This is a genomic window from Thioalkalivibrio sp. AKL8, from assembly GCF_000380525.1.
Taxonomy (GTDB): Bacteria; Pseudomonadota; Gammaproteobacteria; order Ectothiorhodospirales; family Ectothiorhodospiraceae; genus Thioalkalivibrio; species Thioalkalivibrio versutus.
In genome coordinates this window covers 393194-439058 of sequence record NZ_AQYF01000008.1, presented here as the reverse complement: position 1 = coordinate 439058, position 45865 = coordinate 393194, and the positions used below count along the sequence as shown (strand labels likewise).

Genomic DNA, 45865 nt, shown 5'->3' with positions numbered 1-45865 from the left:
CCCTCCAAGCCACGGACCCACCGGCGGATCGCCGGGAGCTCGTTGGGACACGGCTGTGCGGTTTCACCGTCGATGCTGATCCACAACTCGGCCTTGCCGACATCGACCCCGATCCGATGCGTTGCCATCATCACACCTCCCGAGCTAGCTTGGAGTTGTCTGTCGGGGCCTCACCGAACGCTGGCTTGCCATCTATCGTCGGTCCCGTGCCGATCGATTCCTTATCGGCGTTTAAGGTGAGGGGTGGGACGAATTCTCCTACCGTCTGTGCCACAGGCCAGATGCCGGCCTCGTCCCTCCACCCCGACAGACCCTTTCTAGGCCTGCCGGGGTTAAACATACAAGGCCAGCCTCTGGCCGATGGGGCGTGGTCGAGGCCGTAGCCGGTTGGAGGGATGCTGCGCCGGCAACCGGGCCCTGTTCAGTAGAGCAGCGACGCCATCTGCCGTCGATACTGCCCGACCAGCGGGTGGTCATCCCCCAGCACCTTGAACGCGGCCAGCAGGCCCTGCTGGCCGGCCCCATCGTTATAGGCGCGGTGCTGCTTCATGAGTTGCAGGTATAGCCCCAGCGCCTCCTCGGCGCGTCCGGAGAGCATCGCGTAGGCGGCCATCTGCTCCAGCGCCTCGGGGCGCGGGTCGCCTGTCTGCAGTTCTTTCGCCAGCGCCTGCGGGTCGACGCCGGCCGCCGTCTTGGCAAACACCAGGCGGGCGCGCAGGGTCTTGGCCTCTTCCTTCTCGCTTTGATCCAGCGGCAGTTTGGCGAGTTCGGTCTCGGCCGCCTCGGGATCGCCGGACTGGGCCAGGGCGCGCGCCAGCTCGATGCGCAGGTCGCCGTTGTCGGGGTCCTCCTCCAGCGCGGCCTTGAGGGTCGCCAGGGCGCCGTCCACGTCGCCGGTCTTCGCCTGCTCGCGCGCCTGTTCGATCAGCTTGTCGGAGGGCTTCTCCAGGTACTGGTCGATCATCGCGCGGATGTTCGGCTCCGGCTGCACGCCCATGAACTGATCCGCCGGCTTGCCGTGGCGAAAGATCATGACGGTCGGCAGGCTGCGCACACCGTATTGCTGTGCCAGGGCCTGCTGCTCGTCGCTGTTGACCTTGGCCAGGCGGAACTTGCCGGCGTACTGCGTGGCGAGCTGCTGAAGTAGCGGCATCAACTGCTGGCACGGTCCGCACCAGGCGGCCCAGAAATCCACGACCACCGGGCGCTGGTGGGACTCGTCCAGCACCGCTTGCTGGAAGTTTTCCTGCGTGACGTCGAGGATATCGTCGCCGGTTGCGCTTGCGGCTTCTGCCATGGGAACCCTCCTGAAACACTTGAATACGAAATCTGCACAGCATTGTTGGGATCATGGGGGCGATTGCAAGCAGCCCTGATTTGCTACCCTTCGCGCATCCGCGAGTGCGCAATCGACACAGGAACCATCACGTGAGCTATTCCGCATCCGATATCGAGGTCCTCGAGGGGCTGGACCCGGTGCGCAAGCGCCCGGGCATGTACACCGACACGACCCGCCCGAACCACCTGGCGCAGGAGGTGATCGACAACTCGGTGGACGAGGCGATCAGCGGCCACGCCAAGCGCATCGATGTGATCCTGCACAAGGACGACTCGGTCTCGGTCAGCGACGACGGCCGCGGCATGCCGGTAGACCTGCATCCGCGCGAAAAGCGCCCGGGGGTCGAGGTGATCCTGTCCACCCTGCACGCGGGCGGGAAGTTCTCGGACAAGAACTACCAGTTCTCCGGCGGCCTGCACGGGGTTGGCGTGTCGGTGGTGAACGCGCTGTCGAAGTTGCTGGAGATCCAGATCAAGCGTGACGGGCGCGAGTACCGCATGGCCTTCTCCGGCGGTTACAAGACGCAGGACCTGGAGGCGGTCGGCGACGTCGGCAAGCGCAATACCGGGACCACGCTGCATTTCTGGCCGGACCCACAGTACTTCGATTCGCCGCGGTTCTCGGTGCCCCGGCTCAAGCACATCCTGCGCGCCAAGGCCGTGCTGTGCCCGGGCCTGACCGTAACCTTCCGTGACGAGACGACTGGCGAGGCCTGCGAATGGTGCTACGCCGCCGGGCTGCGTGACTATCTGGTGGAGGCCCTGGATGGTCTGGAGCGCCTGCCGGAGGAGCCGTTCATGGGTTCGATCGCCGGGGCGACCGAGGCGGCCGACTGGGCCGTGACCTGGCTGCCGGAGGGCGGCGAGGTGGTCAGCGAGAGCTACGTAAACCTGATCCCGACCACCCAGGGCGGTACCCATGTGAACGGCCTGCGCACCGGTCTGACCGAAGCGGTCCGCGAGTTCTGCGAGTTTCGCAGTCTCCTCCCGCGCGGCATCAAGCTGGCCCCGGAGGATGTCTGGGAGCGGGTGGCCAGCGTGCTGTCGTTCAAGATGCAGGACCCGCAGTTCGCAGGGCAAACCAAGGAGCGGCTGTCCTCGCGCCAGGCCGCGCCGTTTGTTTCCGGCGTGGTCAAGGACGCCTTCAGCCTGTGGCTGAACCAGCACCCGCAGCAGGGCGAGCGCATCGCGGAACTCTCGATCCAGAACGCACAGAAGCGCCAGCGCGCCGGCCGCAAGGTGGTGCGCAAGAAGATTACCCAGGGCCCGACCCTGCCGGGCAAGCTGGCCGACTGCGCCAGCCAGGACCTCGAGCGCACCGAGCTGTTCCTGGTCGAGGGCGACTCGGCTGGCGGCTCCGCCAAGCAGGCGCGCGATCGCGATTTCCAGGCGATCATGCCGCTGCGCGGCAAGATCCTGAACTCCTGGGAGGTGGACCCGGACCAGGTGCTCGGCTCGCAGGAGATCCACGACATCTCCGTGGCCCTGGGCGTGGACCCGGGCCAGGCCAGCCTGGACGGGCTGCGCTACGGCAAGGTCTGCATCCTGGCCGATGCCGACTCCGACGGCGCGCATATCGCCACGCTCCTGTGCGCGCTGTTTTTGAAGCATTTCCGGCCGCTGGTGGAGCGGGGGCACGTGTATATCGCCATGCCGCCGCTTTATCGTGTGGACGTCGGCAAGCAGACCTTCTACGCCCTGGACGACGACGAGAAGGCCGGCGTGCTGGAGCGCATCGAGGCAGAAAAACTGAAGGGCAAGATCTCCGTGACCCGTTTCAAGGGGCTGGGCGAGATGAACCCGCTACAGCTGCGCGAGACCACCATGAACCCGGACACCCGGCGTCTGGTGCAGCTCACCCTCGACGCCGCCGACGACACCATGCAGCTGATGGACATGCTGCTCGGCAAGAAACGCGCCGGCGAGCGCCGCGCCTGGCTGGAGGGCAAGGGCCACCTGGCCGACGTCACCGTCTAGCTAATTCAGAGGCCCTGCCGACGGCCGGAAAGAGCCACGGGTCACGTGAGCGCCGGGTAGTCGGTGTAGCCGTGTTCGTCGCCGCCGTAGAAGGTGGCTTCGTCCCACTCGTTGAGCGGGGCGCCCTGGCGGAAGCGCTCGGGCAGGTCCGGGTTGGCGATGAACGGGCGGCCGAAGGTGACCAGGTCACAGCGGCCGGCAGCGATGCGCTCGCGGGCCTCGTCGGCGCTGTAGGCGCCGTTGCCGATGTAGGTTCGGCTGAAGCGCGCGCGGATGGCGTCGATGATGGACTCCGGGCGGCCGGTTTCGTGATTGCCCTGGAAGGAGTCCTCCACCACCTCGATGTAGGCGATGCCGGTGGCGTCCAGGGCCTCGGCGAAGGCGCTGTAGGTTTCCAGCGGATCATCATCGTGCATGCCGTTGAAACTGCCGGTCGGGCTCACGCGGATGCCCACGCGCTCCGGACCCCAGATCTCGATGACCGCGCGCACCACCTCCAGCGGCAGGCGGATGCGGTTCTCCACCGAGCCCCCGTAGGCGTCGGTGCGGTGGTTGCTGCCACTGCGGATGAACTGGTCCAGCAGGTAGCCGTTGGCGGCGTGGATCTGCACGCCGTCGAAGCCCGCCGCCTTGGCATTCTGCGCGCCCTGGCGATACTGCTCCACGATGCCCGGCAACTCGTCGAGTTCCAGCGCGCGCGGCTCCAGTACTTCAACCATGCCGGATTCGGCACTGATGAAGGTATAGGCGCCCTCCGGCTGGATCGCGGAAGGGGCGACTGGCTTCTGACCGTCGGGTTGCAGCTCCGGGCGCGAGATGCGGCCGACGTGCCACAGCTGCGCCTGGATGCGTCCCCCGCCGCCATGCACGGCCTCGGTGACCTTGCGCCATCCGTCCACCTGCTCCTGCGAGTGGATGCCCGGCGTGAACGCATAGCCCTTGCCCTGCGGCGAGACCTGAGTGGCCTCGCTGATGATCAGGCCGGCACCGGCGCGCTGCGCGTAGTACTCGGCGTTCAGATCAGTGGGCACGTCGCCTGGCTGCCCGGCGCGCGAGCGCGTCAGCGGGGACATCAGCACCCGGTTCGGCAGCTCCAGCGGGCCCAGGCTGTAGGGGCGAAAAAGCGCGTCATCGTGCTTGGTCATGGGGTCTTCCTTTGGGTTCGTATCGATCCGTGCTGCGAGTCGGACCCGGATCAACCGAACACGTTCCTTTCAGACGGGAGCATTCCGCTGATTCACGGTCGGACACCCGGTTCGGCCGCCTCGATCAGGGCACGGGTGCGCTCGGCGATGTAGTGTGCGGGGCGGGCCAGGGCCTGGTCCAGGGTGATGCTGCCGTCGCACAGGGCGCGGGCGTCGCTCAGGCCGAAGTCGGCGATCTCGGCCTCGTCGCAGGCGATGGCGCCGGCGATCGCCACCACGGGGACCCGCAGTTCCCGGGCGCGGCGCACGACTTCTGCCACCACCTTGCCGTGCGAGGTCTGGCCGTCCAGCTGGCCCTCGCCGGTGATGACCAGGTCGGCCTCGCGGATCGCGGCATCCAGCCCGATCAGTTCGGCCAGGTAGCCCGCGCCCATGCGCGCGCTACCGCCGAGGACGCAGTCCAGTGCGAAGCCCAGTCCGCCGGCGGCGCCGGCGCCCGGGGTGTCGGTGGGACGATGGAGGTGCCCGGCGGCATCAATGCAACGGGCCAGGTGCTCCATGTGCCCATCCATCGCCGGGATGTCGGCCGCCTTCAGGCCTTTTTGCGGGCCGAATACCGCCGCCGCGCCATGCGGCCCGGTCAGCGGGTTGTCGACATCGTTCAGCACGGTGATGTCGATGCGGCCCAGGCGCGGGTCCAGCGCGTCGAAGTCGACCCGCGCGAGATCGGCCAGGCCGGCCGGGTGGGGCGCAAGCGTGTGTCCCTCGGCATCCAGGAAGCGCACGCCCAGGGCGGCCAGCATGCCCGCGCCGCCATCCACCGTGCCGCTGCCGCCGAGGCCGATCATCAGGTGTTCGGCGCCGGCGTCCAGGGCCGCCCGCATTAGCTCGCCGACGCCGAAGCTATGGAGCTGCCAGGGGTCGTGCCGGTCGTCGGGGATTCGGTCCAGCCCGCAGGCGGAGGCGACATCGATCACGGCCCGCTGCTCGCGGTGATCGCAGCCCCAGCCAGCGCTCAGGTGGGCGCCGGTGGGGCCGGTCACATCCGACAGGTGCCAGGCCCAGCCAAGGGTGTGGCTGACCAGCCGCGCCGTCCCCTCGCCGCCATCCGCCATGGGCAGGGAGCGTACCCGGGCATCCGGTCGGGCGGCGTGTACCCCGCGGGCCATGGCGGCGGCCACGTCCTCGGCCTCCAGGCTGCCCTTGTAGCTGTCCGGGCAAACGACGACCCGCAGTCGTTCAGACAAAGATCAGGCCCAGGATGTAGATGGTGATCATCGCGCTGATGCCCTGTAGCAGCGTGGCGGTGGTGAACACCTTGTACGCGGTGGACACCTTCATGCGGCTGAACTGGGTGACCACCCAGAAGAAGCTGTCGTTGGCGTGCGAGACGGTCATCGCACCGGCACCCACGGCCATCACGGCCAGGACCATGCCCATGGTCGAATCCAGCCCCAGCGAGGCCAGCATCGGCGCGATCATGCTGGAGGCGGTGACCAGTGCCACAGTGGACGAGCCCTGGGCGGACTTCAGCGCCGCCGCGATCAGGAACGGCACCAGCAGGCCCAGGCCCAGGCCGCTCAGCAGGTCACCCAACTGGTCGCCGATCGGCGTCTCGCGCAGCACGTTGCCAAACGCGCCCCCGGCCCCGGTGATCAGGATGATCGGGGCCGCCAGCAGGATCGCGTCGACCGTCATCTGGTGGAAGCGGTCCTTGATGCCGGCGCCCTTGATCAGCAGCAGCGCGAAGATCACGCCGATGGCCAGCGCCACGACCGGGGTGCCGAGGAAGATCAGTGCGTTGGCGAATATCCCGGCCTCGGTGTCGCGGGTGGCCAGCAAGGCGACGGAGCCGATGGAGATCAGCACGATCGGCGCCAGGATGGGCATGAACGCGCCCAGGGTCGTCGGGCGGTGTTCCAGCTTGATCTCTTCCCTCTCGACCTCCTGCCCGGTGGCCTCGCTGATCGGGTCCGGTTCCAGCAGCTCTTCGTCATTGGCATTCGCGTAGCGGCTGGCCCACAGCCAGCCCACCGCGGCCGCGACAGCGGAGACGAACAGCCCCACCAGGATCACCAGGCCCAGGGCATCGGCGATGCCGATGTTGCTGGCGGCCGCAATCGGGCCGGGGGTGGGCGGCACGAAGTTGTGCGTGGCGAACAGCCCGGTCGCCAGCGCGACACTCATGGCCACCACCGAGATGCCGGCGGTCTTGGCCAGCGCGTTCTTCAGCGAGTTCAGGATGACGTAGCCGGAGTCGCAGAACACCGGGATGGATACGATGTAGCCGATGATCGAGACCGTGAGGGTGGGGAAGCGGTCGGACAGCGTGCGGATGATCGCCTCCGCCATCACCACGGCCGCTCCGGTGCGGTCGAGGATGACCCCGATGATCGTGCCCAGGGCGATCACGATGCCGATGTAGCCCAGGGTGCTGCCGAAACCGTCGTTGATGACACTGATCGCCTCGCGCGGCGCGATACCGCCGATGAGTGCCATCGCGAAGGCGGCGATCAGCAGGGCGAGGAACGGATGTACGCGCAGTTTCGCGGTGGCGAACACCAGCGCGGCGACGACCACAATCAATCCGATAATCAGCATGTCGCGTCCTTTTGCCTTTTTATGAGTATCGATCCGGAGTCTAGACGTCCGTGAGCGGTTCGGTGTCCCGTGATTGGTCTGGGCGCTACAATCCAGACGCCATTTCTTGCCAGGGGATTCCTGCATGCATCGTGTTATCGCTTTTTCGGGGTTGATGGGCGCGAGCCTTGCGCTGGTGATGTCCGCATCGGCCGCGGCCAATCCGTATTCCGGGTTGCAGGAGCGCGAGATCAAGGCACTCTCCGCGCAGGAGACCGAAGACCTCCTGGAAGGGCGCGGCATGGGGATGGCGCTGCCGGCCGAGCTGCACGGCTACCCGGGCCCGCTGCATGTGCTGGAGGTGGCCGAGGAACTGAACTTGACGGCCGAACAACACCGCGAGACCGAGCGGCTGTTCGAGACCATGCGGGAGCAGGCGCGCGAACTGGGCCGGCGCATCGTGGAGGGTGAAAGGGAACTGGACGCGCGCTTTGCGGAGGGCGGGATCTCCAGCGAGACCATCGAGACGCTCACGGTCGAGATCGGCGAGCTGCGCGGTCGCCTGCGCCACCTGCACCTGTCCTACCACCTGAAGATGGACGCATTGCTCAGCGACGAGCAGAAGGCGCGCTATCGGCAGGCCCGCGGTTATCACGGCGAGGCGGAAGATCGTCCGGGGCCTGAGCATCACGGCCACGAAGGTCACCACCACTGAACGCCCGTGCCCTTGCCGGAAAGGAACTAACCGGCCGGGGCTGTGTTCGATTGAAAAGACGGTCGGAGCGCGCATGACGGGAGCCCTGAACCTGGATCTGAACCGGCCGGTGGTCGTGGAGACGGCGGCGCAGCCCTGGAGCGGCAGCCGTGCCGACGGCGTGGTGCGCAAGCCGCTGGAACGCGAGCAGGCGGAAGCGGGCCGCGCCACCAGCATCGTGCAGTTCCAGCCCGGAGCCCGCTTCCCGCCGCACACGCATGCGCTGGGCGAGGAGATCCTGGTACTGGACGGCGTGTTCTCCGACGAAACCGGTGACTATCCCGCCGGCACCTACCTGCGCAATCCGCCGGGTTCCCGCCACACGCCGCACTCGGATCCCGGCTGCACGCTGTTCGTGAAGCTGGAGCAGTTCGCGCCCGAGGACCGCGAGAAGGTGGTGGTGGATACCCACTCGGCGCCCTTCCAGCCGGGCATCGGCGGCTTGCGCGTCCTGCATCTGCACAGCTTCGGTGCCGAACACACCGCACTGGTGCACTGGCCGGCGGGGGAGCATTTCCAGCCCCACCGGCACTGGGGCGGGGAGGAGATCCTGGTGCTGTCCGGCGAATTCATCGACGAGCACGGGCGCTATCCCGCCGGCACGTGGATCCGCAGCCCGCATTCGAGTCAGCACGACCCCTGGGTGGAGGAGGAGACGCTGATCTACGTGAAGACCGGTCACCTGTGATGCCCTGCGCCCGGGCCTGCGCTTTCACCGGGTAAGGTGACCGAAGGCGCCCGGGCCGGGTACAGGGACCCCCTTTACACGGGAGCAGGCCGATGCAGCAGCCCGAATCCCAGCAGGACACTGTCCTCGACCCGTATCGTGCCCGCATCCGGGCGGCATACGGGGCCGACGAGGCGGCCGTGTTGCGCGACCTGCGGGCCGCCATCCGGCTGGATGCCGAAGCCCGCGCCCGTATCGCGGCCGAGGGCGCGCGCATCGTCGAGCGGGTGCGCGCCGACACATCGCCGTCGATGCTGGAGAGCTTTCTCGCCGAGTACGGCCTGTCCACCGAGGAGGGTGTCGGTCTGATGTGTCTGGCGGAGGCCCTGCTGCGGGTGCCGGACGCCGAGACCATCGACGACCTGATCCAGGACAAGATCGAGCCCTCCGACTGGGGCGCCCACCTCGGGCATTCCTCGTCGTCGCTGGTGAACACCTCTACCTGGGCCTTGATGCTGACCGGCAAGGTGCTGAGCGACGACCCGCAGCGCCCGGCCGCCGCATTGCGCGAGCTGATCCGGCGGGTCGGCGAGCCGCTGGTGCGTACTGCCGTGGCGCAGTCGATGAAGCTGCTGGGGCGCCAGTTCGTGCTCGGCGAGACGATTGCCCAGGGGATGCGCAACGCGCGCGAGATGGAGCGCGAGGGCTACACCTATTCCTACGACATGCTCGGCGAGGCGGCGCGTACCGATGCCGACGCCCGGCGCTATCACGAGGCCTATGCCACGGCTATCGCGGAGATCGCGAAGCAGGCGCAGGGCGACGTGCGTTCCAGTCCCGGCGTCTCGGTCAAGCTTTCCGCGCTGCATCCCCGTTACGAGTACACCCACCGCGCGACGGTGATGGCGGAACTCGTGCCGCGGGCGCGGGAACTAGCACGGCAGGCGGCGCGGGCCGGAATCGGTTTCAACATCGACGCCGAGGAGCAGGATCGCCTGGAGTTGTCGCTGGACGTGATCGAGGCCCTGCTGGCGGATCCGGAACTGGCCGGCTGGGACGGCTTCGGCGTGGTCGTGCAGGCCTACGGCCGCCGCGCGGCGCCGGTGATCGAGGCGCTTTACGCGCTGGCGGAGCACCTGGAGCGGCGGATCATGGTGCGCCTGGTCAAGGGCGCCTACTGGGATACCGAGATCAAGCTGGCGCAGGAACGGGGTGTGGAACACTTCCCGGTGTTCACGCGCAAGGTGAATACCGATGTCAGCTACATCGCCTGCGCGCAGATGCTGCTGGACCGGCGCGACCGCATCTACCCACAGTTCGCCACCCACAACGCGCATACCTGTGCGGCGGTGCTGGCCATGGCCGGAGACGATCGCGACGGCTTCGAGTTCCAGCGCCTGCACGGCATGGGCGAGTCGGTGCACGCCATCGTCAAGGCAACGGCCGGCACCCGCTGCCGCATCTACGCCCCGGTGGGCGCGCATCGTGACCTGCTGGCTTATCTCGTGCGTCGCCTGCTGGAAAACGGCGCCAACAGCTCTTTCGTCAACCAGGTGGTGGACAGCGCCATCGCGCCGGCGGAGATCGCCCGCGACCCGCTCGCCGAGCTGGATGCCCTCGGCGACACCATCGCCAACCCGGCCATCCGCGACCCGGCTGATCTCTACCAGCCGCAGCGGCAGAACTCGCGTGGCTACTGCGTTAACGAACCCGCCTCCATCCTGCCGCTGCTCGAGGCGCGCGAGGCCTTCGCGCGGATGCGCTGGCAGGCGGCGCCGATGCTGGCCGCGGGGCACGCGCCACAGGGCGAACCCCGCGCCGCGGTTTCTCCTGCCGACCCCGACGACGTGGTGGGGGCGGTGCGCGAGGCCACGGTGGAGGAAGTCGAGCAGGCCCTGCGGGCCGCATTGATGGGGTTTGTCGACTGGTCGGCGCACCCGGTCGCGGCACGGGCGGACCTGCTGCGCGCCATCGCGGATCGTTACGAGGCGCACGCCCCCGAGCTGATCGCGCTGGCCAACCGCGAGGCCGGCAAGACCGTATGGGACGGCATCGCCGAGGTGCGCGAGGCGGTCGACTTCCTGCGCTACTACGCCGGCGAGGCCGAACGGCTGGAAGAGGAGGCGGAGCTGGAGCCGCGCGGGGTGTTCGTTTGCATTAGCCCGTGGAACTTCCCGCTGGCGATCTTCACCGGGCAGGTCGCCGCGGCCCTGGCGATGGGCAATACCGTGCTGGCCAAGCCGGCCGAGCAGACCCCGCTGATCGCCACCCGCGCGGTGGAGCTGATGCGCGAGGCCGGCCTGCCGGAGACCGCCCTGCAGTTGTTGCCGGGTGACGGCCCGTCCGTCGGCGGGCCGCTCACCGCCGATCCGCGCATCAGTGGGGTCTGCTTTACCGGCTCCACCGAGGTGGCGCAGCGGATCCATCGCAGCCTGGCGGACAACGCCGGGCCGGACGCTGTCCTGATCGCCGAGACCGGCGGGCTGAACGCGATGATCGTCGACAGCTCCGCGCTGACCGAACAGGCGGTGCGCGACATCCTTGCCTCCGCCTTCCAGTCCGCCGGGCAGCGCTGCTCCGCGCTGCGCATGCTCTACGTGCAGGACGAGGCCCATGACCGGTTGCTGGAGATGCTGCAGGGCGCGATGGACGCGCTGACCATCGGCGATCCCTGGCAACTGGCGACCGACGTCTCGCCGGTGATCGATGCCGAGGCACAGGCGGATATCCGCGATTACCTGAAGGCGCAGGAGGAGCAGGGATGCCTGGTGAAGTCGCTGCCGGTGCCGGAGACCGGACGTTTTGTCGGCCCCTCTATCGTCCGGCTCCCGGGGATCGAGGCCCTGGAGCGCGAGGTATTCGGCCCCGTGCTGCACGTCGCGCGCTTTCGCGCGCGGGACCTGGACGCCGTGGTGGATGCCATCAATGCCCGCGGCTACGGCCTGACCTTCGGCCTGCATACCCGCATCGACGATCGCGTGCAGCAGGTGGTCGAGCGCCTGCGCGTGGGCAACCAGTACGTGAACCGCAACCAGATCGGCGCCATCGTCGGTTCCCAGCCGTTCGGCGGCGAGGGGCTCTCCGGCACCGGCCCGAAGGCCGGCGGGCCGCTGTACCTGACCCGTTTCGGGCGCCGCCTGCCAGTCGCCGCGGATCACCCCGCGGCGCCGGATGCGGAGGCCCCCGGGGTTACCCGGGATACCCTGCAGCAGGCCCTGGACGCGCTGGATGCCGGTGACTGGGCCGCGCGCACCGACCGGATGGAGGTGCTGCGCAAGGCGCTGCCGGAGCGCACGGGGCTGCTGCGCCAGGCCCTGGCGGAGACCGCGGCGTTCGACACGAGTCCGCAGACGCTGCCGGGGCCGACCGGCGAGAGTAATCGCCTGCGTCTCTATCCCCGCGGTCCGGTGCTGTGCCTGGGGCCGGGTGCGGAGGTTGCACTGGCGCAGGCGGCGCAGGCGCTGGGGGCGGGGTGTCCGGTGGTCATGGTGGCCCCGGGTGCCGAACGCGCCGCGCGGGCGCTGCAAAAGGCCGACGTCCCGCTGCGGGGGATCGACGGCGTCGTCGATCCGGAAACGCTGACTCTACTCGACGGTCTGGTGGCGGTGGCCGCGGTCGGTAGCAGCGAGTGGACCCGCAGGTTGAGCAAGGCGCTGGCGCTGCGCGACGGGCCGATCATTGCGCTGGAGACCGCCCTGATCGCGCCGGAGCGCTATGTGGTGGAGCGCCACCTGTGCATCGACACCACCGCCGCCGGCGGCAACGCCAGTCTGCTCGCAGCCGCTGACTGATGCCGGCTACGTTGTGCGGTGGCGCCGGTCTGGCCTGGGCGCGTTACCGGCGCTTCTTGCGGCGCTTCTGGCCCACCTTTACACGCTGGAGTGCGGCCTGCAGTTCACCGTGCGCCTCCTTCGGGATGGAGGACGAGCTGCGCAGGCGCAGCCCCTTGCCGGTGCGAACCGCAGTCAGGCGCCCGTTCTCGACGCCGTAGCGCCGGACAATGTCGCGGGCCGCATGTTCGAAGTGCATCGGCGGGTCGCCGCGCCGCACCCGCAGTTTCCCGTCCGCGATCTCCAGGCTGAAGATGATGCTCGCCTGCCAGATCAGCAAGGCGCCCGCCACCAGCAGCAACACAATCATCAACAGCAGCGTGATCAGCATGGCGTCCTCTCCGGTGGTGCCCCGACCTGCATGAGTCTGGGGCAGGGCGTAATGAATCCGTCGCGCCGATCGTAGCACTCGAACACGCGGTTGCGTCTCGCGCGGCCGGACCGATGGGCGCGTGCGGTGCCGGATGGCCAAAGGTCGCGCAGGGTTTGAATGTGCAGTATGCACATGGAGTGCTAGTATGTGCTTACTGCTGTTTGTCTGGAGGTGAGCCATGAGCACTGCAGAGCTTCTGGCCCCGGAACGTTCCGAGGTCCTGCGCGAGGCGCTAGTCAATGCCGGCAAGGCGCTGGGCCTGACCCAGGCGGAGCTGGGCGAGGTAGTCGGGCGCGGCCGCACGGATATCAGTCGGGGCAACATCGAGCCGGCCAGCAAGCCGGGTGAGCTGGCGCTGTTGCTGATTCGCTGCTATCGCGCGCTCTATGTCCTCACCGGCGGGGATGTCGGTGCGATGAAACACTGGATGCAGACGCACAACCACCACACCGGAGGCGTGCCCGCCGAGCAGATCCGCACGGTTCAGGGTTTGGTGGGCGTGCTGGAATATCTCGACGCGATCCGCGGCAAGCTATGAGGGTAACCTGACATGCCGGACTGGGATGCCCTGGTCGAAGCGGCGCCGCGTGTCATGCTGAGGGGGGAGGTCCTGCGCCTGGTGGAGAGCCAGGAGCAGGTTGCCACCAACCAGATTGTCAGCTCGCTCGACCGCCAGGCCGTTCTGGAAGAGATGCTGGAGGCCACCAAGCCGCCCCGGCGTCCGGGTACGGAACGGCTGCACTACCTGCTGGCGACGCCGTTTCGCTACCCGCCGCTACGTCACGGATCGCGCTTCGGCCGTCGCCACGAACCCAGCCTGTTCTACGGCGCCCTGCGCGAGCGCACGGTCCTCGCCGAGGCGGCCTACTACCGGTTTGTGTTCTGGCATGGCATGGCGACCCCGCCACCGCGCAAGCTCGATACCCAGCACACGTTGTTCGCCGCACGCTACCAGAGCCCCAATGGCTTGCAGCTCCATCAGCCCCCGTTCGCTGAACACGCGGACCTGTTGCGTCATCCCGCCGACTATCAGGCCACCCAGGCCCTGGGCGCCGCGCTGCGCGAGGCCGGCATCGACCTGTTCGAATACCCGTCCGCCCGCGATCACGAGGCCGGCCTGAACCTCGGGCTCTTCAATGCGCGCCCGTTTACCCGCAACAAACCCACGCGCCAGGATCCCTGGCTGTGCCAGCTCACCGCCGACCACGTCCGTTTCCTCAAGCCCCGCGACGGAGCCCTGCACGACTTTCCCCTGACCCAGTTCCACTACCAGGGCCGGCTGCCGCTACCCGCCTGACAGCCGTACCCACACCGGCCATTGCGAGGCCTCGCAGAGGCCGTGGCAATCGGTCGGAGCGTGCTGGGCCGCCGGTCGGTCGCAATGCCGGGGCAGAAGGCCCGACCTGATCCGGCGTCCTTGATCCCGGCGCCCGTGCAGGCACTCGGTGCACCACGGGGTCTGCTACGCTTCAGCCCTTGTCGGACAGGAGAGATCAGATGACGGTTGCAGCGCTCACGGAACAGTTTCCGCATCCCGAAGTGCGATTTCGTCAGCAGGATGCGCTGGTGATGGTCGATATCGAGAACGCGCACGGCAGCGCGACCCTGACGACCTTCGGCGCGACGCTGCTGAGCTATCGCCCGAAGGGTGGTGCCGACGTGCTGTGGGTGAGCGATACCGCGTTGTACGACGGCAAGAAACCGGTGCGCGGCGGGGTCCCCGTCTGCTGGCCATGGTTCGGCCCGTACGATCCGGCCGCGCTGGGGCCCGACCCGAGCGACGAATACAAGAAGGGCCACGGGATCGCCCGCTATGCGTTCTGGGATGTCGAGTCCGTGGAATCGGTCGGCGATGCCACGCACGTCGTGTTCGTGCTGACCCCGGACGACGACATCCGCAAGGCCTGGCCGCTGGAGTTCTCGCTGCGCCTGCACGTCACCCTGGGCGAGGCCCTGGAGATGACGCTGGAGGGCGAAAACCGCAGCGATCGCGAGTGGCGTGTGTCGGAGGCCTTCCACACCTACTTCGGCGTGGGCGAGGCCGAGGGCCTGGTGGTGCGCGGGCTGGATGGGACCACGCGGATCGACAAGCTGGCGGACGGTGAACGCGGGACGCAGTCCGGCGACGTCGCCATGACGACCCCGATGGAGCAGGTGTTCGTCGGCCAACCGGGCACACTCGTGATCGAGGACCGGGACAACGCGCGCGAGATCGTCATCGAACGCGAGAACAGCGCCAGCAGCGTGCTCTGGAACCCCGGCCCGGAAGGTGTCCAGTCGTTCGCGGACATGCCCGACGACCAGTACCGCAAGACGGTCTGCGTCGAAGTCGCCAACGCCCTCGACGACGCCTACCCGCTTGCCGCGGGCGCAACCCACGCCATGACCATGCGGCTCTCCGTACGCTGAGCCAGCCGCGGGGCAACGCCCCGGCGTGGCCTCTCCAGCCTCGCCGATTGGATCGCGGGGCGGTCGGCCTCACCAGAACCCGTTATGGCGAGTGCGGCGCGGGCAATCCCCCCGAGGGGGAAGCCACCCGGCTGGATTGCCACGTCGCTGCGCTCCTCGCAATGACAGGGACGGGGCACTCGCGCTTCCTGCGCAACGGGGCATGTGGGCCATTCAGGTGCAGTGACCCTGCGCCGGTATCCCGCTGACCCCGGCCGTTCGCGGGCCCCATTCCCCGCCATTGCGAGGCCTCATAGGGGCCGCGGCAATCGGCCGGACTGTCGCGGATGCCGATCGGCCAGGGTGGAGAGAGGACTCAGGCTTGGCCCCGGCACCCGTGACAAATCACGCTCCGTCATCCCGGCTCACCGCTTTGCGGTGTCCGGGATGACGCAGGTGGGGGCGCGGAATGGGGATGGTCCCAACCCTTTGCCCTGTCTCGACCTGTCACGCCTGATCCTGGTATCCGCGCTGACTACGCCAGCTCCGGAAGCGGTGCGCCTTGGCTACAGCGTGTGCCCGGTGAGTCGTCGGTAGATGGCGAAGCCGGCCTCGCGGTCACGGCAGCGCAGGATGGCGGCGCGGCCCGGGGTGGAGGGATCGGGCTGCAGGTTCACGCCGGCCGCCTCGGCGGCCCGGAAGTCGTCATCCCGCAGGTCGGCCTCGCCGAACACCGAGATCACGAAGCCACCGGGGATGGGCGGGGGCGGGGTGAACGCCTCGCCGTCGGCCAGCGCGACCCAGGCTGAAATGAACTCCGGGCCGTAGAAGTCGAAGAAGCCGTTGGAGCCGCGCAGGTGGGCCTCGATCGGCCGGCCGCCGATCAGTTCGATGTTGCAGAGGCCGCTGTAGCCGGCCAGGTTGCGGCGTACCCAGTCGGCGATCCAGGGTTCGATCTCGGGCGCGGCGGCGCCGATCTCCCAGTAGATCGGGCGGGCGGCGTCCTTCGCCTCCGAACCGCGGGTGTGGGCAAACCAGCGTGCCGCGCCGTTCTCCACCAGGCAGTCGGTGCTGGTGTGGGTACCTTGCAGGCGCTGGCACCAGAAGCTGCCGGGCTCTGCCGGCACGTCGCTGGCCGGCAGGGTGCGTGCGTTCAGCCCCATGCCGGCCAGGTTGGTGATCGGCTTGACGAAGACCTCGGCGTCCGCCGCGATGCCGAGGTCCGTGGGTGCCACGCCGCAGGGCGCGGCGGTCAGTCCGGCATCCAGGGCCAGATGCAGTTTGTCATAGACATGCCGGTGGTCCGGATTGAGCCGCCAGGCGGCGGCGTCGGACACGGCCACCTCCCGGCACGGCTCGGGCCGGAAGATATGCTCGCGTTCGGGGAGGACACCGACAAACGGCACTACCCGGCCTCCGCTTGGCGTTTTGCGTGGCCCGCCGCCAGGCGCTCCACCTCGCACAGCAGCGACTTGAACGCGGGAAACCCGCTGATCGGGTCCAGCGAGCGGTCGTCGGTCAGTTCGTTCACGTTGGCGTGGTTCCAGCCGTGCTGGCAGTGGGCCACGCCGGGCTTGATGCGGTCCGTGACCTTGGCCACGAACGCCACGCGCCCACGTGGCGAGCGCACCTCTACCGTGTCGCCGTTGACGATCCCGCGCGCGGCGGCATCCATCGGGTGCAACTCCACCAGCGGCTCCGGCATCGCCCGGCGCATGCGCTCCAGCTGCTGGTGCTGCGAGTGGGTGGCGTGCTTGTGGCGGGCGCCGCTGGTCAGCACCAGCGGATAGTCGCGGGCGAGCTCCGGCGTGGAAACCGGGCTCTCCGCCGGTTCACGGTAGACCGGCAGGCCGTCGTGCCCGGCCGCGCGCAGTTCCGCGGCGTCGAACTCCACCTTGCCGCTGACCGTGCGAAACCCGTCGATCCGGTACTGGCGGTCGCCTTCCTCGAAGCCGTGCGCAAGCATGTCGTCCAGTGCCCTGGCGAACACGGTGACGCCGTCCGGGTCGTTATAGACCTGTTCGCGGATGGTCTCCGGTATGCCCTCGGCGGCCTCGGCCCAGCTGGCCTCCAGGTCGCCGTTCCAGAACTGCTCTCCCATGCCCAGGCGCACACCCAGCTCCAGGAATACCTCGCCATCCGGGCGCGCCTCGCCGCGCGGGGCAACGGCGGCGTGGCGGTAGCGCAGTTCGCCGCGGAAGTTGCAGCCGGGGTAGGCGATCAGCGCCGCGCGTTCCAGGCTGGTGGCGGCCGGCAGCACGATGTCGGCCATGCGCGTGGCCGGGTTGTGGAAGAAGTCCGACGCGGCGAAGAAATCCAGCGCGCCCAGTGCCTGCTCCATGCGCCTGGAGTTCGGCCACATCGCGGTGTTGATGCCCATCGCCAGCAGGGCGCGAACCGGCTGTGGCTGCCCCTCGAGGATGGCATCCGGCAGCAGCATGCTCTGTGCCGCCGGCCAGTGGGCCGTCCACACCGGAAAGGTCTCGTCGCCGATGCGCGGCGGGAGGTTCTGCTTGCAGTGGTCGAACAGGTCGATGGGCCTGGGTGTGACCTTGTCGTTGAAGAAGCGGTTGCCGCCCTCGCGGTCGATGTTGCCGGTCACCGCGGCCAGCAGGATCACCGCGCGGTGGTTCTGGAAGCCATTGCTGTGCTGCACGGTGGCGGTGGGCGAGAGCATGATCTGCGCCGGCGCGTTGGCGGCATAGAGCTCGGCGGCGCGGCGCAGATCGGCCGCGTCGATGCCGCAGATCTGTGCGACACGCTCCGGCGGGAATTCGCCCACGTAGTCGCGGAAGGCCTGCACGCCGCTGCCCCATTCGTCGAGGAAGGCCTGGTCCTGCCAGCCGTTTTTAAAGATCAGGTAATGCATGCCCAGCGCCAGCGCGCCATCGGTGCCCGGGCGGATCTGCAGGTGCACTTCGGCCTGCTCCGCCAGCGGGGTCACCCGCGGGTCCACCACCACGGTCGCGCAGCCCGGGCGGGCCTCAGCCAGGGGGTGCTGGTGGAACGGAGGGATGGAACCGCGCGGGTTGGTCGACCACACCAGCAGGCAGCGAGTCGCATCCGAGGCGACGGTGGACGAGGTCTTGATCTTGGTGCCGAAGGTCACCTCTTCCGCCACCTTGGTGGAGGAGAAGCAGCAGCCGCTCTCGGTCAGGTAGTTGGGCGAGCCGAAGGCATGCGCCAGGCGCTGGAGCTGCGGCCGGGCCTCCTTGGTATAGCCGGCGAAGAAGGCCGCCGCCGGGGCCCCGTGTTCCTCGCGGGTGGCGCGCAGGCGCTCGGCGATGGTGTCCAGTGCCTCGTCCCAGGAGATGCGCTCGAACTGGCCGCTGCCGCGCGGGCCCGTTCGCCGCAGCGGGTACAGCAAGCGCTCCGGATGGTTGCGCCGGTCGAGCTGGACGTAGCAGCGCGGGCAGTCGGGGCCGTCAATGGCGATCGGCTCGCCGACGGCGTCCAGGGTGACGTCGATGGCACAGTTGGCATCGCACTCGTAACAGGTACTTTTCACGGTCGCCATCGGACGGTCTACCTTGTTCAGCGGTCGGTCCTGGTTGCTGCGCGGGCATTATGCCGGGAGCCTTCGGTCCGCCACGAACAACGCCTGGAACCGCGGGGCCACCTCTTTTTCACTCGTGGCCTGGGCGCCGATTAGCTTCGTTGGGGGTAAGGCAACACCTGGCACGGTCACTCGTGACAAAACACATCCCGTCATCCAGGCCAGAGCGCAGCGCAGAGCCGGGATCTCCGGGTTGAAGAGCCCGGGCGGGGAGGTCCCGGCTCACCGCTTTGCGGTGTCCGGGATGACCGGGTGTGGGGGCGGAACGGTATCGGTCCCCAACCGTTTGCCTCTGTCGATGCGCGTTTACGGACTTGCGTGCTGGCGGGTCTGCCTTGCGCGTCTCAGGCCGGTTGTCTGCGGGCCGCGCGGAGGGCACGGCAGATCCAGCCTTCCGGGGTATCTTCGCCGGTCAGCAGGTAACGCAGGGCGTGCGGGTCGCGCAGGGTGTGCGAGATGGTGAGGGCGCTCGCGAAGCGGCCGCAGAACAGCAGGTGGTCGCCGGGTTGCAGGGGCGTGTTGTCATCGGGCGCGAGGATGTCCTCGCCTCCGGCTTCGCGCCGTAGTAGCAGCACAATGCAGGCGTGTCGCTGGCGCACGGGATGGTCGGCGCGCAGCAGCTGGCCCAGGGTCACCGGCTCCTGCTCCAGATGGGCAAGGAGGGCCGGGGCTGTCCCCTCGTCCAGTTGCTCGGTCCAGATGGCCGGCACACGGTCGCCGACCACGGCCGTGATGGAGCTGACTCGCTCGTTCGCCCAGTCGGTTGTCTGGTTGCGACTCAGTTCCAGGAAGCGCGGCAGGAGCGGCGAGGTCAGATGGGCCAGGATCGCCTCGGCGATCACCCGGTCGTGGCGCATCACCAGCGGCAGGTCGGCCGCCGCGAACAGGAGCGAATCGCACTCGCGGTTCTGGCGTCCGACCATGAACAGCTCCGGGTTCAGCTCGCGCGCGGTCATCACGATGGACAGGTTGTAGTCGTCGCGGCCGGTTCCGGCCACGATCCCGGAGGCGCTCTCGATGCCGGCCTCGTGCAGGGTGTCCGCCTCGGTGCCGCGGCCCTTGATGCAGTCGGGCGGACAGTCCGCGCCCTCGGGGTCCGTTTCCACCAGGGTTACCTCCACGCCCTCCTGGATCAGCCCGGCATGCACGGCCTTGCCGAAGCGCCCGAAGCCGCACAGGATCCAGCGACCGCAGGGCGGGTCGATCGGCATCGGCAGCGGGCTCCCGGGGATGCTCCCAAGCCACTCGTGCAACAGGTGATGCGCGGGGGAATGCAGCGCGAGGGCCAGGCGCTGGCCGAAGATGTCGAACGGGTTGATGACCTGGTCAGTCCCGAACGAGGCCATGTTCTTCTCTGTGTCGTGGCTCTCGGCACGGCAGATCACGGGGCGCTCCGGGTTAAGGAGTTTGGCGGCAATGGCGATCCGCAGGTTCACCGCATCGTCGCTGGTCAGCGCCACCACACCCTGGCAGTGCGGGTTGAGGAGCCCGGCATCGAGCAGGCGATTGGCGATGCTGGCATCCGCGCACAGACCGGGGATCTGCAGCGGGTAATCCTCCAGGACCAGCTCGTTGATGCGATCCGGGTTCTGGTCGATCACCACGGCAAAGCCATTGCGCCCGAGCAGGGAACGCACCACCAGGGCCCCGGTGTCGCCATAACCGCACACGATATGGAACGGTCGCTGCAGCTTGCGGATCGTGCGGTCGAACGCATGCTGGCTGACGGCCAGGCGGAAGGCCGGGTCCTGGATCAGTGCGAGGATCTTGCCGATCGCATACAGCCAGGCCACCACCGACAGGTAAACGGCAAACACCGTCCACATCCTCTGCGCCTCGGTGAAGGCGTGGGGGATCTCGCCGAAGCCGATGGTGGTGGCCATGTAGGTCACGAAGTAGAACGCATGGAAGAAGTCCATGCGCCAGGGCTCCCCCTGATCGTCCACGCCGGGTATCAGCACCAGGCCGAGAACGGAGATCGCGTAGGCCGCCGTCAGCGCAAGCAGGGGTGCCCGCATGCGCCGCAGGAACAGGAACAGCACCTTGTTGATCGTGGGGCCCACGGCTCGTGGTGTCTGTAGCGCTCGCGGCCGCCGTCAGCGGCGCAGCGCCACCGTATCCGCGATCAGCAGCAGCACGGAGATCAGGTTGGCCACCATGGCCCCGCCCGCCAGGGAGACGATGCTGGCCATGAACATCGCATCCATGCCCCCGGCATGCACGTGGCTGGCATAGGCCCAAACCGCCGCGGCCGCAATCAACTGCAGCACCGCGACCAGCGAACTGGCCAGAAGCAACGCCCCGGTCTGCGTCCGGTCCCCCAGCTTCAGGGCCGTCGCGATGACGTTTACCACGATGGCTGCGAACAGCTCGTACACATTGTGGTGCGCCGGATCATCGATCTCGCCGAGAAAGAACCCGAAGTTCAGCGTGAACGCCAGGATGATGAAAAAGCCGAAGATCACCTTCTCCAGGTTCATGCGCATGCTCCTTGTCGTTCGAGGTAACGGCTCCTGCCCGGCGCCGCGACACGGGCCCCGTCTTCATCTGCCCGCAGCATGGAGCATGGCCCAACAAGCCCCGGATGGCGAGGGCAGGGCGCTCATCTCCCCACGTGCCGAAACGCCAGGGCAACGTCATTGCGAGGCCTCGCAGAGGCCGTGGCAATCGGCCGAAGTGCCACGAAGTTGGTCTCCTTACGGTCGCGCAGGGAGAGGCAACGGCCAAGATTCGATCCGGGAGCCACCCGTGGCATTCGCCTTCTTCCGGCCCGGCGTCTACCGGCAGCAGCTCGGGTCTCTTCTGCCTATGATCTGAAGTAATGATCCGGAACGATGTTGGAGGCGGATCATGAAACGCTATTACGACCTTGGGCCCTACCGTCGGGGTATTTCTTCACCGTCGCCGGAGGCTCGGCTCTGGTTCAATCGCGGGCTCTTGTGGGGCTATGGATTCAACCACGAGGAGGCCATCCGTTGCTTCGAAACGGCCATTGAGCATGACCCCGAGTGCGCGATGGCGTGGTGGGGCATCGCCTGGGCGCTTGGCCCGAACTACAACAAGCCGTGGGAGGCGTTCGCCGATTCGGAGCTGGCAGACTCCCTGTCACGCGGATCGACGGCACTGGCCCGGGCGCAGCAGGCTGCCACCAGCAGTCCGGTGGAGCAGGCGCTGATCAACGCGCTGCAGGTGCGCTGCCAGACGGCAGAGCCGCCAGCTGTGGGTGCACTCGAGCGCTGGAATGACGACTACGCCGATGCCATGCGCGCGGTGTACCGCGAACACGGCGAAGACCTCGATGTGGTGGCCCTGTTTGCCGAGGCCCTGCTGAACCGCACTCCCTGGCAGTTGTGGGACCTGAAGGCCAACGCCCCGGCGGAAGGTGCCAGCACGGTCGAGGCCACCGAGGTGCTGGAGACTGCGCTCTATCGCGAAGAGGCGCGCAGGCACCCCGGCATCCTCCACTACTACGTACACCTGATGGAGATGTCGCCGCACCCGGAGCGCGCCCTGCGGGTTTGCGACCGGCTGCGTGGTTTGGTGCCGGACGCGGGCCACCTCCAACACATGGCCTCGCACATCGACGTGCTGTGCGGTCAGTACGACAACGTGGTGCGGATCAACAATGAGGCAATCGCGGCCGACAGCAAGTATCTGGAGCGCGAAGGCGCCATCAATTTCTACACCCTTTACCGCTCTCACAACTACCACTTCAAGCTGTACGGCGCGATGTTCCAAGGCCGATATACCGACGCGTGCGAGGCAGCGGAGGGGTTGCGCGCCACCATTCCGGAGGCCCTTCTGCGGATCGAATCGCCACCAATGGCCGACTGGCTGGAGTCCTTCGTGCCGATGCACCTGCACGTAATGGTGCGGTTCGGGCGCTGGCAGGAACTGATCGACACCCCGCTGCCTGCCGACCCCGAGCTGTATGCGTTCAGCACCGCGCTGACCCACTACGCGAAGGGCGTGGCCAACGCCGCCACCGGTCGCATCGAGGAGGGCGAGGAACAGCGCGTGCGCTTCGAGGCCGCCGCGGCATGCATGCCCGACACTCGCTACCTGTTCAACAATCGCTGCCGCGATATTCTCGCGATCGCCCGTGCGATGCTGAACGGAGAGCTGGAGTACCGCAAGGCCAACTACGACGAGGCCTTCGCCTTCCTGCGCCAGGCCATCAAGCAGGACGATGGGCTTCCCTTTGACGAACCCTGGGGGTGGATGCAGCCGACTCGCCACGCCTGTGGCGCGTTGCTTCTGGAACAGGGCGAGGTCGCGGCGGCAGCGCAGCTATACCGTGAGGACCTCGGCTTTGACCCCGCGCTACCGCGGCCGTACCAGCATCTGGATAACGTCTGGGCGCTGCACGGCTACCACGAGTGCCTGATGCGCCTCGGACGCAACGAGGAGGCCACCATCATCAAGCAGCGCCTGGACCTTGCCACTGCCCGCGCCGATATTCCCATTCGGGCCTCCTGCGCTTGCCGAACGCGTGTTGTGCGTTGATGCGTGTGTCGGACACCGCGTCGCGCTGACCCTGGCGGGGGCGTTGCCATGTCGGTCCCGTATCGTCTATCCAGTAAGCGCTTCGTCACCCGTGCCGTGTTGCTCGTTCGAGCGCGGATGCGCTTGCTAATCCCAGAGGTGGCCCCAGCGTTCCCACCAGTCGCGGGCGAGGGCCCGGTTGGCCACGTTCTCGCGTTCGTCGAGGACGGTCCCCAGGCGGATGTACTCGCCGCCGGTTTGCGAGGTCACCGCCGGATCCTGCGAAGCCAGCATCAGGGCGTACAGCGCGAGTTTCAGTTCCCACGGATCATCGGAATCGAGGTAGGGCACGAGATGCGGGACCGCCGGCGCACCGATCCGGCCGAGCGCCTCGGCCGCGGTGTACCAGGTACGCGGATGCTCCTCGCCCCCGTAGGTCTCGGTGAACGCGCGATCCGACAGGCGTTCGAGGTAGTAGTGGATCTCGTCCCGGAGGCTGGCGAAGCCCTCCGCGGGTCCGTCTGCCGCGGCGGCGGGCTGCTCCTGCGGCGCGGCCCCCGTGGCGACGGGTGGCTCCGCCGATGGCGGCCCGCCGACACAGCCAGCAAGCAACATCCCGCCGGCCAGCCATGCGGTCAGCCACCAGGCAGAAGAGGGGCAAAACGGCAGGGGGTTGTCTTTCAAATGCCTTCCGATCCACGTACTTGCCGAGGGTTTATCCGCACTCAATTTTCGGGGTCCCGTCTCCGGTAATGAGTCCCTTGCCGGGAGCCGGCCCCGCATTGGCCCATCGGTACGGTCACTCTACGGTAACCGGCCACGTATGCGACGTCTTGTCCCGCGGGCCGCGGGTGGTCTTCAGGTGCAAGACCGGTGCAGGCCTGGGGCGCGCTGCGCCAAGGGGATCCCTCGAAGAGTGATCATTGCTTCGGGGGTTCGCAAAAGGCGAGGCCCCCTGTAGCAGGGGGCCTCGCGCAGCCGTTAAAGCAGGATGGCTAGCAGGATGAGGACGGGAATCGGGATGCCCAGAAACCAAAGCAGTATGAATTTCATCTTGATCTACCTCGCTGATTGGCAGCAATCTGTACGGTTCAATAGTGGACGCTGTCGCGCTGCCGACCGCCGATCGTGGCGGCGAAGCTGGCGCTGAACGCCCCGATCAGCAGTCCCAGGAACGTCCACAGAGAAAGTTTCGCCATCGCGCTCCGGGCCTCATCGGCCACCTGTCGCGCCTGCATTTCCAGTTCCTCCATCTGCGCCTGGACTTCGCGGATCCGGTTCTCCGCCTGGGACTGGCTGACGCCGGTGTTCTGCGCGATCAGTTGCGCCAGATACGCCCTGTCGCCATCCGACATATCGTCCCAGCCGCGGGCGAGAATACGTACCGCCTCGGTGCGCATGGCGGTTCTGTCGGAGTCGGTTGCGCCGGCGTCGGGAGCCGCCCTGGCACGCTCTGGGCGAAACAAGATATCCGCGAAATAGTCGAGCGGGCCGGTGGCGTCGCCTTCGGTCTGCCCGTTAGCGCCTGCCATCATGGCAGCGCCGCCAGTCGTAGCCGCTGCCCCGACAGCCGAAGCACCGGCCTGGGCGGTGCTGCCGATGATCGCCGTGGAGGCGGAAACGAGCAGAGCCGCCGTGACGACCACGCTAAGCGCCCAGACGAGGAAGCCGTGTGCGGTATCCCGGAAGAATACTTCGTCGGTATGCAGATCGGTCCACTGGGTGCGCAGTCGGCCGGCCAGATAGCCGCCCATGGCGCCGGCGATGATGTGCACGAGTATCAGCCAGACGATGCTTGCGAACCCGATGCCCTCGGCCGACACGCCTTCCCCGGCCCACGGCGAGACCGCCGAGAATCCCAGGCCCGTGCCCAGGAGCAGGAAACTGAGCGACAGCGCCGTAGCGACCACGGCGCCTGCGATCACCGCGCCCCAGGAAACGCCGGAGCGCCGTGCCTCGTTACCGATGTCCGTGGTGAATGGGTCATGCATTCCCGATGTGGCGGAACGCCCCGCCAGAGTGGGCTCGACAGATGCCATGGCGACTTTCCTTCGTGACAAGTGGATGAGACTGCATGCTGCGGTGCAGTCGCTCCGGGGTTCTGTGCGTTGCCACACCTTGTCGTCCCGGCTCCTTTCCATCTGCTCGAGTTTCCGCGCCGTTTTCAGGTTTTCACGGCGCGGGTCGCGAGGTGCGGGGCCATGCCCGCAGCGGTAAGACCGGTTGATCTCCGGCGCTGCCAGGCAACCCGCTGTGGCGCCCCGGCCTCCGGGCGATTGCGGTATCCACAGCACGCCAGCGGTCAGAGGGCGGACCGCCTGAACAAACCGCGTCATTGCGAGGCCTCGCAGAGGCCGCGGCAATCGGTTGAAGTACCAAGGGGGTGGGCGAATTACGGTGGAGCGGGGGCAAGGGGGCAAGACCTGCCCCGAATTTCCGAAACCCCGTCATTGCGGGGCCCCGCAGGGGCCGCGGCAATCGGTTGACGTGCCACGGGTGGGGGCCGCTCGTGGTGGAGCAGGGGCATGGGAAAGACCTGCCCCGGAATTGACTCGGGGCTATTTCTCGCCGATGCCAAGGCCGCTATCGACACCGGTCACGGGCACGATGCGGCCGTTCGGGTCAAGGAAGAGGTCGCTGGTGAATGCGCTTTCCCCGTCCTCGGTCGGCATCTCGGCCAGTTGGGTATCGAGGGTATCGGCGGGGCGCCCGTAGAGCCGCTGGACTCCGCGCAGATCGCCGGGCTGCAGGTCGGCGAAGTCCTCGGTGTACCTGAATCCCATCACCTGCCCGGATGGCCCGGGATGGTCCAGGCCGATGGCGTGACCGATCTCGTGAGTCAGCGTATAGCGGATGTCGTACACATCCTTGTTGCCGTCGAATCCGACCTTCCACTCGTGAGCAGGATTCAGACACACCAGCGACTGTTCGATGGTGCGCACATCCACTTCCGCATCGGGCGAGTAGGAAACGTTGGAGAAATCGTCCGAATCGGGTGCGTAGGCTACGTTGGCGAATGCCCGTCCACGCGGCTGCCCCTGGGCACCGAGGATGATATCCGCCTCCCGGGTATCGCTCACCTTGTGGAATGACAGACCGGCCGCGCGCTCCCAAACCCGAAACGCCGCCGCGGCCTCGCGATCCAGCGTCTCCCTGGAGAGGGCTTCGCCCAGAAGCTCGTCAATCGGTGCGAGATCGCGGCAGTTGTGCGCATCATCGAACCGTAGCGCCTCCCCGGCAAAGGCATAGCTGATGCTGGCCCCCACCCCTAACTGCTGGTCTCCCCACTTCACCTTGTAGCCATCCAGCTTGAGCAGCCGATACCCACCGTCGTCGGCAAGGGCCGGCAGCGGGAGTGCCAAGGGCAGAAAGCCGGCCATTACCAAGGCCAGCGCGGGAAGGTGTGCATGCGTGACTGATCGCACCGCAGTCTCTCCTGGTCGGGCCCCGTCAAGAGCGCCTTCAGGGCGCGCGAGGCTCCCGCGCAGCGTAACATAACGGACGACTAACGCTTATGTGTGGCATCGAACCGACGAAGCAGTCGGTCGCACCCAGAGTCCGAACGGGGCGTCCTGCGGTCAGCGCACCGTACTCGGCTCAATCTGCGGCGTGGACCCGCGCAGGCGAGGGTGGGGCGCGTATCCAAAGCCGAACCAATAACCCCGCGGTGACGTGTCATTGCGGGCCTCGAAGGGGCCGTGGTAATCGGTTGCAGCCCCACGAATTCGGGGCGCTGGAGGGGAGCAGGCGCATAACCGAAGCCCTACGGGGTCAAACCTTGCCCTTTGCCCGCGCCTACGGCCCGTGCCGGAAAGCCAGACTGGATTGGAGAGACACGTTTGATGAATCGATCGTGGCCCGTGTTGGGCCTTTGCATCTCTCTGGTTTTCGCCGGCGCAGCCTGGGCGGACACCACGGAGCTGGACGGCGACTGGGCCTGTCCTGCCGTAATGCAACTGGCCGCCATTGGCTCGAGCCAGCTGAATCTGCAGCTCGATACGCGCTCCCGTCTGCATCCGGACGGGCGGTACCAGAGCGAGGGCGATGCCGTGGCCCAGTTCGGCCTGTGGCCGCTCACGCTGATCGCGACCAGCGAGGGGCAGTGGCAGCGCGAGGAGCAGCAGCTCACGCTCACCGTGGAAGCCCTGGACCTGTCGCCCGGCTCCCCATCAGGTGTCGAACTCCAGCGCCAGCTGATCCGGCAGATCACTACGCGGCTACCGGAACTCCCGCATACGGAGGTCACGCGGATCGTCACCGAATCGCCCACGCGCCTCGTGGTCGAGCACGCGTCCGGCGAACAGTACACCTGCCAACGACTGTGAGCCCTCGCGCGGGCGCAGACCGAGATCTGCCCCGTCTTCCCCTTTCCTGATTAACCACGAGAGTCAGCCAGTCACGGGGATCATCCGGGGACGACAATGGCCCGTCGCAGGGTGCTTTAATCCGGGCCTTTTGGGAATGTCACTCTCCCCGGGGCCCTTGCCCCTGCACTGTCATCCCGGCCGGAGCGAAGCGACGAGCCGGGATCTCCCCCGTCGGGGCAACCCCAGCCGCCGCCGAGATCCCGGATAACCGCTACGCGGTTTCCGGGATGACGAAGAAGGAGGCGCGTGGAGCCGCTGGGCGCGTACCGTTGCGCTCCAGGGCCACCTTCGGCCACCGGGTGCTGGACACACCCGAGCCCGCACGGTCCTTGGACCTGGCTGACCCTCGTGGCGAATCAGCGTTTCTTTAAGATGGGGCAACGGGAAGATGGGGCAACGGGCAAGGTCGGAAAATCCGAAGCTGGACCCCCAGGCCGTCCGGTCGTCAGGCGGAGCTCTTCGAGGTGTCGTTTGCCTTCTGGTAGGCGCGCAGTCCCCCGGCGATGGACTGGACATTGGTATAGCCCAGATCCACCAGCTGGGCCGCCGCCAATGCCCCGCGGTTGCCACCATTGCAGAAACAGACCATGGGCGCGTCCTTGTCTGGTGCGACTCCCTCGATCTGACGCGTGATGGAATCCAGCGCTACATTGCGGGCGCTCGGCAGGCTGCCTTTCTGGTACTCCCCGGGTTCGCGCACATCGATGGCCACCGCACCGGATGCCAGGCTGGCGTCTACCTGTTGCGGCTCGATCTCGTTGATGCGAGCGCGCGCGGCTTGCGCCCGACGGAGAAACTCTTCGTCGTGATGATCCATAATGATTTTCCTTTCGGCGATGGTTTTTCGCGCGGTCAGTGCTGAGAACAGCCCATCCTCGCCGCGTCGCGAATTAGGTACGGGGCACAAGACAAAGTTCGACCGCGTTCTTGCCTGTGGACAGGAGGTGATCACGATGGGTTTGAGCCAGTGGTGGCCGTTCGGCCGCGTGCCGGAAATGAGCCCCGAGGAACTGGCGCAGGCGATGGAGAATGCCCAGGTGCAAGTGCTGGATGTGCGCACCGGTGTCGAGCATCGTCGGAGTCGTATCCCGGGCGCGCGTCACCTCCCGATCACGCAGTTTTCCAGGCAACGCCTGGCGGACCTGGAACTCGATCCCGATCGTCCCGTGGTGGCCATCTGCCTCAGTGCACACCGCAGCATCCCTGCCGTGCGCAAGCTGCGGGCCCGCGGCTACGAGGCCCGCCAGCTTCGCGGCGGCATGCTCGCCTGGTGGCGGGCAGGGCTGCCATGCGAGCGGGGAGGTGAAGGCGTCGGTGGATAAGACCTGCGACCGTTACGCGGGCCCGGCAAGCCCAGAAACGGGGCGGCCATCCCCCTCGGCCGCATGCTCTCGGAGTGCAAGGGCGCCGTTTCCGGCCCAGGGCCCAGCGTGCGAGCCCTTGGAGCGGCCGTTGCGCTCAGGCGCGCCGAGTAAACGCAGTTCGCGGCTTGCGTCCGTCCCCGGCCGGCCGGCCGGTATCTCAGTCGTCGTCCTTGTCCTGCTTGCTGCCCGGAGTGATGGCACGTCCCACCGCTCCGGCGGTCTTGCCGGTCGCCTTTGCGGCGCCGGTGGTGACGCTGACGGCGGCGCTTCCCGTGGCACCGGCGACCTTCACGGCCGTGCAGCCCGTGGTCAGCGGCAGGATGATGGCGAGCAGCAGGAGCGGGCGGGTGTAGGCAATCATCGGCTAGAGACTTCGTTGATGTCTGCGATCAAGGGTACGCCCGTCATGCCCGTGAGGCCATGGCATGTCCAAAAGGGAGCACCGAAATGGAGGATGTTCGGCGCCATCGTGGCCCCGGGCTGGCGGTCACGAACCAGCCCTCCACAGAACCCGCAGGTGCGCCGCTGGTCTGAAGGTCGAGCCCCTGTGGAGACTTGCGATGTCCCGTTTTGCGCCCCTGTTCGCTTCCCTGTTGCTGGTGCTGCCGATGGCCTGCGCAACCGCCACGGAGCCCGATACCGAGGCCTTGTTCCAGCACGAGCTGGGCCGGCTGCACGCGTCCGAGATTGTCAGCCTGCAGGAACGCTTCCAGGGCCATCCGCTGCTGATCATCAATACCGCCAGCCATTGTGGTTACACCGACCAGTTCGGTGGGCTGGAACAGTTGCATCAGGACTACCGGGACCAGGGGCTGAAGGTGGTGGGCTTCCCCTCCCACGACTTCAATCAGGAGGCCGACGACGAGGCCGAGACCGCCCGGGTGTGCTTCGAGAACTTCGGCGTCACCTTCGACATGTTCAGGCCGATCAGTGTGCGCGGCGCGGACGCCCACCCGATCTTCCGCGAACTGGCGCGCCAGGCCGCCGCCCCGCGCTGGAACTTCTACAAGTACGTGGTGGACCGAGAGGGTCGGGTGGTGGCGCACTTCCCCAGCCAGGCTGGCCCCGGGTCCGCCAAGCTGCGCCGCGCGATCGAGAGCATCTTGTAGCCCATCGCGCTATAGAGGCGCTCACGGAAAAATAGCGGGAGACTATCTCGATCATGGTGAATATCAACTGGAACTAATGGTTCGTGGGGCCTAGCTTCAAGGGCAGGTGGACAGTGAAGCCCACCCTGGCCGAAGGTGGCCCAGGGTCGGAACGGCTTGCGGTCCCTGAGGAAAGCCATCGATGACACATGGATGACGGCTTCCGAAACACGAACCAGCTGAACGCAGCGAAAAAATGGAGAACGATATGGGTGAGCATCAGAACATGGGCAAATGCCCGGTCATGCATGGCGGCGAGACCGCCGCCGGCCACTCGGTCATGGACTGGTGGCCGGAAGCGCTGAACCTGGACATCCTCCATCAGCATGACCGCAAGACCAACCCGATGGGCGAGGACTTCGACTACCGGGAAGAGGTCAAGAAGCTCGACTTCGACGCCCTGAAGAAGGATATGCACGCGCTGATGACCGAGAGCCAGGCGTGGTGGCCGGCCGACTGGGGCCATTACGGCGGGCTGATGATCCGCATGTCCTGGCACGCGGCCGGCACCTACCGTATTGCCGATGGCCGCGGTGGCGGCGGCACCGGCAACCAGCGTTTCGCGCCGATCAACAGCTGGCCGGATAACGTCAGCCTGGACAAGGCGCGCCGCCTGCTGTGGCCGATCAAGAAGAAATACGGCAACAAGATCAGCTGGGCGGATCTGATCATCCTGGCCGGTACCGTGGCCTACGAGAACATGGGTCTGAAGACCTTCGGCTTCTCCTTCGGGCGCGAGGACATCTGGCATCCCGAGAAGGACACGTACTGGGGCGCGGAGAAGGAATGGCTGGCACCCTCCGACGAGCGCTACGGCGACGTCGACAAGCCCGACACCATGGAGAACCCCCTGGCAGCCGTCCAGATGGGCCTGATCTATGTGAACCCGGAAGGGGTCAACGGCAAGCCCGACCCCCTCAAGACCGGCGAGCAGGTCCGCGAGACCTTCGCCCGCATGGCCATGAACGATGAAGAGACCGCGGCGCTGACCGCCGGCGGCCACACCGTGGGCAAGTGCCACGGCAATGGCGATGCCGGTGCGCTGGGTCCGGATCCCGAAGGGGCCGATGTCGAGGAACAGGGCTTCGGCTGGAAGAATCCCAACATGCAGGGCAAGGCCGCCAACGCCGTCTCCTCGGGCATCGAGGGTGCCTGGACCACCCATCCGACGAAGTTCGACATGGGGTACTTCGACCTGCTGTTCGGCCATGAGTGGGAGCTGAAGAAGAGCCCCGCCGGCGCCTGGCAGTGGGAGCCGATCGAGATGAAGGAGGAGGACAAGCCGGTAGATGCCAGCGATCCCTCCATCCGCCACAACCCGATCATGACCGACGCCGACATGGCGATGAAGATGGATCCGAAGTACCGGGCCATCTGCGAGAAGTTCATGGCCGATCCCGCGTACTTCCAGGACTGCTTCGCCCGCGCCTGGTTCAAGCTGACCCACCGTGACCTGGGCCCGAAGACCCGCTACATCGGTCCGGAAGCGCCGCAGGAAGACCTGATCTGGCAGGACCCGGTGCCGGCCGGCAACACCGACTACTGCGTCGAGGCTACCAAGAAGAAGATCGCCGAGAGCGGCCTCAGCATCGCCGAGATGGTCAGCACGGCCTGGGACAGCGCCCGCACCTTCCGCGGCTCCGACATGCGCGGCGGCGCCAACGGTGCCCATATCCGCCTGGCCCCGCAGAAGGACTGGGAGGGCAACGAGCCGCAGCGCCTGGACCGGGTGCTCAAGGTCTACGAGCAGCTCTCCGCCGAGACCGGCGCCAGCGTGGCCGACCTGATCGTGCTGGGTGGCAGCGTGGGCATCGAGCAGGCCGCCCGGGCGGCCGGATACGATGTCCTGGTGCCGTTCATTCCGGGGCGTGGCGATGCCAGCGCCGAGATGGTCGATGCCGACTCCTTCGCGCCGCTGGAGCCGCTGGCGGATGGCTTCCGCAACTGGCTGAAGAAGGACTACGTGGTCAAGCCGGAGGAGATGCTGCTCGATCGTGCCCAGCTGATGGGCCTGACCGCGCCGGAGATGACCGTGCTGATCGGCGGGATGCGCGTGCTCGGCACCAACCATGGCGGCAGCAAGCATGGCGTGTTCACCGGCCGTGAAGGCCAGTTGACCAACGACTTCTTCGTCAACCTGACCGACATGGCCAATGCCTGGAAGTCTGCGGACAGCGGCATCTACGAGGTCCGTGACCGCAAGAGCGACCAGGTGAAGTGGACCGCCAGCCGCATCGACCTGGTGTTCGGCTCCAACTCCATCCTGCGCAGCTACGCCGAGGTGTACGCCCAGGACGACAACGAGGAGAAGTTCGTGAACGACTTCGTCAGGGCCTGGACCAAGGTGATGAACGCCGACCGCTTCGATCTGGAGCAGTACCAGCAGTAAGCGCGGTCTGAACCGGGCGGTTTGCCCGGCATGCAGACCAGGACGCCCGGGACCATCCCGGGCGTTTTTTTGTGCCGAGGGTTCGGCTACTGCTGCCCGGTGCGCGAATTCCCGGTCGCCCCCGTCCTTCGGCTCCCGCGACCGCCGGAGGGCAACCGCCCGCGCCTGATCCTCCAGGCCTGTCTGGCCCCTGCGAGCCCGCAACCACTCGGCCTCCGGGTGGTAAACGTCGTCCGGCCTTCACCCAACGCCGGTTTCGACGCCCAGGTCGGGCCGTCCAGGACCTTCAACGAGCCCTTCGCGCCCGGACAAGCTCGTCAAGCCAATCGGTTGCCGCAGTCCGGCCTCGACAGTTCGGTAGCTAGCCGTAACGCCCGTCGATGCGTGGTTTGACCAGCATCGGGGCATAAACCCAGAGAAACCCGGCGAAGGCCGCGATCCACAGGAGTTGCGAGGCGCTCATCCAGCTGGCGGTCAAGGCCGGCCAGAGCAGGGGGCCGGCCACCCGTACCAGCGCCCCGATGGCCAGCAGGCCGAAGAGCAGCCCGAGGACCCGCGGCGGGTCAAACACGTTACGTCCGGTATGGCCCAGGGCGACGCGCGTCATCATCCCCAGGGTCATCATGCCGATACCCCCGTAGGTGAAGGCGTGCAGCGCGGCCATCGGGCTGAGGGGCGTGAATTCGGCCACGGCCCGCAGGGCAAAGCCGATCACGATCCAGCCGTAGGCCATCATCAGCACCCACAGCAGTGGCTTGCGCCACAGCGCCGGCGTATGCCAGCCCGTCCAGCGCATGCCATGCGCCACGGCCAGCCCAGCCGCCAGCCCCGCCGCGACCGGTGCCCATGGCAGGAACACCTCCACCAGCCAGAAAGCGAGCAACAGCACCAGGGCGAGACGGTCCAGCCAGTCCCGGTTCACCGGCGTAAAGGCACCATCCAGCCCGCGCTCGATAAAGAACGGGATGACCCGGCGCCCCATCATCAGGATCAGCGACAGCACCAGATAGACCCCGGAGTAGAGCCCCAGGCGCTGGCCGCCATCGAGCAGATCGAAGGCGCCCAGGTAGAACAGGCCGTTGCTCGCCCCCAGCAGCGCGATCTTGCCGATCACGGCGAGCTGGGCCCATTGGCGCGTCTGCCATACCGGGCGGGCCAGGGCGGCCAGCAGCCACAGGGTGAAGCCGAGATCGAACAGCGCCATGGCCACCAGCCCGGGGTCCCCGAACAACGCCGCCACCCGGCCGCCGAGCCAGAGCCCGGCCAGCACCAGCAGCGCGGGCCCGTGGGTTGTCTGTACCCCGGTCCAGTTGCGCACAGCCGTGAGCAGGAACCCGGCGACGACCGCCATGGCGTAGCCGAAGATCAGGGTATGGCCGTGCCAGGCGAAGGGCCCGCCAAAGGCGGCCGTGGGCAGCGCCGCCATGTCGAATTGGTAGAGCCAGGTCCACAGACCCACGACCAGCACGGCGTACAGCCCTGCCAGCAAGAAGAACGGGCGAAAGCCCAGATGGCTCAGGGCAAACCGATACGGTCCCGGCTCTTCGATAGTCAGCTTCAACAGCGCCCCCTTGGCTCCGCCGGGCTCGTACTCGCCATCTCGTCGCGAACCACCCGGACGACCGGTTCGCACCCACTCATATAATGCATGCGGTGTGAAGCTTTTTGCGAACTTGGCCCCTTCGTCATTGCGAGGCCTCGCAGAGGCCGTGGCAATCGGTCGGAGTGGCCTGGATGCCGCTCGATTGCCACGGGACCAAAAGCCAGGGACTGACCCCGAGCCCCGCGCCTCGCTATCCCGTCGCGCGCATGCCGCCGCCTCCCCCTCCGCCGGGCGGGGGTGTCCAGACGTTGCGAAAGGCCTGATGCGTCTTCGGTGGGAGGTGGCGGGAGAAGCGCAACTCGACACCCCGGTCGGTGCGCACGGCCTGGATCCGGCCCTGCTTCAGCCCGTATTGTCGAGCGACGTCCTCGCAGCCCCTCACGAACCCGGACGGCGGCTTGCCGCGCCGCACGCGGGCAGCGCCATCGCGCAGCTCCACCGTAAACACCAGCCGGGCATGCCAGAGCATCAGCGCGACGCCAAGCCCCAGCAGGGCAAACAGGATCAGGAACGTGAGCAGCATGATGGATCGCGGGACAAGGGTGCGCCCCAGTGTAGCGCACCCCATCCGCAGTTCTTCGCCTCCGCTCGTCGGCGACTCGTCACCGCAATAGCCCATTTACGGGCCCAAAAGCCCCGTGTAAGCCCTGGAAATAGCCCTTCAAATTCTCAAAGCCGCGTTAACTCAGTCCGTTACCGTGGTCCGACCCTGTCCTTGGCGACACGCTCAACAATCGTTTCGCATATTCAAAGCGTTCCTCTACCTTCTGGCGGTCCTCAACTTCGGGCTGTCCCTCACTAGCCCCACGGGCAATCATTTCAGCGTGCCGTAACAGCGCAGCGCGATCCTCTGGCCGCTGTACGAATCTCGCGACCTCGGCGATCGTTTCCAGCAGGCGGACAGTAACCGCGGTGTTCGAGCGGGACACTTGTCGGATCTGGTTGAAGGCCGCATCTGTGACGTCCACAAAAGTAGACCCTGGAGCAATCACCCTCAGCTGATCCGTACTGTCATAACGATAGGGCGATGGCATGTCTCGCGTAGCCAAACGACTCAACGCGGACGCCAGGTGGTCTACGCACGTAATTGCCGTGAACGGGTCATTCACTCCCGAGGAGAGGGCACGCAGAGCGACCTCCACGAGTTGGGTAACCGCGAACTCGATGTCCTGGCCCGAAGTCCGCTGGTTACCCAGGGCGAAGGTGTTGTTGACCTGATCCGCAGGCACGTCGGCGGCCCTTTCTCCCGGCCAGACCAGCATCAGGGGGCCACCGGAGACCACATAGTCACCGGGTACTCGCTCCAGTCGAATGACCACATCCTTTTGCATCGCCAACTCGATCAAGGCGTCCGTGTCGATGAACTGAATGTATCCGTCCGCGCTCGCTCGAATGGGACGAGCCTCCCGGTCAAATACGTCCAGAAATGCCGACTCGGGTGGTGTTGCCGACGTCCGAGACGTCCCCCGCCCGATGTGTTCCGGAAACAGGCGGTCCACCCCGGCGATCAACTCGTCGCTCACGCGCGCCACGATTTCGTTGGCCTGCATCGAAACAGACACGTGGTGAATGAAATAGATCAGCACCCCCACGCTCGCGACCGCAAAGAGCACGCCGAGCGTGATTGATATATGAGGAACGAAAGCAACCTCCTCCGCGCGCCGGATGGTAAGGAGGACCAGCAAGCAATACAGGAAGGTGGCAACGAACGTGCCCAGCACGACCTGAGTCGTCGTATCGCGCAGGAAATTGCGGAGCAAGCGCGGCCCCAACTGCGACGTCGCCAGCGACAGGGCGACTAGCGTCATCGAAAACACAACTCCAGCGATGGTGATCATCGATCCGGCGATGACCCCCAGCACGGCGCTGGCCCCCTCGGCTCCACCGGTGAATGTCCAGCCCCACGAACGCAACAACCAGTTCGTCACCGGCCTATCCAGGGCGACGCTTATGAAGGCCAAAAACACCGCGCCCAGGGCCATCACGGTGGGGATGAACCATAAGCTGGATCGAATGCGGTCCCAATACCTGAAAGTCAGTGTTTTCACTATGACGCCTCATTCACTCACATGCTGTCCGCCGGCTTACCGTGGTCCGACCCCGTCTTCCTCGATTCTCCCGACCCCGGGAGATCCTATCTTCCGTGGAGGATGACCAAGGCCGTTAGAAGCATCACGTTCGCGGCGAGGGATGCCCATAGGACGATCGTCTTCCAGTCTGGACTGGGTGGGGCCCCGGTTGTCGAGTGCGACGTCTGAGCCGGGCGAGTCCGGCGGGCGTCAGCACCAGGTTTGGATGTTCCCCTGGTTCGATCACCCCTCGCTTTCTTGGTATGGGGCGTTTGTTTCTCCTGGACATAGTCGCGATCGTAAAGCCCCATCTCTGTCCCCTTTTTTGTGCTACTCCGTTTCTACAGCAGAGTACGCCGCGTGTCGTCAGGACCGGAAGGGGCGGGGGAAAAGGTTGAGATGGCTTCATTGCGCGGCCTCGCAGAGGCCGCGGCAATCCGTCGAGGCAGCCCGAGGCCTTACCGGTCGCCTTCGCGGTGCCGGAGCGGGATCCTCTCTCAGAGTAAGAGCCCATTTATGGGCCGCAATGCGCCGTTTAACGCCCTCAAACAGCCCTTTGGGTTCAGAAAGCCCCGTTAACACGCCTAGTTACCGTGGCCCAACCCCGTCGATGTGACCTGGTCGAGGTCCTTCACCCGTGCACGCGTCAGAACCCTTTACACCCGATGATCGCGTTTGCGACCGCCCCCCGTCGGGTGCGCGTAACCTACGGTTTTCCAACGTCAATATAGAGCGGAATCCAGCGGGCATGGATGTTGCAAATTCGTGGGCGAGCGCAGACCCCAAACCACAACCTGCCTGCGCAGACCCACGAGGTAACAACCATGACTACAAAGACTGTACGGGGCGGAACCCTCGCCCTTCTGCTCGCGGGAGGCATGATTGCCGCCGGCTCGGCCTCCGCCAGCGTCATCAACTGCTCCGATCTCGACGGCAACCTGGGCGACAAGGTCACTCCCAACCAGGGCTGCCAGGTCCTGGAGCCGCTTGACGGCAACGTGAATACCAGCCTCACAGTCGTCAACAATGCCGAGTTCTTCGGCTACTCGGACTGGCTGTTCGACGGCAAGTACGAGGACACCAACGGCAACCTGATCAACGACCCCAATGATCCGGCAACCATCGTGAGCTTCAGCGGCGATGCCCAGAGCGGGACCTGGGAGCTGGTGGTTCTCGACTTCTGGAGCAATTTCGAGAACCTGATGTTCGCGTTCAAGGATGGCGCCGACACCAACATCGTGGCCTACGACATGCTGAACGGCGCCCTGGGCGGGACCTACGCCACCCCGTTGACCGCGCCCCCGTTCGATTTGTCGGGCGCGGGCGAGGATCGCGACATCTCGCACATTTCGGTGTACTACCGCGGTAACGGAAATAACGAAGTACCGACCCCCGGCTCGCTGCTCCTGGTCGGTATCGGCCTCGTGATGCTCGGCTGGGCCCTGCGCCGGCGCAAGGATCCCGCCCCGGCCTCGACGGCGTAAGCCACCGCAGCACCCTGTCCGAACGGGCCCCGGAAGCGATTCCGGGGCCTTTCCCCTGCGCCCGGCGCCCATTCGCCTCCGGCGGGAGGGGTGCCGGTTTCCCCGCGGCACAAGGTTGTGCCGCCAGAACCGCCCGCCGCAGGTGGTTGAGCCTGATGCAGGCTGCAAAGCCCCTTGCTATCGCAAAGGCAATCAAACCGGTGCAGTGCAGCGTGCGCTGCAAATGCCGGGATTCCATTACCGTGGTCCGACCTGGTCATGTTTCTCCGAGGGCCGAAGACGAGGACTAGACTCCGTAGACACGGGAGCAAAGCGCAACGGCTGACTCCAGTGATCTGATCTAGCGGGCGAACGAAAAACGGGGCCGTCTTGGCCCCGAAAATTTGGCGCCACATTATGACGCTCAGCCTATTCTCATTTCGTTACCGTGGTCCGACCCCGTCATGAGTCCGCAGGTCCGCAGGGCCGAGCTGCTTTGCTTGGCTATGCGCTGTACGTGTAGACATACCATGCGCTCTTTTTTGTATTAAGGGAGTCGTAAAGTTTTTGAGCCGGATGATTGTCTTGGGCTGTAAGCCATTGAAGTCTTGCTGCACCCTTTTCCCGGGCGAACTCCAGGCAATGATTGATCAGCCGCTTACCTATCCCGTTTCCTCTATGGGCTGGCAATGTATAAAGGTCGCTCATAACGCCGACCCGGGCTGGAATACTGGATACATACGTGAAATATACAGTAGCAAAAGCCACGGCGTCTCCGGCTTTGCTCCTGAACAGGAAAATGCAGCCATTATTTCCATTTTCGCTGAACTGCGAGAAGAACACTCGATTCTTCTCGTCATCAATTTCCTGAACCTTGTAGAACTCCTGGTATTTTCTAATCAGCGGCAGTACTTCTTCGATGTTCTTACTTGACACTGCTTCTATCACTTGACGAGTCCTCTAAAAGCATAACGCCAACAGCACGCGCGCCTGCGCAATGGAGGCGAAGACGCACGGGACTTCGGGGGCAGACCTTGCCTCTTGCCCCGGGGCAGGGTCCGGGAAGGCTGCAGAATCGGGAAGGGTCTTCGGCGTCATCGCGGCGTGTCCTCCAGCAGGATCTGGCCCGGGGTGGGCTCCCGGAAGAATTCGGCCCGGAATTCGCGGCGCGCGCGGATGCGCTGGTTCGTGCACTCGACCATCTGGGCTTGGGAGTCCCAGCTGTCGCAGCCGTCCGGCACCTCGTACTGCGCGATGAATGCGCGTTCGAACTCACGCTCTCTGCGTGCCTGTGCGGCTTCGCGCTGACGGAGCGCCTCTTCACGCTGACGGGCCGCCTCTTGATGTCGGTGTTGCTGTTGCAGGCGTTCCTGTTGGCTGCGCAGACCGTCGAGCGCCGGTTTGACGAGTTGCTCGGCGGCCTCGGTCTGAACGACTCCGAGCCGCTCCAGCATGTTGTTCACGGCCCGGATCTGCATGTGGTAGTGGAGCAGATAGGCAAGTGCGAGGACGAGCGCCAGGATCAGCACGACCATGAGGAGTTGTTTGGTGCTTCGGTCCAGCGCTAATTCTTCTGGGGCGGCAGGCTTGCGCCCCCGCCTACGACGGGGCGGCCCGTCGCGGTCGTAATCTCGGTCTGATAGCGCCATCCGTGCAGCTCTCTCGTTGTTGTTCTGGGTCGTTCCTCGGCGGAAACCATATCAATCTTGAGCCAATCGCGCGTGTGTGCGCCCAGGGCGGCATGAAGGGCCCATTTCGGCGGTGAAATGCCTCGACTAAGGGCCCGAAACCGCGCTTGAGAGCAGGAAAGTCTCGTCCCTACAGCGGGTTACCGTGGTCCGACCCCGTTATGAGTCCACCGCATCGTGTACCGGCGTGATCCCGGTCGGGTGAGGGTTGTCCGCGTCTGGCGAAGCGAACGCCTGCTGCACCACCCTGGTGGAGCGTCGAAGAAGAACTAGGCAGCCACCAGACCTCCGCTCACGGTTCGTGGCGTTTGAGCGCACGCAAGCCCAGCCCACCGTCATTGCGAGGCCTCGCAGAGGCCGCGGCAATCGGCCGGACTGGCCCGAGACCTTGTTGGTAGCATTCGCGGTGCCGGATCGGATCGGAAAGGTGGTGTCCTCTTTCTCCGGCTACGTCCCGCGCCCCGCCTTGAGACCATACATCGCGCGGTCGGCTCGCCCCAGCAGTTCGTCTGGATCGCCGTCTCCCGGGCCGGAGGCCCAGCCCAGAGTCATCGCCAGCGTGACCTCGCCCGCAGCAAGCCGGACCGGCCGGGACACCGCCGCCTGCAGCCGCTTCCCCTCGGCTTCGGTTGAGTGCTCGCCAAACAGCAGCACCGCAAACTCGTCACCCCCGACCCGGGCCACACAGGCCGGCTCGCTGAGCGCCTCCTCCAGCCGGCGTGCGACGACTCCCAGCAGTTCGTCGCCCGCCGCGTGACCGAACCGATCGTTCACCGGCTTGAACTGGTCGAGATCGATGAAGCCCACGGAGAACGCTTCGCCGGTCCGTTGGGACCAGGCGATTGCGTCCTGCAGGCGCTTATAGAAAGCACGCCGGTTGGGTAGACCGGTCAGCGGGTCGTGGCTAGCCTCGTGCTGCAGCTGGCGTCCGGCCTCGTCGAGCTGTGACGCCTGCTCGCGCAAATCATGGTGCATGGTCACCAGGGTCCGCCGGGTGAGCAGAATCAGAGCCAACGCGAACACCACGCCGCCGCCACCGAACACCAGCATGAAGCGCTGCGTGTGCGCCCCGACTTCGCCTGCGCGCTCGGCTGCCGCTTCCATCTGTGCGCGTTCATGTGCTCGCAACGCCTCGATGGAGCTGTCGAACTCCCGATCAAGATCAAACAGACGCTCGCTCAGGATCGCCATTGCCGGCGCGATCTCCTCGCGGGCCGCCAGGTCCACCACCTGGTCTTGCAGCCTCACGATCTCCGGGATCAGGGCATCCTGTTCCTGGAGCTTTGCCCGCGCCGAATCCTCGGTCACGCGCTCATTGAGGGCCGCTCGCACCTCGCCGACCCGGTTCCCCCAGCGGTGGTACGCCATCATCAGGTCATCACGCTCGAAGGGGTCGTCGGTGATGACCTGATTCACCATGGTCTGGTGGCGATTGTAGGCGGCCTCCAGCAGATCGGACGCCAGCTGGATGCGCTGTCCTCGCTCCTCCGTGATGTGATGCAGCTCGTCCAGCAGGCGCTGGTTCTGCCACAGGCTGTTGCCCACAATCACAATCATGCCCGCCAGCAGGACCACGAAAGCGACCGTGATGGCGTTCAACAACCGCCCGCTGATCCGCTGCACCTTTTGCGAGAACTGCATCGACTACTCCTTCCAAGGGGCGAGCATGGGGAGCCACCCTCCCATGGGCCAAGCGCCCCGCACTGTCGCGCGGATTCCGGATAGTATCGGATCAAGCCGTGATTTCTTACTCGAATATGAGGCGGAGGGCCAAAGCCACGTCTGCCCCGTCATTCCCCGCCGTCATTGCGAGGCCTCGAAGAGGCCGCGGCAATCCGTCGGAGCGGCCCGAGACTCTACCGATCCCCTTTGCGGTGCCAGAGTGGGATCTAATCTCAGAGCAAGAGCCCATTTATGGGCCGGAATGCGCCGTTTAAGGCCCAGGAACAGCCCTTTAGATTCCGCAATCGTTTTAAAGTCCGTCTGTTACCGTGGTCCAACCCCGTCACGACCCAGTCATGCTTGCGCCGCAGAGAATGCCCACACAGAGACCCGCAGGCGATCGCCGAGTGCTGGATCCATGCAGAAGCCAAAAGATTCAATTCCGCCGTTGCTGGCTTGGCGCTCATCGTGCCCGGGAGTTTCTTCGAGCGCCGTACTGGCCGCATCCGCCAGTCCGATCTGGAAGCGTTCGGGACCGGTCGTGATAGTCACGAAGAGCGCATGGGCCTCCGTGAGATCGCAGCCGCATGCGCCTAGATAGGTTACGACCTCCGACTCCCAGAACGACTCGAGCCCCGCGCCCGAACCGGACACCAACGAGCCGTAGCCCAGGCTGAACCCCTCCGGCCGCACCCCCTCGTTGATCAGTTCAATGTTCGAGTTTAGGAATAAAGTACCCGGGGCGTGCGGATCGAAGTTGACCCGCACCACATCCAGCAAGCACTGCAGAAATTCTCCCGGCCGGTCGAGTTCTTCCGTGGCTTGGAAAGCGGGAGCGTCACCCGGCTCCGCGGAGCCACCCTGGAAGGCCTCGAAGAATCGGTGAAGATGAAGCGCCGCGGCCGAAAGCTCCTGGCTGAATATCTTCGGCTGTGTCACCGGCTCCATGGCTCTATCCTTCTCGTTCCGCAAGGAGTTGCTCAGGATCATCTACCCTTTTGACCACGTACGTGTATTGCGTTTCCTCACCGTCTCGGCGCTCGCTGAAAGTAAATTCCGTATCGCAACTTATCGATCGGCCAATCAGGTTGATCCTGTCATCCGAGTCCTCATCAAATCCACCGTAGTCCAAGCGGCCCCACTCAGGCGGGACCCCATTCAGATCGAGAATGAAAGGATATCTCTTGTATACCCTGCCATTCTCTGTCCAGCACCTGTTATATCCAATCGACTGTATTTTTGTATTCAGTCGATTGTCTGGTCCCAAAGCCACATAAAGAACAATTATCGACTGCGGATCTTCGTCATAGTTCTGGTCTTCGGTCATCTGGCAACTGACTCGAACAAGTGGCATTTCTATTCTCCTTGCTGTCACTTGTGGACGCATTACGCGCTAGCGGGAATAGGTCGTTTTTTAAACTAGTGCATGCGATGGTGATATAATCCAAATCCAAGAACCATGGTTCAGTTAATTCGACCTTCCTGCCATTTTCGCTTATTTCCATCAAGCAGCCAATAGAGCCACTGACGCGAGCGCAGATCCGACTGTTCCCATCCGTATATAAGAAGCACTTCACCACCGGAGATTCGGTGCAAACTGTATTCACCAAAAAAGTCGGTAAGTTCACGGCCGGACTCCAGCGCGTTGGCCTCTGTACTGGCGTAGCCAATCGTCACGCGGAGTGGCGCAGCGTACAGGCAGCATTTCCAGAAATCCTTGCGCGTCTCCTCAAGATTCCACGCATTCTCATGCTCCAGAACCACGGAAGGTGGATACCAATTTGGACCGGAACACTTCTTGAAAAAACAGTAATCAATATGATTGATCTCGCCGTTTTTCCCCTGGCGGTTAATTTCATAATCCCACGTTTGGCCAATTCCATCCAAGATGGGCCGCATAGCGGCTGTCCATTCTCCCCCTAAGCCTGAAGGGGCCTTTTTGCGGACATGCTTCTCGAGCTGATCCAGAAAGTCTCGTGCCTTCATTTCCTTCTCCTCCTGGCCCCTCATCTCGTTCCAACAGCCGTGATGCAACCCTGTACCGCCCAATGCTGGAGGCTTCATGGGCCAAAGACCGACTCCATCACTCCAGTCCTCGCACTCGCGTTCGGACTGGTCAGGCCGGCCAGAACAGGCGTGTCAGTGGTACCAGCGCGCGGGTTTCCGAATCGGCGTGGTCGTAGTGTTCCATCAAGGCGGTGACCAGGCCGTTGAGGTCCATCAGCATCAACGGGATCTTCGCCCGATCCGCCTCGTACCGGGCCTCTTTGGTGAAGCCACCGGTACTCACGTAAAGCCCCTTGTCGTCCCCGTGGCGGCCGCCCAGGAAGCTGCGAACCTCCTGCGCGCCCATGGTCGTATGCGGCCGGTGTTTCACCTCGACCACGATGCGCGGCGACTCGAACCCGAAGCCATCGGGGGAGGCGATCACGTCCACGCCCCGATCCGGCCCCGGTGAAGACTCTCGCGTCTTGTAGCCCATCGCACGCAGCAGGCCGGCCACCAGGCTCTGCATTTCCCAGGCATCCAGACGGATCACCCGGTCCTTGATGATCTCCACCGCCTCTTCGCGGTAGCGTTTCAGAAGGGCTTCCTCGTCCTCGCCGTCATCCTGCTCCTCTCCGGGGACCGGCGCGGTTGCTTGCCCGCTCAGCAGGGCTTCGATCTCCTCCCTGACCGCATCCGAGATCCGGAATAGCGTGAGGGTAGACCCGAGTGAATTCCGCGCTGCGAGCGACAGACGGTCCCGATCCAGCTCCGCCTGCCACACTACGGCGCGCACGTTCTCGCACGGCGGCAGCACTGCCGTGTCATGCCGGTATTCCCCTGTAATGGTCCCGACGTGATAGATCCGGCGACTGGAGTCGTACGTGAGTACTCGGTCTCCCGCAGCCATCTCGTCCCGAAAACGGATCAGTTGGCTCGCCGCGCTCATTCGTCGGCCATCGGGCCAGTCCGGAAAGCGGGAGCGGTATTCATGTACCAGCGATGCTTTGTTCGCGAAGGCGGACAGATCGCCTATCTCTTCCCAGCCAATGCCGACATGCCCCTTTTCAAGAAACTCATCGGCCTGCCGCCCTCCCTGGCCCGCACGCACCATCCACATATTCGCTTCAGCCATCATGCCCCCTGTTCGATTTCGATGCGGGCCATTGGCCCCGTTTGGATCCTACGTCCCCAACGGCATACGGTGGAATCACGGGGTTACACCTTGCCCTTTGCCTCTCCCTTGATGCCGGGGCAAAAGGCAAGGTCTGACCCCAAAAGTCCGCGAACGGCGGATATGCGATCCAACGCATGGAATCACGGGGGTCATGAATCACGGGGATCAGACCTTGACCTTTGCCTCTCCCTTGATGCGGGGGCAAAAGGCAAGGTCTGACCTCGGACCCTTTATTCCGTCATCTCCATCCTTGTGCATCTGATACCCCTCGCCATCGAATCCGGTCTATATATGACGAGCGCCTTTCTTCCCACTCCTCTTGAGCCTCTTTAACCTCTTGCGGAGTGGGTTCAAGGCTTGCTTCATAGCTGACGTTATACCCGCCCTCGGTGATGAGATCGATAACGTCTGAAACGCTTAATTCCGGCCAGATGTTTCCGTGTTCTACCCATAGGTGTATTGCATCGATTGTTACGTGATTGGATTCTCTCGACCTTGAGATTAGGCTTTCAAATGGATCTTTTGGGAATATGCCCTTGATGCTCCCACACCTTTCCGCGACCGACGCTGCAATCTCTTCGGTGACGGTAAAGGTCTCCGTATGCACCCCAGGCATGTCTTCGAGATCTTCGCCAATATCCATTTCGAGGGCGAATGCACTTTGTGCTGCAGACCGTGGGAGTGGGTCTACGCCTATGGGGGTGAGGCGGTCTCTATCATTCGGTCGTTGATGCCAGAGCGTTCTTACGTCGACAGTGTATAACACAGCGTCACTGCCAATAGCGGGTCGTGGGTCGCTATGAGGATCGTCAATAACGTGGGTGGCGAAGAACAACGCAATGTCTTTGTTTCGACTGAAGTCTAACATTTGAGTTTTATACTGGTAGTGCTGGGCGACAGCTTGTATGTTGAAATCAAAAACTGCGCCGTCGAACTCCCATCTCATGATGTCCTTGACCGCGGGGTGTTCTTGCAATAAGTAGATAAGCTCGTATCGTTTTGCGGTCCAGTAATAGTGTTCGCAGTACTTTTGTCGGGCATTGCCTTTTGTTATGTTTCGGAATAGCTGGGGCTTGCATGAGGGGTGTCGCTTTGTTTGTCCCCTATAAAGTCGGGGGCTGAACTCGGGTCCGGGCATCATGCGGTATTTTTTGGGTGCGGTCTGAACTAAGAAAAACTCGTCTTTTCGTCCTGTAGTTACAGCGCCGAACTGATTGACCTGTTCGGTATCGTTTGAGTCAGCCAGCGGCAGTAGTAGGTCGATGTACTCTGGCAGGGTGGGCAACCGTTTTCCATGTTCGTGTAAGGTCATATTTATCCCCGAGGCTGGGTGAGAGTGATGGTGCGATTCCACTCCAAGGACGGTCGAATGAGCTGGGTCGGATTAAGTCAAAAGCCATCTTTGATCGTCCATCGTGGCCTGGCCGAGGATTTGGAGGGCGGCGAGGACCTGGGTGATCGACTTCGTCGGTTTGCGCTTGAAGTGGCTGGCCAGGGCTTCCGGGGTCTGGGGGCCGATGGCGAGGAGGCGGCGGACGGCTTCGACCTGGTCGGGCATGGATTTGGGCCAGGTGGGCTTTTTGGTCGGTTCGGTGGGGGTCTCGGCGGCGGCCTCGGGTTTGGCTTCGAGCGTGGCGGTGGTCTGGGTGGCTTCGGGGGCCTGGTAGTCGGGGCGTAGCCAGCGGATGTGGCCCTGGGCTTCTTCGGCGGCGCGCTCCGCGTTGAGTGCGACCACACGGGTGAGGAGTTCTTCTTCGGCTTCGGCCTGGTCGGCGGGTTTGTCCGGCAGCGGGGTGGAGGCGCCGGGGCGGCCTACGAGGCGGTCGGCGAGGTCGTTCCAGCCGTAGGCGTCGAAG

General features: G+C 65.5%; 38 protein-coding genes and 2 pseudogenes (1 of these 40 only partly in view). 14 read left to right on the top strand and 26 right to left on the bottom strand.

Features of this window, described 5'->3' with window-relative positions; genetic code table 11:
* Both G335_RS14500 and trxA read right to left on the bottom strand, forming a co-directional pair.
* Positions 1 to 131: pseudogene (locus G335_RS14500) on the bottom strand (IS110 family transposase); the annotation flags it as partial.
* Positions 132 to 421: 290 nt separating this feature from the next.
* Positions 422 to 1297, bottom strand: a complete 876-nt coding sequence (gene trxA / locus G335_RS0109330; RefSeq protein WP_018168052.1) for a thioredoxin — start codon at positions 1295 to 1297, stop codon at positions 422 to 424.
* Positions 1298 to 1428: 131 nt separating this feature from the next.
* Between trxA and parE the strand changes: the two genes are divergently transcribed.
* On the top strand, positions 1429 to 3315 hold the full coding sequence (gene parE, locus G335_RS0109325) for a DNA topoisomerase IV subunit B (protein ID WP_018168051.1): 1887 nt from the start codon (positions 1429 to 1431) through the stop codon (positions 3313 to 3315).
* Between the two features lie 41 nt (positions 3316 to 3356).
* Here the strand turns inward: parE and G335_RS0109320 are convergent, their stop codons facing one another.
* From G335_RS0109320 to G335_RS0109310, 3 genes are all read right to left on the bottom strand, one after another.
* On the bottom strand, positions 3357 to 4460 hold the full coding sequence (locus G335_RS0109320) for an alkene reductase (RefSeq protein WP_018168050.1): 1104 nt from the start codon (positions 4458 to 4460) through the stop codon (positions 3357 to 3359).
* Between the two features lie 92 nt (positions 4461 to 4552).
* A complete protein-coding gene (locus G335_RS0109315; RefSeq protein ID WP_081623064.1) occupies positions 4553 to 5695 on the bottom strand; it encodes a glycerate kinase in 1143 nt (380 codons plus the stop codon).
* Between the two features lie 4 nt (positions 5696 to 5699).
* Positions 5700 to 7061 (bottom strand): GntP family permease, encoded by a 1362-nt coding sequence (locus tag G335_RS0109310; RefSeq protein ID WP_018176560.1) that lies wholly within the window; start codon positions 7059 to 7061, stop codon positions 5700 to 5702.
* Between the two features lie 124 nt (positions 7062 to 7185).
* On the opposite strand from G335_RS0109310, the gene G335_RS0109305 reads away from it, so the two are divergent.
* The 3 genes from G335_RS0109305 to putA all read left to right on the top strand — a co-directional run bounded on the left by G335_RS0109305 (position 7186) and on the right by putA (position 12252).
* The gene (locus G335_RS0109305; RefSeq protein WP_018176559.1) at positions 7186 to 7755 is read left to right on the top strand and encodes a Spy/CpxP family protein refolding chaperone; all 570 of its coding nucleotides are present in this window, start codon (positions 7186 to 7188) and stop codon (positions 7753 to 7755) included.
* Between the two features lie 73 nt (positions 7756 to 7828).
* A complete protein-coding gene (locus G335_RS0109300; protein ID WP_018176558.1) occupies positions 7829 to 8482 on the top strand; it encodes a cupin domain-containing protein in 654 nt (217 codons plus the stop codon).
* A 92-nt stretch (positions 8483 to 8574) separates the two neighbouring features.
* Positions 8575 to 12252 carry a bifunctional proline dehydrogenase/L-glutamate gamma-semialdehyde dehydrogenase PutA gene (gene putA, locus G335_RS0109295; protein ID WP_018176557.1) on the top strand — a complete coding sequence of 1226 codons (3678 nt, stop codon included), beginning with the start codon at positions 8575 to 8577 and terminating at the stop codon, positions 12250 to 12252.
* A 43-nt stretch (positions 12253 to 12295) separates the two neighbouring features.
* On the opposite strand, the gene G335_RS0109290 is transcribed toward putA, so the two are convergent.
* Positions 12296 to 12622, bottom strand: coding sequence for a DUF3634 family protein (locus G335_RS0109290; RefSeq protein ID WP_018176556.1), 327 nt, complete (start codon positions 12620 to 12622; stop codon positions 12296 to 12298).
* Positions 12623 to 12842: 220 nt separating this feature from the next.
* Here G335_RS0109290 and G335_RS0109285 point away from each other — a divergent pair, with 220 nt between their 5' ends.
* From G335_RS0109285 to G335_RS0109275, 3 genes are all read left to right on the top strand, one after another.
* Positions 12843 to 13202 carry an MbcA/ParS/Xre antitoxin family protein gene (locus tag G335_RS0109285; RefSeq protein WP_018168043.1) on the top strand — a complete coding sequence of 120 codons (360 nt, stop codon included), beginning with the start codon at positions 12843 to 12845 and terminating at the stop codon, positions 13200 to 13202.
* A gap of 12 nt (positions 13203 to 13214) precedes the next feature.
* On the top strand, positions 13215 to 13961 hold the full coding sequence (locus G335_RS0109280) for an RES family NAD+ phosphorylase (protein ID WP_018168042.1): 747 nt from the start codon (positions 13215 to 13217) through the stop codon (positions 13959 to 13961).
* A 200-nt stretch (positions 13962 to 14161) separates the two neighbouring features.
* Positions 14162 to 15073 carry a D-hexose-6-phosphate mutarotase gene (locus G335_RS0109275; RefSeq protein ID WP_018168041.1) on the top strand — a complete coding sequence of 304 codons (912 nt, stop codon included), beginning with the start codon at positions 14162 to 14164 and terminating at the stop codon, positions 15071 to 15073.
* Positions 15074 to 15618: 545 nt separating this feature from the next.
* Here the strand turns inward: G335_RS0109275 and G335_RS0109270 are convergent.
* The 4 genes from G335_RS0109270 to G335_RS0109255 form a co-directional block, all read right to left on the bottom strand.
* A complete protein-coding gene (locus G335_RS0109270) occupies positions 15619 to 16458 on the bottom strand; it encodes a hypothetical protein (RefSeq protein WP_018168040.1) in 840 nt (279 codons plus the stop codon).
* Positions 16458 to 18569, bottom strand: coding sequence for a molybdopterin-dependent oxidoreductase (locus tag G335_RS0109265; protein WP_018168039.1), 2112 nt, complete (start codon positions 18567 to 18569; stop codon positions 16458 to 16460). The genes G335_RS0109270 and G335_RS0109265 overlap by 1 nt, the downstream gene beginning before the upstream one ends.
* Positions 18570 to 18952: 383 nt before the next feature.
* The gene (locus G335_RS0109260; RefSeq protein ID WP_018168038.1) at positions 18953 to 20671 is read right to left on the bottom strand and encodes a TrkA family potassium uptake protein; all 1719 of its coding nucleotides are present in this window, start codon (positions 20669 to 20671) and stop codon (positions 18953 to 18955) included.
* 33 nt (positions 20672 to 20704) lie between these two features.
* The gene (locus tag G335_RS0109255; protein ID WP_018146378.1) at positions 20705 to 21088 is read right to left on the bottom strand and encodes a DUF6394 family protein; all 384 of its coding nucleotides are present in this window, start codon (positions 21086 to 21088) and stop codon (positions 20705 to 20707) included.
* A 370-nt stretch (positions 21089 to 21458) separates the two neighbouring features.
* Here G335_RS0109255 and G335_RS0109250 point away from each other — a divergent pair, with 370 nt between their 5' ends.
* Complete coding sequence (locus G335_RS0109250) at positions 21459 to 23114, top strand: tetratricopeptide repeat protein (protein WP_231362624.1); 1656 nt, start codon at positions 21459 to 21461, stop codon at positions 23112 to 23114.
* Between the two features lie 126 nt (positions 23115 to 23240).
* Here G335_RS0109250 and G335_RS0109245 read toward each other — a convergent pair whose 3' ends face one another.
* The 3 genes from G335_RS0109245 to G335_RS0109235 form a co-directional block, all read right to left on the bottom strand.
* Positions 23241 to 23708, bottom strand: coding sequence for a HEAT repeat domain-containing protein (locus G335_RS0109245; RefSeq protein WP_018168036.1), 468 nt, complete (start codon positions 23706 to 23708; stop codon positions 23241 to 23243).
* 476 nt (positions 23709 to 24184) lie between these two features.
* Positions 24185 to 25132 carry a hypothetical protein gene (locus G335_RS0109240; protein WP_018168035.1) on the bottom strand — a complete coding sequence of 316 codons (948 nt, stop codon included), beginning with the start codon at positions 25130 to 25132 and terminating at the stop codon, positions 24185 to 24187.
* 519 nt (positions 25133 to 25651) lie between these two features.
* The gene (locus tag G335_RS0109235) at positions 25652 to 26473 is read right to left on the bottom strand and encodes a matrixin family metalloprotease (protein ID WP_018168034.1); all 822 of its coding nucleotides are present in this window, start codon (positions 26471 to 26473) and stop codon (positions 25652 to 25654) included.
* Between the two features lie 462 nt (positions 26474 to 26935).
* Between G335_RS0109235 and G335_RS0109230 the strand changes: the two genes are divergently transcribed.
* Positions 26936 to 27418: a hypothetical protein gene (locus G335_RS0109230; RefSeq protein ID WP_196802250.1), complete on the top strand. Its 483-nt coding sequence runs from the start codon at positions 26936 to 26938 to the stop codon at positions 27416 to 27418.
* Between the two features lie 487 nt (positions 27419 to 27905).
* Here G335_RS0109230 and G335_RS0109225 read toward each other — a convergent pair whose 3' ends face one another.
* Entirely contained in the window at positions 27906 to 28277 is a 372-nt protein-coding gene (locus G335_RS0109225; RefSeq protein WP_018168032.1) for a rhodanese-like domain-containing protein, read from the bottom strand.
* Between the two features lie 136 nt (positions 28278 to 28413).
* Between G335_RS0109225 and G335_RS0109220 the strand changes: the two genes are divergently transcribed.
* The gene (locus G335_RS0109220; RefSeq protein WP_018168031.1) at positions 28414 to 28782 is read left to right on the top strand and encodes a rhodanese-like domain-containing protein; all 369 of its coding nucleotides are present in this window, start codon (positions 28414 to 28416) and stop codon (positions 28780 to 28782) included.
* Positions 28783 to 28981: 199 nt separating this feature from the next.
* On the opposite strand, the gene G335_RS0109215 is transcribed toward G335_RS0109220, so the two are convergent.
* On the bottom strand, positions 28982 to 29185 hold the full coding sequence (locus G335_RS0109215; RefSeq protein ID WP_018168030.1) for a hypothetical protein: 204 nt from the start codon (positions 29183 to 29185) through the stop codon (positions 28982 to 28984).
* A gap of 199 nt (positions 29186 to 29384) precedes the next feature.
* Between G335_RS0109215 and G335_RS0109210 the strand changes: the two genes are divergently transcribed.
* Together G335_RS0109210 and katG are read left to right on the top strand one after the other, a co-directional pair.
* Positions 29385 to 29933 carry a glutathione peroxidase gene (locus G335_RS0109210; protein WP_018168029.1) on the top strand — a complete coding sequence of 183 codons (549 nt, stop codon included), beginning with the start codon at positions 29385 to 29387 and terminating at the stop codon, positions 29931 to 29933.
* 235 nt (positions 29934 to 30168) lie between these two features.
* Positions 30169 to 32361, top strand: coding sequence for a catalase/peroxidase HPI (gene katG / locus G335_RS0109205; RefSeq protein ID WP_018176554.1), 2193 nt, complete (start codon positions 30169 to 30171; stop codon positions 32359 to 32361).
* Positions 32362 to 32722: 361 nt separating this feature from the next.
* Here katG and G335_RS0109200 read toward each other — a convergent pair whose 3' ends face one another.
* The 3 genes from G335_RS0109200 to G335_RS0109190 all read right to left on the bottom strand — a co-directional run bounded on the left by G335_RS0109200 (position 32723) and on the right by G335_RS0109190 (position 36012).
* On the bottom strand, positions 32723 to 33922 hold the full coding sequence (locus G335_RS0109200; RefSeq protein WP_018176553.1) for an NnrS family protein: 1200 nt from the start codon (positions 33920 to 33922) through the stop codon (positions 32723 to 32725).
* Positions 33923 to 34154: 232 nt separating this feature from the next.
* Complete coding sequence (locus G335_RS0109195; RefSeq protein WP_018176552.1) at positions 34155 to 34487, bottom strand: DUF3634 family protein; 333 nt, start codon at positions 34485 to 34487, stop codon at positions 34155 to 34157.
* A 157-nt stretch (positions 34488 to 34644) separates the two neighbouring features.
* The gene (locus tag G335_RS0109190; RefSeq protein ID WP_018176551.1) at positions 34645 to 36012 is read right to left on the bottom strand and encodes a DUF2254 domain-containing protein; all 1368 of its coding nucleotides are present in this window, start codon (positions 36010 to 36012) and stop codon (positions 34645 to 34647) included.
* Positions 36013 to 36911: 899 nt separating this feature from the next.
* Here G335_RS0109190 and G335_RS0109180 point away from each other — a divergent pair.
* The gene (locus tag G335_RS0109180) at positions 36912 to 37517 is read left to right on the top strand and encodes a PEP-CTERM sorting domain-containing protein (RefSeq protein ID WP_018168024.1); all 606 of its coding nucleotides are present in this window, start codon (positions 36912 to 36914) and stop codon (positions 37515 to 37517) included.
* Between the two features lie 483 nt (positions 37518 to 38000).
* Here the strand turns inward: G335_RS0109180 and G335_RS13940 are convergent, their stop codons facing one another.
* The gene (locus G335_RS13940; protein WP_081623061.1) at positions 38001 to 38444 is read right to left on the bottom strand and encodes an N-acetyltransferase; all 444 of its coding nucleotides are present in this window, start codon (positions 38442 to 38444) and stop codon (positions 38001 to 38003) included.
* 146 nt (positions 38445 to 38590) lie between these two features.
* Positions 38591 to 39031, bottom strand: a complete 441-nt coding sequence (locus G335_RS0109175) for a hypothetical protein (protein WP_018168022.1) — start codon at positions 39029 to 39031, stop codon at positions 38591 to 38593.
* 324 nt (positions 39032 to 39355) lie between these two features.
* On the opposite strand from G335_RS0109175, the pseudogene G335_RS14360 reads away from it, so the two are divergent.
* Positions 39356 to 39457: pseudogene (locus G335_RS14360) on the top strand (type II toxin-antitoxin system RelE/ParE family toxin); the annotation flags it as partial.
* A gap of 174 nt (positions 39458 to 39631) precedes the next feature.
* On the opposite strand, the gene G335_RS0109170 reads toward G335_RS14360, so the two are convergent.
* From G335_RS0109170 to G335_RS0109150, 6 genes are all read right to left on the bottom strand, one after another.
* The gene (locus G335_RS0109170) at positions 39632 to 40825 is read right to left on the bottom strand and encodes a diguanylate cyclase domain-containing protein (RefSeq protein ID WP_018176550.1); all 1194 of its coding nucleotides are present in this window, start codon (positions 40823 to 40825) and stop codon (positions 39632 to 39634) included.
* Positions 40826 to 41200: 375 nt separating this feature from the next.
* Entirely contained in the window at positions 41201 to 41794 is a 594-nt protein-coding gene (locus tag G335_RS0109165) for a hypothetical protein (protein ID WP_026304802.1), read from the bottom strand.
* Positions 41795 to 42310: 516 nt separating this feature from the next.
* Entirely contained in the window at positions 42311 to 42832 is a 522-nt protein-coding gene (locus tag G335_RS0109160; RefSeq protein WP_155986713.1) for a hypothetical protein, read from the bottom strand.
* A 130-nt stretch (positions 42833 to 42962) separates the two neighbouring features.
* Positions 42963 to 43970: a restriction endonuclease gene (locus G335_RS0109155; RefSeq protein WP_018176547.1), complete on the bottom strand. Its 1008-nt coding sequence runs from the start codon at positions 43968 to 43970 to the stop codon at positions 42963 to 42965.
* Positions 43971 to 44247: 277 nt separating this feature from the next.
* Positions 44248 to 45321, bottom strand: coding sequence for an FRG domain-containing protein (locus G335_RS13930; RefSeq protein ID WP_081623060.1), 1074 nt, complete (start codon positions 45319 to 45321; stop codon positions 44248 to 44250).
* 72 nt (positions 45322 to 45393) lie between these two features.
* Positions 45394 to 45865, bottom strand: the final stretch of a protein-coding gene (locus G335_RS0109150) for a DNA methyltransferase (RefSeq protein ID WP_018176546.1). Its footprint extends 3038 nt past the window's final position; only the last 472 of its 3510 coding nucleotides appear in the window; its start codon lies beyond the right edge, outside the window — the gene reads right to left on this strand; it ends in the stop codon at positions 45394 to 45396.

Coding starts and splice junctions, on each gene's coding strand:
- trxA (WP_018168052.1), bottom strand. CDS start 1,297: ATGGCAGAAGCCGCAAGCGCAACCGGCGACGATATCCTCGACGTCACG.
- G335_RS0109320 (WP_018168050.1), bottom strand. CDS start 4,460: ATGACCAAGCACGATGACGCGCTTTTTCGCCCCTACAGCCTGGGCCCG.
- G335_RS0109310 (WP_018176560.1), bottom strand. CDS start 7,061: ATGCTGATTATCGGATTGATTGTGGTCGTCGCCGCGCTGGTGTTCGCC.
- G335_RS0109305 (WP_018176559.1), top strand. CDS start 7,186: ATGCATCGTGTTATCGCTTTTTCGGGGTTGATGGGCGCGAGCCTTGCG.
- G335_RS0109300 (WP_018176558.1), top strand. CDS start 7,829: ATGACGGGAGCCCTGAACCTGGATCTGAACCGGCCGGTGGTCGTGGAG.
- putA (WP_018176557.1), top strand. CDS start 8,575: ATGCAGCAGCCCGAATCCCAGCAGGACACTGTCCTCGACCCGTATCGT.
- G335_RS0109290 (WP_018176556.1), bottom strand. CDS start 12,622: ATGCTGATCACGCTGCTGTTGATGATTGTGTTGCTGCTGGTGGCGGGC.
- G335_RS0109285 (WP_018168043.1), top strand. CDS start 12,843: ATGAGCACTGCAGAGCTTCTGGCCCCGGAACGTTCCGAGGTCCTGCGC.
- G335_RS0109280 (WP_018168042.1), top strand. CDS start 13,215: ATGCCGGACTGGGATGCCCTGGTCGAAGCGGCGCCGCGTGTCATGCTG.
- G335_RS0109275 (WP_018168041.1), top strand. CDS start 14,162: ATGACGGTTGCAGCGCTCACGGAACAGTTTCCGCATCCCGAAGTGCGA.
- G335_RS0109265 (WP_018168039.1), bottom strand. CDS start 18,569: ATGGCGACCGTGAAAAGTACCTGTTACGAGTGCGATGCCAACTGTGCC.
- G335_RS0109255 (WP_018146378.1), bottom strand. CDS start 21,088: ATGAACCTGGAGAAGGTGATCTTCGGCTTTTTCATCATCCTGGCGTTC.
- G335_RS0109250 (WP_231362624.1), top strand. CDS start 21,459: ATGAAACGCTATTACGACCTTGGGCCCTACCGTCGGGGTATTTCTTCA.
- G335_RS0109245 (WP_018168036.1), bottom strand. CDS start 23,708: ATGTTGCTTGCTGGCTGTGTCGGCGGGCCGCCATCGGCGGAGCCACCC.
- G335_RS0109240 (WP_018168035.1), bottom strand. CDS start 25,132: ATGGCATCTGTCGAGCCCACTCTGGCGGGGCGTTCCGCCACATCGGGA.
- G335_RS0109235 (WP_018168034.1), bottom strand. CDS start 26,473: ATGGCCGGCTTTCTGCCCTTGGCACTCCCGCTGCCGGCCCTTGCCGAC.
- G335_RS0109230 (WP_196802250.1), top strand. CDS start 26,936: ATGAATCGATCGTGGCCCGTGTTGGGCCTTTGCATCTCTCTGGTTTTC.
- G335_RS0109225 (WP_018168032.1), bottom strand. CDS start 28,277: ATGGATCATCACGACGAAGAGTTTCTCCGTCGGGCGCAAGCCGCGCGC.
- G335_RS0109220 (WP_018168031.1), top strand. CDS start 28,414: ATGGGTTTGAGCCAGTGGTGGCCGTTCGGCCGCGTGCCGGAAATGAGC.
- G335_RS0109215 (WP_018168030.1), bottom strand. CDS start 29,185: ATGATTGCCTACACCCGCCCGCTCCTGCTGCTCGCCATCATCCTGCCG.
- G335_RS0109210 (WP_018168029.1), top strand. CDS start 29,385: ATGTCCCGTTTTGCGCCCCTGTTCGCTTCCCTGTTGCTGGTGCTGCCG.
- katG (WP_018176554.1), top strand. CDS start 30,169: ATGGAGAACGATATGGGTGAGCATCAGAACATGGGCAAATGCCCGGTC.
- G335_RS0109195 (WP_018176552.1), bottom strand. CDS start 34,487: ATGCTGCTCACGTTCCTGATCCTGTTTGCCCTGCTGGGGCTTGGCGTC.
- G335_RS0109180 (WP_018168024.1), top strand. CDS start 36,912: ATGATTGCCGCCGGCTCGGCCTCCGCCAGCGTCATCAACTGCTCCGAT.
- G335_RS0109175 (WP_018168022.1), bottom strand. CDS start 39,031: ATGGTCGTGCTGATCCTGGCGCTCGTCCTCGCACTTGCCTATCTGCTC.
- G335_RS0109170 (WP_018176550.1), bottom strand. CDS start 40,825: ATGCAGTTCTCGCAAAAGGTGCAGCGGATCAGCGGGCGGTTGTTGAAC.
- G335_RS0109165 (WP_026304802.1), bottom strand. CDS start 41,794: ATGGAGCCGGTGACACAGCCGAAGATATTCAGCCAGGAGCTTTCGGCC.
- G335_RS0109160 (WP_155986713.1), bottom strand. CDS start 42,832: ATGAAGGCACGAGACTTTCTGGATCAGCTCGAGAAGCATGTCCGCAAA.
- G335_RS0109155 (WP_018176547.1), bottom strand. CDS start 43,970: ATGATGGCTGAAGCGAATATGTGGATGGTGCGTGCGGGCCAGGGAGGG.
- G335_RS13930 (WP_081623060.1), bottom strand. CDS start 45,321: ATGACCTTACACGAACATGGAAAACGGTTGCCCACCCTGCCAGAGTAC.